General features: G+C 73.4%; 50 protein-coding genes and 3 tRNA genes (1 of these 53 cut by a window edge). 35 read left to right on the top strand and 18 right to left on the bottom strand.

All coding sequences use genetic code 11. The features are described from left to right. From OO48_RS14250 to OO48_RS14200, 12 genes are all read left to right on the top strand, one after another. Positions 1 to 541 carry the final stretch of a S41 family peptidase gene (locus tag OO48_RS14250; protein ID WP_033215943.1) on the top strand. The gene continues 2,657 nt to the left of window position 1, outside the view, so the window shows 541 of its 3,198 coding nt (coding positions 2,658–3,198); its start codon lies beyond the left edge, outside the window; the stop codon is at positions 539 to 541. Between the two features lie 111 nt (positions 542 to 652). Beyond that, positions 653 to 1,006, top strand: coding sequence for an HIT domain-containing protein (locus OO48_RS14245; RefSeq protein ID WP_033215941.1), 354 nt, complete (start codon positions 653 to 655; stop codon positions 1,004 to 1,006). A 3-nt stretch (positions 1,007 to 1,009) separates the two neighbouring features. Next, positions 1,010 to 1,927, top strand: coding sequence for a ribonuclease Z (locus tag OO48_RS14240; protein WP_033215939.1), 918 nt, complete (start codon positions 1,010 to 1,012; stop codon positions 1,925 to 1,927). A gap of 297 nt (positions 1,928 to 2,224) precedes the next feature. Beyond that, positions 2,225 to 3,235, top strand: coding sequence for a PhoH family protein (locus OO48_RS14235; protein ID WP_245194642.1), 1,011 nt, complete (start codon positions 2,225 to 2,227; stop codon positions 3,233 to 3,235). Positions 3,236 to 3,249: 14 nt separating this feature from the next. Beyond that, positions 3,250 to 3,744, top strand: coding sequence for an rRNA maturation RNase YbeY (gene ybeY / locus OO48_RS14230; RefSeq protein WP_014135684.1), 495 nt, complete (start codon positions 3,250 to 3,252; stop codon positions 3,742 to 3,744). A gap of 13 nt (positions 3,745 to 3,757) precedes the next feature. After that, positions 3,758 to 5,086, top strand: a complete 1,329-nt coding sequence (locus OO48_RS14225; protein ID WP_209439480.1) for a hemolysin family protein — start codon at positions 3,758 to 3,760, stop codon at positions 5,084 to 5,086. A 244-nt stretch (positions 5,087 to 5,330) separates the two neighbouring features. Next, the gene (locus tag OO48_RS38290) at positions 5,331 to 5,570 is read left to right on the top strand and encodes a hypothetical protein (protein WP_033215990.1); all 240 of its coding nucleotides are present in this window, start codon (positions 5,331 to 5,333) and stop codon (positions 5,568 to 5,570) included. After that, entirely contained in the window at positions 5,570 to 6,109 is a 540-nt protein-coding gene (locus OO48_RS14215; RefSeq protein WP_033215930.1) for a DUF4383 domain-containing protein, read from the top strand. The genes OO48_RS38290 and OO48_RS14215 overlap by 1 nt, the downstream gene beginning before the upstream one ends. A gap of 28 nt (positions 6,110 to 6,137) precedes the next feature. Next, on the top strand, positions 6,138 to 6,491 hold the full coding sequence (locus tag OO48_RS14210; protein WP_033215989.1) for a cytidine deaminase: 354 nt from the start codon (positions 6,138 to 6,140) through the stop codon (positions 6,489 to 6,491). A gap of 106 nt (positions 6,492 to 6,597) precedes the next feature. After that, positions 6,598 to 6,759: a hypothetical protein gene (locus OO48_RS38285; RefSeq protein ID WP_157845451.1), complete on the top strand. Its 162-nt coding sequence runs from the start codon at positions 6,598 to 6,600 to the stop codon at positions 6,757 to 6,759. Between the two features lie 83 nt (positions 6,760 to 6,842). Further along, entirely contained in the window at positions 6,843 to 7,772 is a 930-nt protein-coding gene (era, locus tag OO48_RS14205) for a GTPase Era (RefSeq protein ID WP_425338537.1), read from the top strand. A gap of 31 nt (positions 7,773 to 7,803) precedes the next feature. Further along, positions 7,804 to 8,517 (top strand): alpha/beta fold hydrolase, encoded by a 714-nt coding sequence (locus OO48_RS14200; RefSeq protein WP_033215926.1) that lies wholly within the window; start codon positions 7,804 to 7,806, stop codon positions 8,515 to 8,517. Positions 8,518 to 8,581: 64 nt separating this feature from the next. Here the strand turns inward: OO48_RS14200 and OO48_RS14195 are convergent, their stop codons facing one another. Continuing rightward, positions 8,582 to 8,848 carry a protealysin inhibitor emfourin gene (locus tag OO48_RS14195; RefSeq protein WP_033215924.1) on the bottom strand — a complete coding sequence of 89 codons (267 nt, stop codon included), beginning with the start codon at positions 8,846 to 8,848 and terminating at the stop codon, positions 8,582 to 8,584. A 364-nt stretch (positions 8,849 to 9,212) separates the two neighbouring features. Between OO48_RS14195 and leuA the strand changes: the two genes are divergently transcribed. The 4 genes from leuA (at position 9,213) to OO48_RS14175 (ending at position 13,863) form a co-directional block, all read left to right on the top strand. After that, entirely contained in the window at positions 9,213 to 10,997 is a 1,785-nt protein-coding gene (gene leuA, locus OO48_RS14190; protein ID WP_033215922.1) for a 2-isopropylmalate synthase, read from the top strand. A gap of 475 nt (positions 10,998 to 11,472) precedes the next feature. Next, the gene (locus tag OO48_RS14185) at positions 11,473 to 12,018 is read left to right on the top strand and encodes a TerB family tellurite resistance protein (RefSeq protein ID WP_342449645.1); all 546 of its coding nucleotides are present in this window, start codon (positions 11,473 to 11,475) and stop codon (positions 12,016 to 12,018) included. A gap of 268 nt (positions 12,019 to 12,286) precedes the next feature. After that, positions 12,287 to 13,033, top strand: coding sequence for a DNA repair protein RecO (recO, locus tag OO48_RS14180; RefSeq protein WP_033215919.1), 747 nt, complete (start codon positions 12,287 to 12,289; stop codon positions 13,031 to 13,033). A gap of 2 nt (positions 13,034 to 13,035) precedes the next feature. Next, the gene (locus OO48_RS14175) at positions 13,036 to 13,863 is read left to right on the top strand and encodes an isoprenyl transferase (RefSeq protein ID WP_033215917.1); all 828 of its coding nucleotides are present in this window, start codon (positions 13,036 to 13,038) and stop codon (positions 13,861 to 13,863) included. A gap of 90 nt (positions 13,864 to 13,953) precedes the next feature. Here the strand turns inward: OO48_RS14175 and OO48_RS14170 are convergent, their stop codons facing one another. The 4 genes from OO48_RS14170 to OO48_RS14155 form a co-directional block, all read right to left on the bottom strand. Next, positions 13,954 to 14,373: a Fur family transcriptional regulator gene (locus OO48_RS14170; protein ID WP_033215915.1), complete on the bottom strand. Its 420-nt coding sequence runs from the start codon at positions 14,371 to 14,373 to the stop codon at positions 13,954 to 13,956. 35 nt (positions 14,374 to 14,408) lie between these two features. After that, positions 14,409 to 15,425, bottom strand: a complete 1,017-nt coding sequence (locus OO48_RS14165; protein ID WP_425338539.1) for a metal ABC transporter permease — start codon at positions 15,423 to 15,425, stop codon at positions 14,409 to 14,411. Further along, positions 15,425 to 16,249, bottom strand: a complete 825-nt coding sequence (locus OO48_RS14160) for a metal ABC transporter ATP-binding protein (protein ID WP_033215907.1) — start codon at positions 16,247 to 16,249, stop codon at positions 15,425 to 15,427. The genes OO48_RS14165 and OO48_RS14160 overlap by 1 nt, the downstream gene beginning before the upstream one ends. A 178-nt stretch (positions 16,250 to 16,427) precedes the next feature. After that, positions 16,428 to 17,396 (bottom strand): metal ABC transporter solute-binding protein, Zn/Mn family, encoded by a 969-nt coding sequence (locus OO48_RS14155; RefSeq protein ID WP_033215902.1) that lies wholly within the window; start codon positions 17,394 to 17,396, stop codon positions 16,428 to 16,430. Positions 17,397 to 17,691: 295 nt separating this feature from the next. Between OO48_RS14155 and OO48_RS14150 the strand changes: the two genes are divergently transcribed. Continuing rightward, positions 17,692 to 19,074, top strand: coding sequence for a glycine--tRNA ligase (locus tag OO48_RS14150; RefSeq protein WP_033215900.1), 1,383 nt, complete (start codon positions 17,692 to 17,694; stop codon positions 19,072 to 19,074). Between the two features lie 121 nt (positions 19,075 to 19,195). Here OO48_RS14150 and OO48_RS38280 read toward each other — a convergent pair whose 3' ends face one another. The 3 genes from OO48_RS38280 to OO48_RS14130 all read right to left on the bottom strand — a co-directional run bounded on the left by OO48_RS38280 (position 19,196) and on the right by OO48_RS14130 (position 23,648). Continuing rightward, positions 19,196 to 19,846: a hypothetical protein gene (locus tag OO48_RS38280; protein WP_157845450.1), complete on the bottom strand. Its 651-nt coding sequence runs from the start codon at positions 19,844 to 19,846 to the stop codon at positions 19,196 to 19,198. 1,308 nt (positions 19,847 to 21,154) lie between these two features. Further along, a complete protein-coding gene (locus OO48_RS14140; RefSeq protein ID WP_051732115.1) occupies positions 21,155 to 21,733 on the bottom strand; it encodes a riboflavin biosynthesis intermediates N-glycosidase in 579 nt (192 codons plus the stop codon). Between the two features lie 1,408 nt (positions 21,734 to 23,141). Continuing rightward, entirely contained in the window at positions 23,142 to 23,648 is a 507-nt protein-coding gene (locus tag OO48_RS14130; protein WP_033215895.1) for a hypothetical protein, read from the bottom strand. Between the two features lie 135 nt (positions 23,649 to 23,783). Between OO48_RS14130 and OO48_RS14125 the strand changes: the two genes are divergently transcribed. The 8 genes from OO48_RS14125 to OO48_RS14090 all read left to right on the top strand — a co-directional run bounded on the left by OO48_RS14125 (position 23,784) and on the right by OO48_RS14090 (position 32,868). After that, entirely contained in the window at positions 23,784 to 25,043 is a 1,260-nt protein-coding gene (locus OO48_RS14125) for a sensor histidine kinase (RefSeq protein ID WP_081952112.1), read from the top strand. Beyond that, entirely contained in the window at positions 25,031 to 25,678 is a 648-nt protein-coding gene (locus OO48_RS14120; protein ID WP_033215894.1) for a response regulator, read from the top strand. The genes OO48_RS14125 and OO48_RS14120 overlap by 13 nt, the downstream gene beginning before the upstream one ends. Further along, positions 25,675 to 26,556 (top strand): DUF4097 family beta strand repeat-containing protein, encoded by an 882-nt coding sequence (locus OO48_RS14115; RefSeq protein WP_033215891.1) that lies wholly within the window; start codon positions 25,675 to 25,677, stop codon positions 26,554 to 26,556. Before OO48_RS14120 ends, OO48_RS14115 begins: the two co-directional genes overlap by 4 nt. 90 nt (positions 26,557 to 26,646) lie before the next feature. Next, on the top strand, positions 26,647 to 27,834 hold the full coding sequence (gene dusB, locus OO48_RS14110; RefSeq protein WP_209439478.1) for a tRNA dihydrouridine synthase DusB: 1,188 nt from the start codon (positions 26,647 to 26,649) through the stop codon (positions 27,832 to 27,834). A 567-nt stretch (positions 27,835 to 28,401) separates the two neighbouring features. Next, complete coding sequence (gene ppdK / locus OO48_RS14105; protein ID WP_033215889.1) at positions 28,402 to 31,110, top strand: pyruvate, phosphate dikinase; 2,709 nt, start codon at positions 28,402 to 28,404, stop codon at positions 31,108 to 31,110. A gap of 267 nt (positions 31,111 to 31,377) precedes the next feature. Next, positions 31,378 to 31,905, top strand: a complete 528-nt coding sequence (locus OO48_RS14100) for a ribonuclease domain-containing protein (RefSeq protein WP_081952111.1) — start codon at positions 31,378 to 31,380, stop codon at positions 31,903 to 31,905. A gap of 118 nt (positions 31,906 to 32,023) precedes the next feature. Further along, a complete protein-coding gene (locus OO48_RS14095; protein ID WP_033215887.1) occupies positions 32,024 to 32,515 on the top strand; it encodes a hypothetical protein in 492 nt (163 codons plus the stop codon). Continuing rightward, positions 32,512 to 32,868, top strand: a complete 357-nt coding sequence (locus tag OO48_RS14090; RefSeq protein ID WP_033215885.1) for a transcriptional regulator — start codon at positions 32,512 to 32,514, stop codon at positions 32,866 to 32,868. Before OO48_RS14095 ends, OO48_RS14090 begins: the two co-directional genes overlap by 4 nt. A gap of 213 nt (positions 32,869 to 33,081) precedes the next feature. On the opposite strand, the gene OO48_RS14085 is transcribed toward OO48_RS14090, so the two are convergent. Next, positions 33,082 to 33,837 (bottom strand): GNAT family N-acetyltransferase, encoded by a 756-nt coding sequence (locus OO48_RS14085; protein ID WP_033215884.1) that lies wholly within the window; start codon positions 33,835 to 33,837, stop codon positions 33,082 to 33,084. A gap of 651 nt (positions 33,838 to 34,488) precedes the next feature. Between OO48_RS14085 and OO48_RS14080 the strand changes: the two genes are divergently transcribed. Together OO48_RS14080 and OO48_RS14075 are read left to right on the top strand one after the other, a co-directional pair. After that, on the top strand, positions 34,489 to 35,430 hold the full coding sequence (locus OO48_RS14080) for a PAC2 family protein (RefSeq protein ID WP_033215883.1): 942 nt from the start codon (positions 34,489 to 34,491) through the stop codon (positions 35,428 to 35,430). A 12-nt stretch (positions 35,431 to 35,442) separates the two neighbouring features. Then, positions 35,443 to 36,387, top strand: coding sequence for an SGNH/GDSL hydrolase family protein (locus OO48_RS14075; RefSeq protein ID WP_245194640.1), 945 nt, complete (start codon positions 35,443 to 35,445; stop codon positions 36,385 to 36,387). 73 nt (positions 36,388 to 36,460) lie between these two features. On the opposite strand, the gene nirD is transcribed toward OO48_RS14075, so the two are convergent. Together nirD and nirB are read right to left on the bottom strand one after the other, a co-directional pair. Next, positions 36,461 to 36,808, bottom strand: a complete 348-nt coding sequence (gene nirD, locus OO48_RS14070; RefSeq protein WP_033215880.1) for a nitrite reductase small subunit NirD — start codon at positions 36,806 to 36,808, stop codon at positions 36,461 to 36,463. After that, entirely contained in the window at positions 36,805 to 39,432 is a 2,628-nt protein-coding gene (gene nirB / locus OO48_RS14065) for a nitrite reductase large subunit NirB (RefSeq protein ID WP_033215878.1), read from the bottom strand. Before nirB ends, nirD begins: the two co-directional genes overlap by 4 nt. 456 nt (positions 39,433 to 39,888) lie before the next feature. On the opposite strand from nirB, the gene OO48_RS38275 reads away from it, so the two are divergent. Beyond that, positions 39,889 to 42,660, top strand: coding sequence for a hypothetical protein (locus OO48_RS38275; protein WP_157845449.1), 2,772 nt, complete (start codon positions 39,889 to 39,891; stop codon positions 42,658 to 42,660). Between the two features lie 250 nt (positions 42,661 to 42,910). Next, positions 42,911 to 43,663 carry a sirohydrochlorin chelatase gene (locus OO48_RS14050; protein ID WP_051732113.1) on the top strand — a complete coding sequence of 251 codons (753 nt, stop codon included), beginning with the start codon at positions 42,911 to 42,913 and terminating at the stop codon, positions 43,661 to 43,663. Between the two features lie 118 nt (positions 43,664 to 43,781). Here the strand turns inward: OO48_RS14050 and OO48_RS14045 are convergent, their stop codons facing one another. Then, positions 43,782 to 45,125 carry an MFS transporter gene (locus OO48_RS14045; RefSeq protein ID WP_245194639.1) on the bottom strand — a complete coding sequence of 448 codons (1,344 nt, stop codon included), beginning with the start codon at positions 45,123 to 45,125 and terminating at the stop codon, positions 43,782 to 43,784. Continuing rightward, positions 45,122 to 45,736: an ArsR/SmtB family transcription factor gene (locus OO48_RS14040; protein WP_033215870.1), complete on the bottom strand. Its 615-nt coding sequence runs from the start codon at positions 45,734 to 45,736 to the stop codon at positions 45,122 to 45,124. The genes OO48_RS14045 and OO48_RS14040 overlap by 4 nt, the downstream gene beginning before the upstream one ends. 159 nt (positions 45,737 to 45,895) lie before the next feature. On the opposite strand from OO48_RS14040, the gene OO48_RS14035 reads away from it, so the two are divergent. From OO48_RS14035 to OO48_RS14025, 3 genes are all read left to right on the top strand, one after another. After that, the gene (locus tag OO48_RS14035; RefSeq protein ID WP_033215868.1) at positions 45,896 to 47,167 is read left to right on the top strand and encodes a deoxyguanosinetriphosphate triphosphohydrolase; all 1,272 of its coding nucleotides are present in this window, start codon (positions 45,896 to 45,898) and stop codon (positions 47,165 to 47,167) included. Between the two features lie 38 nt (positions 47,168 to 47,205). Then, positions 47,206 to 49,122 (top strand): DNA primase, encoded by a 1,917-nt coding sequence (gene dnaG / locus OO48_RS14030; protein WP_033215867.1) that lies wholly within the window; start codon positions 47,206 to 47,208, stop codon positions 49,120 to 49,122. A gap of 171 nt (positions 49,123 to 49,293) precedes the next feature. Continuing rightward, entirely contained in the window at positions 49,294 to 50,514 is a 1,221-nt protein-coding gene (locus OO48_RS14025; protein WP_033215866.1) for an RNA polymerase sigma factor, read from the top strand. A 46-nt stretch (positions 50,515 to 50,560) separates the two neighbouring features. On the opposite strand, the gene gad is transcribed toward OO48_RS14025, so the two are convergent. The 3 genes from gad to OO48_RS14010 form a co-directional block, all read right to left on the bottom strand. Next, positions 50,561 to 51,967, bottom strand: a complete 1,407-nt coding sequence (gene gad, locus OO48_RS14020; RefSeq protein WP_033215865.1) for a glutamate decarboxylase — start codon at positions 51,965 to 51,967, stop codon at positions 50,561 to 50,563. A gap of 88 nt (positions 51,968 to 52,055) precedes the next feature. After that, positions 52,056 to 53,495 carry an FGGY family carbohydrate kinase gene (locus OO48_RS14015; protein ID WP_033215864.1) on the bottom strand — a complete coding sequence of 480 codons (1,440 nt, stop codon included), beginning with the start codon at positions 53,493 to 53,495 and terminating at the stop codon, positions 52,056 to 52,058. 120 nt (positions 53,496 to 53,615) lie between these two features. Next, the gene (locus tag OO48_RS14010; protein ID WP_033215863.1) at positions 53,616 to 53,909 is read right to left on the bottom strand and encodes a hypothetical protein; all 294 of its coding nucleotides are present in this window, start codon (positions 53,907 to 53,909) and stop codon (positions 53,616 to 53,618) included. A 311-nt stretch (positions 53,910 to 54,220) separates the two neighbouring features. Here OO48_RS14010 and OO48_RS14005 point away from each other — a divergent pair. Both OO48_RS14005 and OO48_RS14000 read left to right on the top strand, forming a co-directional pair. Further along, positions 54,221 to 54,293: transfer RNA gene (locus OO48_RS14005), tRNA-Asn, on the top strand. A 5-nt stretch (positions 54,294 to 54,298) separates the two neighbouring features. After that, positions 54,299 to 54,371: transfer RNA gene (locus OO48_RS14000), tRNA-Asn, on the top strand. Positions 54,372 to 54,481: 110 nt separating this feature from the next. Here OO48_RS14000 and OO48_RS13995 read toward each other — a convergent pair. Together OO48_RS13995 and OO48_RS38270 are read right to left on the bottom strand one after the other, a co-directional pair. Further along, positions 54,482 to 55,255, bottom strand: a complete 774-nt coding sequence (locus OO48_RS13995; RefSeq protein WP_033215861.1) for a trypsin-like serine peptidase — start codon at positions 55,253 to 55,255, stop codon at positions 54,482 to 54,484. Positions 55,256 to 55,416: 161 nt separating this feature from the next. Further along, positions 55,417 to 55,860 carry a hypothetical protein gene (locus OO48_RS38270; protein WP_157845448.1) on the bottom strand — a complete coding sequence of 148 codons (444 nt, stop codon included), beginning with the start codon at positions 55,858 to 55,860 and terminating at the stop codon, positions 55,417 to 55,419. A gap of 304 nt (positions 55,861 to 56,164) precedes the next feature. Between OO48_RS38270 and OO48_RS13985 the strand changes: the two genes are divergently transcribed. Continuing rightward, positions 56,165 to 56,238, top strand: a tRNA-Ile gene (locus OO48_RS13985). Positions 56,239 to 56,929: the final 691 nt, after the last annotated feature.

Here is a 56,929-nt window from a genome sequence, read left to right as displayed (position 1 = left end):
GCAGCTCCACCGCGACCTGCGGTTCGAGATGTCCCTGGAGGGCGTCGTCCTCGACCTGCGGGAGAACCGGGGCGGCCACACCTCCCAGCTGATCGTCGAGAAGCTGGCCCGCCGGATCGTCGGCTGGAACCACGGCCGCGACCTCGCCCACCCCGACCCGTACCCCGGCGACGCCCCGCGCGGCCCGGTGGTCGCGCTGGCCGACGAGTTCTCCGGCTCCGACGGCGACATCGTCAACGCCGCGATCCAGGCCCTGGGCATCGGCCCGGTGGTCGGCACCCGGACCTGGGGCGGCGTCATCGGCATCGACAGCAGGTACACCCTGGTCGACGGGACGCTGGTCACCCAGCCCAAGTACTCGTACTGGGTCGAGGGCTACGGCTGGCACCTGGAGAACCGGGGCGTCACCCCCGACGTCGAAGTCCCGATCGCCCCGCACGACTGGGCGGCCGGCCGCGACCCCCAACTGGAGACCGCCGTCCGCCTCGCCCTGGAGTCCCTGGACCGCACCCCGGCCAAGACCCCGCCCCCGGTCGACTGACCCCGGCCGGCGGCGGCGACAGGCGCCCGACCCGCCGGATCCCCGATCGCGGCGCGCCGACCGCTGTAAGGTCGTGGCACCAGTGACGGATCCAGGTGAGGAGCACGGGAGATGGCCGGCGAGCCGCAGGCGGACTGTGTGTTCTGCAAGATCGTGTCGGGGGACGTTCCGGCGACCGTGGTGCGCAAGACCGAGCGGACGCTGACGTTCCGGGACATCAACCCGCAGGCGCCCACGCACCTGCTGGTGATCCCGCGGGTGCACTACCCCGACGCGGCCGAACTGGCCGCCGCCGAACCGGAGGTGGCGGCCGAACTGCTCGCCGAGGCGGGCGGCGCGGCGGCGGGGGAGGGCCTGGAGGCGTACCGGCTGATCTTCAACACCGGTGCGGGCGCCGGGCAGACGGTGTTCCACGCGCACGTGCACGTGCTGGGCGGCAAGCCGCTCACCGAGGGTCTGGTCTGAGCGTTGTCGCAGCGTGAACTCGTCGTCCTGGGCACCGCCAGCCAGGTGCCGACCAGGCACCGCAACCACAACGGGTACCTGCTGCGCTGGGACGGCGAGGGGCTGCTGTTCGACCCGGGGGAGGGCACGCAGCGGCAGATGCTGCACGCCGGGGTGAGCGCCACCGGGATCACCCGGATCGCGGTGTCGCACTTCCACGGGGACCACTGCCTGGGACTGCCCGGGATCGTGCAGCGGATCAACCTGGACCGGGTGCCGCACCCGGTGGACGCCTACTACCCGGCGTCCGGGCAGGAGTTCTTCGACCGGCTGCGGCACGCCAGCGCCTACCACGCGTCCGCCGAGATCCGGGAGCGCCCGGTCACCGCCGCGGGCCCGCTGGACGCGCCGGGCGCCCCGTTCGCGCTGGACGCGGCGAGGCTCTCCCACCCGGTGGAGTCTTTCGGCTACCGGCTGACCGAGCCGGACGGGTTCCGGCTGCGGCCCGAGAAGCTGCGCGAACTCGGCCTGCGGGGCCCCGCGGTGGGCGTGCTGCAGCGCGAGGGCCGGGTCGAACTGGACGGGCGGACGGTCACCGCCGAGCAGGTCGGCGAAGTCCGGCCGGGCCAGCGGTTCGCCTTCGTGATGGACACCCGGCTCTGCGACGGGGTGCACGAACTCGCCGAGGGAGCCGACCTGTTGGTGATCGAGGCGACCTTCCTCGACCGGGACGCCGGGCTCGCCGAGGAGCACGGCCACCTGACCGCCGCCCAGGCGGCCCGGGTGGCCGCCGGGGCCGGGGTGCGCAGGCTGGTGCTCACGCACTTCTCGCAGCGCTACCCGGACCTGGCCGACCACCTCGCGGAGGCGCGCGAGCACTTCGACGGCGAGGTCGTGCTCGCCGAGGACCTGGCCAGGATCCCCGTCCCGCCGCGCCGCTGACCGCCGCCGGGGCCCGACCGGCCGCGCCGACGACCGCCACCGGGCCCGCACGCGGGAAAACCGTTCGCACATCGGGGCGAAAGCCCCCACCATCGAAGCCGCCGCGCCGCTCCGGCGAACACCCGCGCGGCGTACCCTGGTGACCCGGAGAGCCCGAGCCACACGACAGACGGATGGGGATGAGGCAGGCCGCAGCGCCGACCCATGAGTGACACACCGCAGACCCGCACCGACGGACAGCGGCGCCCCGACGAGGCGTCCACCAGCACCCGGATCGTCATCCCGGAGAAGCACCCGATGGTCACCCTGCTGGGTGCGGCCGACTCGCTCCTGCGAGTGATCGAGGAAGGCTTCCCGGGCGCCGACATCCACGTCCGCGGAAACGAGGTGACGGCCACCGGCTCTCCCGCCGAGGTCGCGCTCGTCAAGCAGCTCTTCACCGAGATGATGCTGGTGCTGCGCACCGGCCAACCCCTGACGGAGGACGCCGTGGAGCGCTCCATCACCATGCTCAGGAGTGCCGCCGAGGACCCGGCCCACCCGGCCCCGTCCGAGGTGTTCACGGCGAACATCCTGTCCAACCGGGGCCGCACCATCCGCCCCAAGACGCTCAACCAGCAGCGCTACGTCGAGGCGATCGACAAGCACACCATCGTCTTCGGCCTCGGCCCGGCCGGCACCGGCAAGACCTACCTGGCGATGGCCAAGGCCGTGCAGGCCCTGCAGGCCAAGGAGGTCAACCGGATCATCCTGACCCGGCCGGCCGTCGAGGCGGGGGAGCGGCTGGGCTTCCTGCCCGGCACCCTCTACGAGAAGATCGACCCGTACCTGCGCCCGCTGTACGACGCGCTGCACGACATGATGGACCCCGACTCGATCCCGCGGCTGATGGCGGCCGGGACGATCGAGGTGGCCCCGCTGGCGTACATGCGCGGCCGCACCCTGAACGACGCCTTCATCATCCTCGACGAGGCGCAGAACACCTCGCCCGAGCAGATGAAGATGTTCCTGACCCGCCTGGGCTTCAACTCCCGGGTGGTCGTGACCGGCGACACCAGCCAGATCGACCTGCCGGGCGGCACCCGCTCCGGCCTCAAGGTGGTCCAGGAGATCCTCACCGACGTGCCCGACATCCACTTCTCGGTGCTGACCAGCACCGACGTGGTGCGGCACAAGCTGGTCGGCCGCATCGTGGATGCGTACGAACGCTGGGACGCCCGGCAGGAGGCCGAGGAGTCCGGCGACCGCAAACCCGTCCAACGGCGGGGCGCCCGGGCGCCCCGGCAGTCCCATCGCACCGAAAGCTGAGTACTGAGCCCTCCATGTCGATCGACATCGCCAACGAGTCCGGGTGGGACGTCGACGAGGAGTCCATCCTCGACGTCGCCCGCTACGCCCTCGACAAGATGCGGATCCATCCGCAGTCCGAGCTCTCCGTCATCCTCTACGACAGCGAGTCGATGGCGGAGCTGCACGTCCAGTGGATGGACCTGCCAGGACCGACCGACGTGATGTCCTTCCCGATGGACGAGCTGCGTCCGGGCAAGGAGGGCGAGGACCTGCCCGAGGGCCTGCTCGGCGACATCGTGCTCTGCCCCGAGGTGGCGAAGGAGCAGGGCCTGGCCGCCCCCACCAAGCACTCGATGGACGAGGAGCTGCAGCTGCTCACCGTCCACGGGGTGCTGCACGTGCTCGGCTACGACCACGAGGAGCCCGACGAGGAGCGCGAGATGTTCGCGCTCCAGAAGCGGATCCTGGACGACTGGCGGGCCGGCCGCGGCCTGTCCGGCCTGTCGCCCGCGCCGACCGTCCACTGAGGGCCGGCCCGCTGTGAGTGGTGAGAGTACGAGCTTCCTGATCGGTGCGCTGGTGCTGGTCGGCCTGGGCTGGCTGGCGGCGTGCGCCGAGGCGGGCATCTCCCGGATGTCCCGCTTCCGGGCCGAGGAGGCGGTCCGCTCGGGTCGGCGCGGTTCCGGCCGGCTGCTGACCCTGGCCTCCGACAACATCCGCTACCTGAACCTGGCGACGCTGATCCGGGTCGCCAGCGAGATGGGCGCCGCGGTGCTGGTCACCGTGGTGTGCGTGCGCGGCTTCCAGCAGACCTGGCAGGCCGTGCTGGTGGCGTTCGGCGTGATGGTGCTGGTGTCCTTCGTGGCGGTCGGGGTCTCCCCGCGCACGATCGGCCGCCAGCACCCGCTGAGCACCGTCACCGCCGCGTCCTACGTGCTGCTGCCGCTGGCCCGGATCCTCGGGCCGATCCCGCGGCTGCTGATCCTGCTGGGCAACGCGCTGACGCCCGGCAAGGGCTACAAGGAGGGCCCGTTCGCCTCCGAGGCCGAGCTGCGGGCGCTGGTCGACCTGGCCGAGAAGGACGACCTGATCGAGGACGAGGAGCGCCGGATGGTGCACTCGGTCTTCGAACTGGGCGATACCATCGTGCGCGAGGTGATGGTGCCCCGCACCGACCTGGTGATGATCGAGCGGCACAAGACCGTCCGCCAGACGCTGACGCTGGCGCTGCGCTCGGGCTTCTCGCGGATCCCGGTGGTCGGCGACAACGAGGACGACGTGGTCGGCATCGTCTACCTCAAGGACCTGGTGCGCCGCACCCACATCAACCGGGACGCCGAGTCCGACCAGGTCGACTCGGTGATGCGCCCGGCGGTGTTCGTCCCCGACTCCAAGCCGGCCGCGGACCTGCTGCGCGAGATGCAGCAGATGCGCTCGCACGTCGCGATCGTGATCGACGAGTACGGCGGCACCGCCGGACTGGTCACCATCGAGGACATCCTGGAGGAGATCGTCGGCGAGATCACCGACGAGTACGACCGGGAGATCGCGCCGGTCGAGGACCTCGGGGACGGCTCGTACCGGATCACCGCCCGGCTCACCGTGGAGGACCTCGGCGAGCTGTTCGGGATCGAGCTGGACGACGAGGACGTGGAGACCGTCGGCGGGCTGCTGGCCAAGTGCCTGGGGCGGGTGCCGATCCCGGGTTCCTCGTGCGAGGTGCCGGTGCCGGAGGGCAGCGGGCTGGCCGCGATCGGCCTGACCGCGGAGAGCTCGGCGGGCCGGCGCAACCGGATCGGCACCGTGGTGGCCACCCCGGTGCGGATCGCGGAGGAGAGCGAGGAGCCGGCCGAGGAGGCCGCCTCCTAGCCCTCTAGCGGCGCGCTGTTCGGCGGGCCCTCCTCGGCAGCCCCCTGGACGGATCCGTGTGCAGCCCCTGGACAGATCCGTGGACGGGGCCGTGGACAGACCCGTGAACGGGCCCGTGGACAGACCCGTGGACAGACCCGTGGACGGGCCCTTGGACGGGCCGTCCCAATCGGTGGTGCCGGTTGGGACGGTTCGGCCCGGGGCCCGTTTGCGGTGCCGCCGGTGCGTGCGCACCGTGGAAGACATGGCTCATCTACTGCGCGCGGAGTACGGCCCGAGCGGGCCGGCCGACGGGGTGGCCAGGTGGCACGTGGTCCGTGCCGCCGACCCCTCGCACGGCATGTGCGGCGCCGAGATCGCCTCGGACGCCGAGAGCAGGCCGGAGGAGGCCTGGGGCACCGGGCTGCACTGCTGCCAGCAGTGCGGGTCGCTGTACCTCCACGAAGTGCCGTTCCTCCGGTCCGACCACGCGGGGAGGACCTGATGAAACTGCAGGACGAACTCCCGGTCGACCACCGGCTGGGCAGGGTCTACCGCTACGGCGCGGGGCTGTGCGGACTGTTCCTGGTGGTGTTCGGCGTCCTGGGGCTGACCGGCACCCACCCGGGATTCCTGGACACCTCGGGCAAGGAGGTGATCGGCCTGTCCAGCAACGGGGCGCTGAGCGTGCTCTCCCTGGTGGCCGGCGGGATCCTGATCCTGGGCGCCGTGATCGGCGGCAACACCGCCTCCAACATCAACATGGTCATGGGCGTGCTGTTCGTGCTGGCCGGCTTCGTCGGCCTGATGGTGCTGGACTCCAGCGCCAACCGGCTCGCCTTCCACATCTCCAACGTCATCTTCAGCTTCGTGTTCGGCTTCGTGGTGCTGACCTTCGGGATGTACGGCCGGGTCAGCAGCCACCTGCCGCAGGACAACCCGTACTGGAAGCGGCGCCACGCCCACGACGACGAACAGCCGGACGGGCCGCCGGCCCTGGTGAAGGTGCTCCGGCCCGGCCCGCCCAAACCGACCGGGCACTGAGCGCCGGGCGGTAACTATGCTCGGGGCCATGACCGAGATTTCCGAGCTGGACCCCGAGGACAAGAAGATCATCACGCTGGCCCGCTCGGCCCGCGCCCGCAACGGCGTGGCCGAGGGGGCCGCCGTCCGTGACGAGACCGGGCGGACGTACGTGGCCGGGACGGTGGCGCTGGAGTCGCTGCGGCTGAGCGCGCTGCAGACGGCGGTGGCGATGGCGGTGGCGAGCGGGGCGAAGAGCCTGGAGGCGGCCGCGGTGGTGTCCGAGGCGGACGCTCCGGCGGCGGGCGACCTGGCCGCCGTGCGGGACCTGGGCGGGGCCGGGACGCCGGTGCTGCTGGCCGGGCCGGACGGGGCGCTGAAGCTGGCCGCCGCCGCGGAGTGAGGCCCGGGCGGGCGGGGCGTCCGGAAGGAGCCCCGCCGCCCTTTCCGCCGACCGCACGGGTGCGATAATCGCACCGGCCGGAGCCGGTTCCGGCGGGGGAGGGGACATGGGCGTCGCGGCGTTCTTCTGCGGGCTGATCCTCTGCGTCATGGGCTTCGGGCGCTGGCACGAGACCGGCTCCCCGTGGTGGCTGGGCGGCACCCTGGCCCTGCTGGCACTCGTCCTGGTCGGCGCGATCACCGGCGGCGGGAAGAGGAAGGCCGACTGAACGCCCGCGACCGAACGCCCGCGGTCGGGGCCTCCGGGGCCGGATGTCGGGGGCGGTCCCGCCGATCGGCGACAATGGGTGCCATGAATGCCCCTTCCTCCCCGTACCGCTCCGGGTTCGCGTGCTTCGTCGGCCGCCCCAACGCGGGCAAGTCGACCCTGACCAACGCCCTGGTCGGGACGAAGGTCGCGATCACCTCCGACCGTCCGCAGACCACCCGGCACACCGTGCGCGGCATCGTGCACCGCCCCGACTCCCAGCTCGTGCTGGTGGACACCCCCGGGCTGCACAAGCCCCGCACCCTGCTCGGCGAGCGGCTCAACGACCTGGTCCGCACCACCTGGGCGGAGGTCGACGTGATCGGCTTCTGCGTGCCCGCCGACCAGAAGCTCGGCCCCGGCGACAAGTTCATCGCCAAGGAGCTCGCCGAGATCCGCAAGACGCCGAAGGTCGCGCTCGTCACCAAGACCGACCTGGTCGACTCCAAGCGGCTGGCCGAGCAGCTGATCGCCATCCAGCAACTGGGCGCCGAACTCGGCATCGAGTGGGCCGAGATCATCCCGGTCTCAGCGGTGGGCGACCAGCAGGTCGAGCTGGTCGGCGAGCTGCTGACCAAGCTGCTGCCCGAGGGCGTGCCGCTGTACCCGGACGGCGACCTCACCGACGAGCCCGAGCAGACCATGGTCGCCGAGCTGATCCGGGAGGCCGCGCTGGAGGGCGTGCGCGACGAGCTGCCGCACTCGCTGGCCGTGGTGGTCGAGGAGATGATCCCGCGCGAGGGCCGCCCCGCCGACCGCCCGCTGCTGGACATCCACGCCAACGTGTACATCGAGCGGCAGAGCCAGAAGGCCATCGTGATCGGTGCCAAGGGCGCCCGCCTCAAGCACGTCGGCACCACCGCCCGCAAGCAGATCGAGGCGCTCCTGGGCACCCCGGTCTACCTGGACCTGCACGTCAAGGTGGCCAAGGACTGGCAGCGCGACCCCAAGCAGCTGCGTAAGCTCGGCTTCTGACGGGACGTCACACCGGGAGGGGTCGGTCGGGATGGAACTGCACACCCACGAGTGGGGCGCGGGCGGGCGCACCGCACTGCTGGTCCACGGCATCCAGGCCGACCACCGCACCTGGCGGGTGATCGGCCCCGCGCTCGCCGAGCGCGGCTACCGGGTGGTCGCCGTCGACCTGCGCGGCCACGGCGCCTCCCCGCGCGGCACCGGCGCGAGCCCCGCCGAGCGGTACGGGCCCGAGCGGTTCGCCGAGGACCTGGTCGACACCCTGCCCGCCGGAGCCGACCTGGCGATCGGCCACTCGATGGGCGCGCTGGCGCTGCACCTGGCCGTCGAGCGGCTGAAGCCCGCCCGGGCGGTCTACAGCGACCCCGCGTTCGTCTACGACCGACCCGGGCTCGGCCCCCAGCCGTTCGTCGACTTCAAGCGCTTCGGCACCAGGGCGTTCATCACGGGCATGCACCCCGACTGGACCGCCGAGGACGTGGACACCGAGCTCGCCGCCCTCGCGGTCTGGGACAGCGACACCGCGCTCGGCCTGTGGGCGGACCCGGCGCTGTCCGTGCTGCCGGGACCGCCGGTCGTCCCCTCGCTGGTCCAGCTCGCCGACCCGAGCACCCTGGTGCCGGACCGGGACGCCGCCGAGCTGCGCCGCCGCGGCTTCGAGGTGCGCACCGTGCCCGGCGCCGGGCACTGCATCCACCGCGACGACCCGGCGGGCTTCCTGGCCTCGCTGGACGGCTGGCTCTGAACACCCCGGCCGGGCCGGCCCGACCAGCCCGGCCAGCCCTGCCGGGCCGGCCGCCGACGGCCCGTCAGGCGCCTTCGCGCAGCACCAGGCTGACCAGCTCGCGCTGGGAGTCGGTGAGCTTCGGATCGGCGCAGTGCACGGTGCGGCCGTCGACGGTGATCTCGTAGTGGAAGCCGTCTGGCACCCCGTACGCGGGCGCGCGCAGCCCGCCGGCCACCGCCTCGCGGGCCAGGGCGTGCACGTGCGGGGCGTCCGGGCGCTCCTCGGTGTTCATCTCGGCATACCGGAGCAGGCCGGCGAACCCGCCGGTGCGGGTGACCTGGATACGCATGGTTGTCAGTGTGCTACGCAACAGGGGTTTTCGCCGAGGCTTTCCGCCAACTTCCCGCAGCTCTTCCGGGGTTCCCGGCGGGACGGCCGCCGACGGACCCCGTCTCACTGGGTGGGATCGTGGCCGGGCTCACTGCGCCGTACCGTCCGGTGTTGTTACAGTGGCGACATCATGCGTATCCGGCTGCTCCTTCTTAGCTGCCGCGGCGAGGGCCTGTAGTCCAGTCAAGGCCGGCCCCCTCGCCGCGGGGAGTCGTGTTGCGCCCAGTGTGATCTTTCGCGGCGCATCTCAGTCGGCCGAGTTCGGGTGTCCTCATCCCCCGACCGCAGACCGCCTTCGACAACGGAAGCCGAGAGCCTCAGCCATGACCGAACAGTCCTCCGTCGCCCGCGCCTTCATCGACCGTCCCACCCCGATCACCGCCGCCACCGTGCAGCAGAAGCCCTCGGGGATGCCGTTCCAGCGCTACGTACCCTTCGGCACCATCGACCTGCCGGACCGCACCTGGCCGAGCAAGGTGATCACCCGGGCCCCGCGCTGGCTGTCCACCGACCTGCGCGACGGCAACCAGGCGCTGATCGACCCGATGTCGCCGGCCCGCAAGCGCAAGATGTTCGACCTGCTGGTGAAGATGGGCTACAAGGAGATCGAGGTCGGTTTCCCGTCGTCCGGCGCCACCGACTTCAACTTCGTCCGCTCGCTGATCGACGGGGGCGCGATCCCCGAGGACGTCACCATCTCGGTGCTGACCCAGGCCCGCGAGGACCTGATCGAGCGCACCGTCGAGTCGCTGAAGGGCGCGCCGCGGGCCACCGTCCACCTGTACAACGCGACCTCGCCGCTGTTCCGCCGGGTGGTGTTCAAGGCGAGCAAGGACGACATCAAGGCCATCGCGGTGGACGGCACCCGCCTGGTGATGGAGTACGCCGAGAAGATCCTGGGCGACGAGACGGTCTTCGGCTACGAGTACTCGCCGGAGATCTTCATCGACACCGAGCTGGACTACGCGCTGGAGGTCTGCGAGGCGGTGATGGACGTCTGGCAGCCCGGCGAGGGCCGCGAGATCATCCTGAACCTGCCGACCACCGTCGAGCGCTCCACCCCGAACGTCTACGCCGACAAGATCGAGTGGATGTCGCGGAACCTGTCGCGCCGCGAGTTCATCTGCCTGTCCACCCACCCGCACAACGACCGGGGCACCGGCGTGGCCTCCGCCGAACTGGCCGTGATGGCCGGCGCCGACCGCGTCGAGGGCTGCCTGTTCGGGCAGGGCGAGCGCACCGGCAACCTGGACCTGGTCAACGTCGGGATGAACCTGTTCTCCCAGGGCGTCGACCCGATGATCGACTTCTCGGACATCGACGAGATCCGCCGCACGGCCGAGTACTGCAACCAGATGCCGGTGCCCGAGCGCCACCCCTACGCGGGCGACCTGGTCTTCACCTCCTTCTCCGGCTCGCACCAGGACGCGATCAAGAAGGGCTTCGACGCCCTGGAGGACGACGCGGCCTCCGCCGGCGTCCCGGTCTCCGAGTACACCTGGGGCGTGCCCTACCTGCCGATCGACCCGAAGGACGTGGGCCGCAGCTACGAGGCGGTCATCCGGGTCAACTCGCAGTCCGGCAAGGGCGGCATCGCCTACGTGCTGAAGAACGACCACAAGCTGGACCTGCCGCGCCGGATGCAGATCGAGTTCTCGAAGATCATCCAGGCCAAGACCGACGCCGAGGGCGGCGAGGTCACCCCCGCCGACATCTGGGCGGTCTTCCAGGACGAGTACCTGCCGACCCCGGCCAACCCGTGGGGCCGGATCTCGCTGAGCGGCTCCCGCAGCCTGACCACCGAGGACGGCCGCGACGTGCTGAGCACCGAGGCCGTCGTGGACGGCACCGCGGTCACCCTGACCGGCACCGGCAACGGCCCGGTCTCCGCGTTCGTCAACGCGCTGGCCTCGATCGGCGTGGACGTCCGCGTCCTGGACTACGCCGAGCACGCGCTGAGCGAGGGCGGCGACGCGCAGGCCGCCGCGTACGTCGAGTGCGCCGTCGGTGACAAGGTGCTGTGGGGCGTGGGTGTCGACGGCAACACCGTGCTGGCCTCGCTGAAGGCCCTGGTCAGCGCCGTCAACCGGGCGGCGCAGCGCGGCTGACGCCGCCGCGCGCCGGTGCGCTCCGAGGGGACCCGTCGTCGGCGGGTCCCCTCCGCGTCCCCGGTGGACTTCCGCCGCCCCGGTCGGCGTCGGCGGATCTCCCTTCCGGTGAGGGGAGTTGACTGGTCATCAGTGGATGCCCGGCCCCCGGTGCGGGTGTTCGGGTGGTGTCGACAATCACATGTGTCCCCGGTCACAAATTTTCCCCCGGCACCCGTTCAGGGTGCTGACACGAGCCGGTAACCGTGGCAACATCGTCGGACCGGAACCGGGGTCGGTGGGACGACTCCGGCGTCCGGACGCGTGACCTGCCCATCGATGTGCAGGCCGCCTGCCATGTCTGGGGAGTGGCGCCGTGACAGGGTTGTGGGGTGTTCGCCCTCGGTGGCGGACGGATGTCCTCGGTGAATTCTTCTGCCCCGGCTGTGGCGGAGACCGCAACTACCGCCGGCAACACGGCCGACGGTGGCTGCGGTTGCTCGGGACGCCGGTCCTGCCGCTCGGCGGCGTGGTCCGCAGCGTCCAGTGCACGGCCTGCCGCGGCCGCTACGGGGTCGACGCACTGGAGCAGTTGACCTCGGTCCGGCTCGGCGCGATGCTCCGCGACGCCCAGTACACCATCGCCCTGGCCGCGCTCGCGGCCGGCGGCACCGCCGGGCGCGGCGGGCGCGAGGCGGCCTGCACGGTGATCAGGGAAGCCGGGTTCGACGACTGCGGCGAGGTCCAGGTGCTGGCCGCGCTGGCCGCGCTTTCCGGGCACGGCGGCGGCGAACCGATCGACGTGGACGCCGAGGGCGGCGGGCTCGCCGTCGAACTGCACGCCGCGCTCGAACCGCTCGCCCCGCACCTGGCCGTCCAGGGCCGCGAACGACTGCTCACCCTCGGTGCGATGGTCGCCCTCGCCGACGGCCGCTACCTCCCGCAGGAGCGGGCCGTGCTCGCCGTGGTCGGCCGCTGCCTGCGCCTCACCGACCGGCAGGTCGGCCTGCTGCTGGAGGCGGCCACCCGCGCCACGCACTGACACCGGGCCGGGCCTGCCGCCGAGGCCCGCCACCGCACCTCCCGCCGTTCGTCCTCCCTCCTCCTCCTTCCTCCCGTCCTTCCGCACCACCCACGAGCCGGGCCCGAAACTCCCCCCTCCCGGGCCCGCCGTGACCCGCACCGCACGGGTGAAATCCCCCCACAACCCCGGTGCGGGTTCACGGCTGCGCGCCGCCGTACCGTGGGCCCTCCCTCCGGGCCTCCGTCCGACCGGACTGTCGGCGGGGTGCGGGAGAATGGGTTCCACCATGAGTCTCTTCCGCGACGACGGCATCGTGCTGCGCACCCAGAAGCTCGGCGAGGCCGACCGGATCATCACCTTCCTGACCCGCCAGCACGGCCAGGTGCGTGCGGTGGCCCGGGGAGTGCGCCGGACCAAGTCGAAGTTCGGCGCCCGGCTCGAACCCTTCTCGCACGTCGACATCCAGTTCTTCAGCCGCGGCAGCGACCTGGTCGGCCGCACCCTGCCGCTGTGCACCCAGGTGGAGACCATCGCCCCCTACGGCGCCCGGATCGTCGACGACTACGCCCGCTACACGGCGGGCACCGCGATGCTGGAGACCGCCGAGCGCTTCGCCGAGAACGAGGGCCAGCCCGCCGTCCAGCAGTACCTGCTGCTGGTCGGCGCCCTGCGCACGCTGGCCGCCGGCACCCACCAGTCGCACCTGGTGCTGGACGCCTTCCTGCTGCGCTCGCTCGCCGTCAACGGCTACGGCGCGAGCTTCACCGACTGCGCCCGCTGCGGGCTGCCGGGCCCCAACCGCTTCTTCTCGCTCCAGGCCGGTGGCGTGCTGTGCGGCGACTGCCGGGTGCCCGGAAGTGCCGTACCCTCCCCTGAGACACTCGTACTGCTCGGCGCGCTGCTCTCCGGAGACTGGCAGACCGCCGACGGCTGCGAGCCGCGGTACTGGCGCGAGGGCAGCGGGCTGGTGGCCGCCTACCTGCAGTGGCACCTGGAGCGGGGCATCCGCTCGATGAGATACGTGGAGAAGTGAGCATGGTCGCGCGACGGCTGTTCGGCAGCAAGCGGACGTACGAGGCTCCGGCCCCGCACCCGAGCGGAGCCAAGCCGCCGAAGATCCCGGGCGAACTGGTCCCCAACCACGTCGCGGTGGTCATGGACGGCAACGGACGCTGGGCCAAGGAGCGCGGCCTGCCCCGCACCGAGGGCCACCGGGTCGGCGAGGGCGTCGTCCTCGACGTGCTGCGCGGCTGCCTGGAGATCGGGGTCAAGAACCTCTCGCTGTACGCCTTCTCCACCGAGAACTGGAAGCGCTCCCCGGACGAGGTGAAGTTCCTGATGAACTTCAACCGGGACGTGATCCGCCGCCGCCGCGACGAGATGGACGCCATGGGCATCCGGATCCGCTGGGCCGGCCGGATGCCGCGGATGTGGAAGAGCGTGGTCCAAGAGCTCCAGGTCGCCCAGGAGCAGACCAAGGGCAACGACGCGATGACGCTGTACTTCTGCCTCAACTACGGCGGCCGGGCCGAGATCGCCGACGCCGCGCTGGCCATCGCCCGCGACGTCGCCGCCGGGAAGATCAACCCGGAGAAGGTCAACGAGAAGCTGTTCGCCAAGTACCTGTACTACCCGGACATGCCGGACGTCGACCTGTTCCTGCGCCCCAGCGGCGAGCAGCGCACCTCCAACTTCCTCGCCTGGCAGTCCGCCTACGCCGAACTGGTCTTCCAGGACGTGCTCTGGCCGGACTTCGACCGCCGCGACCTGTGGCGCGCCTGCGAGCAGTACGCCCGCCGCGACCGCCGTTTCGGCGGGGCGCTGCCCAACGAGGTCGCCACCGGGCTCCCCCCGCAGCGCTGACCGCCGACAGGTACGGCCGAGGGCCCGGATCGGACTGCTCCGATCCGGGCCCTCGCCGTTGCCGGGCCTCGCGGGTCGCTACTCCGCTTGCTACTCCGCCTGCTGCTTGGCGGCGCACTCGCCGCAGGTGCCGAAGATCTCCAGGGTGTGCGCGATGTCGCTGAACCCGTGTTCGGCGGCGACCGCGTTGGCCCAGCGCTCGACCGCGGGGCCCTCGACCTCGACGGTCGCCCCGCAGTGCCGGCACACCAGGTGGTGGTGGTGACCGCTGCTGCACCGCCGGTACACCGCCTCGCCCTCGGCGGTGCGCAGCACGTCCACCTCGCCGGCCTCGGCCAGCGACTGCAGCGTGCGGTAGACGGTGGTCAGACCCACCGAGTCGCCCCGGTGCTTGAGCATGTCGTGCAGTTCCTGCGCGCTGCGGAAGTCCTCAATCTCGTCCAGGACCGCCGAGACGGCGGTGCGCTGCCGAGTCGATCGCGCGCGCGGCGACGGGCCTGCGGTGGTCACCGTGGGTCCTCCTGCTGATCGGGTGGTTTCGCACATCATTGTGCCAGCCCCCGACTTGACAGCGACTCCCCCGACAGCGGTGCATCGACCGCCGTCCCCGCCGGTGCCCGGACCGGCTCCGTCCCCTCCAGGACTGCGACCGGGCCCCCCGCGGTTCCCGGCCCGCCCGGGGAGCTCCCGGCGGTGCCGTCGGGCAGCGCCACGTCGCACACCGCCGGGCCGTGCTCGGCGGAGGCCCGGTGGCGCCGTCTGGCCAGCGGTGCGGCGACCACGCTGAACAGGGCGAAGGTGAGGATAGCCAGGAACACGATGGTCGGGCCGGACGGCAGGTCGGCCTGGTAGGAGGTGCCGACGCCGAGCAGCGCCGTCACCACGCCCACGCCGATCGCGGTGGCCTGGGTGGCCGCGAAGGACCGGGTCAGCTGCTGGGCGGCCGCCACCGGGACCACCATCAGGGCGCTCACCAGCAACAGACCGACCACCCGCATGGCGACCGTCACGGTGACCGCGGCCATCACCGCGAGCAGCAGGTTCAGCACCCGCACCGGCAGGCCCGTCACCCGGGCGAACTCCTCGTCCTGGCAGACCGCGAACAGCTGCCGGCGCAGGCCCACGGTGACCGCGAGGACCACCGCCGCGAGCAGGCCGATCACCGCCAGGTCGCCGGGGGAGACGAACAGGATGGAACCCCACAGGTAGCTCTCCAGGCTGCCAGCCCCGGACTGGCTGCTCATCGAGACCAGCAGCTTGCCGCCGGCCATGCCGCCGTAGAAGAGCATCGCCAGCGCGATGTCGCCGCGCTGGTTGCCGCGGGCCCGGACGAGTTCCATCACGACGGCGCCGAGCACGCAGACCAGCACCGCCGTCCACATCGGGTTGGCCTGGAACAGGAAGCCGAGGCCGACGCCGGTCAGCGCGACGTGCCCGATGCCGTCGCCCATCAACGCCTGCCGGCGCTGCACCAGGTAGATGCCGATCGACGGCGCGGTGACGCCGACCAGGACGGCGGCGAGGAAGGCCCGCTGCATGAAGTCGGGTTGGAACATCTCGATCATGCCAGTAGCCCCTGGGTGGTGCGGTGGTGGTCATCGGCGTGCGGGTGGACGTGGTCGTGGCCGGGCAGCGCGTGCTGGCCGACGCCCCGGGGCGGTGGCCCGTCGTGCGCCACGCAGCCGTCGCGGAGCACCACGGCGCGGTCGATCAGCGGTTCCAGCGGCCCGAGTTCGTGCAGCACCAGCAGCACCGCGCAGCCGCGTTCCACCTCGGTGCGGAGGATGTCGGCGAGCACCTGCTGGCTGTCCACGTCGACACCGGCCATCGGCTCGTCCATGATCAGCAGGTCGGGGACGCCGACCAGCGCGCGGGCGATCAGCACCCGCTGGTGCTGCCCGCCGGAGAGGTGGGCCACCCCGTCGCCGGCCCGGTCCAGCATGCCGACGGCGGACAGCGCCCGGTCCACCGCGGCACGGTCCTTGCGGCGGAACGGCAGCAGCCGGTGCTGCGGCAGCCGCCCGGTGGAGACCACCTCGCGCACCGTGGCCGGTACCCCGCCGGCCGCGGTGGTGCGCTGCGGCACGTACCCGATCCGGTGCCAGTCCCGGAACTTGCGGTACGGCCGGCCGAACAGCTCCAGGCTGCCCCGGTCCAGCGGTACCGAGCCGATCACGCTCTTCACGGTGGTGGACTTGCCGGACCCGTTGGCGCCCAGCAGGGCGACCACTTCGCCCGGCCGGACGGTGAGGTCGACGCCGCGCAGCACCGGCCGTCCTCCGACGGTGGCGACGGCGCCCCGGAGCCCGACGACCGCCGACCCGGCGTCCTCGGGGGAGGACGGACGCGGCCGGTCGGAGTCTGCCGTGGCAGTGACAGCACTCATGGTGGTTCCTCGCTCTGCTTTCGCCGCTCGTTCAGGTCCGGATCGGGCCGGTTCGGATCGGGCTGGTTCGTCCTGGCTCGGACGGGCCGGTTCGACTGGGCCGGATGGATCCGGGCGGGCCCTGGTGGTTCCAGGCGGTTCCAAGTGGTCCGGGTGGTTCCAGGTGGTCCGGGTGGGCTCAGCGGGAGCCGAGCGCGGCCCGCAGGTTGGCCAGGTTCTGCCGCATGACGGAGAAGTAGTCGTCCCGGTCCGGCTCCTTGATCCCCTCCAGGGGGTCGAGCACGGCGGTCTTGAGCCCCAGGTCGGCGGCCACGGTGTCGGCCAGCTTGGGGCTGACCAGGGCTTCGAAGAAGACGGTGGTGGCGCCGTTCTCCTTGGCGGCGCGCTGGATCTCGGCCATCCGGGACGGGGTGGGCTCGGCCTCCGGGTCGACCCCGTTGATCGCGACCTGCTCCAGCCCGTAGTGCTCGGCGAGGTAGCCGAACGCGGCGTGGCTGGTGACGAAGGTCCGGGTCGCGGTGCCGGTCAGACCGTCCCTGAACTCCTGGTCCAGGGAGCCGAGCCGGGCCACCAGGTCGTCGGTGTTGCGCTGGTATTCGGCGGCGTTGGCGGGGTCGATCCCCGCGAGTTCGGCGCCCACGGCGCGGGCCACCGCCGCGTACCGGGTCGGGTCCAGCCAGATGTGCGGGTCGCCGGTCGCGCCGCCGTGCTCGTGCCCGTGCTCGCCGTCGTGCGCCTCGGTCTCGTCCTCCCCGCCCTCGTCGAGGTGGTGGTCCACCAGTGGGGAGACGGCGGTGGCGTCCACCGCGTGCTTGACGTGGGACTGCGCGACCGCCTTGTCCACGGTCGGCTGCAGGCCCTTCAGGTAGACCACCGCGTCGGCCCGCTGGACGGTTGCGACCTGCTTGGCCGTCAGCTCCAGGTCGTGCGGCTCCACTCCGGGGGCGGTCAGGTCGGTGACCTTCACGTGCGCCCCGCCTATCTGCCGGGCCAGGAACTCCATCGGGTAGAAGGAGGCCACCACCTCCAGACCGCCGCCGTCCTTCCCCGCCGCACTGCTGGCGCCGCCGCAGCCGGAGAGCAGCAGGGATCCGGCGAGGGCGGTGACGGCGAGTGCTATCCGGGGGTGCGTGCGGCGAATCCTCATGACAACCATTCTCATCTTATCTGGAAATGATTGTCAACTTGCATTGGGTGGACCCGTCCCCTACCGGTCGCGGCCCGCCGGGCCGCCACCCGTACCGTCCGGGCGCCGCGCCTTCACCGGGCGACCTCCAACACGCCGGAGAACGCACGGCTGTTCACTCCCGGTACAGCCACCCGGCAGCCCGTCCGTGCCACTATCGAGTTGAACCCCGCCCCCGCATGCCCGGTACCCTGAGTTATTCGGGCGCGCGCAACCAGCCGCGCCCTGACCGTGCCGTCGTACTGAAGAGAGCACTGTGGCCGCCGACAAGATCGACACGATCGTCAGCCTGAGCAAGCGCCGTGGCTTCGTCTACCCCTGCAGCGAGATCTACGGTGGTACCCGTGCCGCCTGGGACTACGGTCCGCTGGGAGTCGAGCTCAAGGAGAACATCAAGCGCCAGTGGTGGCGCGCGATGGTCACCGCTCGGGAGGACGTCGTCGGCCTCGACTCCTCGGTGATCCTCGCCCGCGAGGTCTGGGAGGCCTCCGGCCACGTCGCGACCTTCAACGACCCGCTGACCGAGTGCCTCTCCTGTCACAAGCGCTTCCGCGCCGACCACCTGGAAGAGGCCTACGAGGCCAAGCACGGCAAGCTGCCCGCCAACGGCCTCGCCGACCTCAACTGCCCGAACTGCGGCAACAAGGGCGCCTTCACGGAGCCCAAGGAGTTCTCGGGCATGCTGAAGACGCACCTCGGTGTCACCGAGGACGCCGCCGGCCTGGCCTACCTGCGCCCCGAGACCGCGCAGGGCATCTTCACCAACTTCCGCGCCGTCCAGACCACCACGCGGAAGAAGCCGCCGTTCGGCATCGCCCAGGTCGGCAAGAGCTTCCGCAACGAGATCACCCCCGGCAACTTCATCTTCCGCACCCGCGAGTTCGAGCAGATGGAGATGGAGTTCTTCGTCAAGCCGGGCGAGGACGAGACCTGGCACGAGTACTGGCTCGAGCAGCGCTGGAACTGGTACGTCGACCTCGGCCTGCGGACCGAGAACATGCGCTTCTTCGAGCACCCCAAGGAGAAGCTGTCCCACTACGCCAAGCGCACGGTGGACATCGAGTACCGCTTCAACTTCGGCGGCAGCGAGTTCTCCGAACTGGAGGGCGTGGCCAACCGCACCGACTACGACCTGACGGTGCACAGCGAGCACTCCGGCCAGGACCTCAAGTACTTCGACCAGGACGCGAACGAGCGGTACTTCCCGTACGTGATCGAGCCCGCGGCCGGCCTCAACCGCGCCATGCTGGCCTTCCTGCTCGACGCCTACTTCGAGGACGAGGCGCCGAACGCCAAGGGCGTCATGGAGAAGCGCGTCGGCATGCGGCTCGACCCCCGGCTCGCCCCGGTCAAGGTCGCGGTGCTCCCGCTGTCCCGCAACGCCGACCTCTCGCCGAAGGCCCGCGGTCTCGCCGCCGACCTGCGCTCCGCCTGGAACGTCGAGTTCGACGACGCCGGCGCGATCGGCAAGCGCTACCGCCGCCAAGACGAGATCGGCACCCCGTTCTGCGTCACCGTCGACTTCGACACCCTCGAGGACAACGCGGTGACCGTCCGCGAGCGTGACACCATGGCGCAGGAGCGCGTGTCGCTCGACCAGGTGAAGTCCTACCTGGCCACCCGCCTGATCGGCTGCTGACACCGGGGCCCCGGAGCAGAGCCGCAGTTCTTCGTCCGGCCGGCGGACGCCCCTCGCCCGGGGCGTCCGTCGGCCGTTCGGCGTTCGGCGGCCGATCGTCGGGTCCCGACCGCCTCGCCGGTCAGCGGCGCTGACGGGACTTCGACCGGGGCCGGGGCGTCGGTTCGGTCGGTAACCCCGCGGTGCGCAGCGCCGCGAACGCGCTGCGGGCCCGGCTCTCCTCCAAGTCGTCCACGGCGAACAGCATCGCGTCGTACAGCTCCACCGCACCCCGGATCGCGGCCGCGAACTGGCCGACGTCGCCGGCCGAACGCATCCGCACCAGCTCGTGGATCAGTTCGCCGGCCGATTCCTCGTCCAGCGCGGCGGTGATCGTGGCGACCTCCCCGATCGGCCGGCCGGCGGCCTGGCGCAGCAGGTGGTGGACATCGCCGGAACGCCCCGATGCCCGCAACTGCTGTGCCAGCTCGGAGAGTTCGCCGGCAGGAGCGGAGGCCCGCTCCCACAGCAGGGTCTGTCCGTCGGCGGACTGTCCCGACTGCTCCAGTGCCGCGAGCAGTGCCGGAAGGGTCTGCGCGCTCACCGACCACAGGGCGTGGAACAGGTCGGCCGCCTCTTCCACCAGCCCTTCGCGGCGCAGTTCCGCCAGTGCGGCCGCCGCGTGCTCCGGGGCGCCGAGGGCCACGGATCTGGCCAGGTAGGTGGAGGATCCGGCCGGCCCCTCGGCGCGCAGCAGGGAGACCAGCCCGACCAGGTCGTTCGGTGAGACCATCAGGGCCACCTGCCCCACGATGGCCGCGGACTCGTGCACCGCGCCCTGTCGGTGTAGGCCGGTGATCCGCTGGACGAGGGCGATCAGTTCGGCGTCCGTCCGGGACCGCCCCCCGCTCGCCGCCGGGGCCGCCTGCACGCCCCCGCCGGGGTTCCGGAACCCGGTTCCGGGGTTGCCGTCGGCTGCGTAACCGTTGCCGCCGCTGTCGCGTTCGGTGTGCGGGCGGCCGGAGTGCCTGGGTGCGGTGCTGGGGGACCCGGCGCCGTCAAGTCCGTTCCTGGGGTCGTGCGTTCTGGCCCACGACGTGCCGAGTGGTTCGCCGCTTCCGACGCCCGGGCCGTTGTTCCGGGCGGTCGCGTCGGACCCGACGATGCCGGTGTCGGTGCGGGACGGTGTGGCAGGGGATGCCTCGTGGCCGTCGTTCTTTCCGGCGGAGCGCAGTGGACGGCCGGTCCTGAACCGGGCACCGCGCAGCGGCGGGGCGTCGGTGCCAGGGGGCGCGGTCGGGGTGGCGGCGTCGCCGGACGGGCCGTCGGACGTGGTGCCCGGACCGAAGGCGGGACCGGGGTGGTGCCCTCCACCGAAACGGGCCCCGGTCGGGAACGGTCGTTGTGGAGGTGCCAGGGGAGCGGCCGGCCCGGTCGGGCGGTGGGTTCGGGAGCCCTCGTTGCGGCCCCCGGGGGCGTCGTTCGGGCCGGGAGTGCGGGTAGCGGTGCGGGAGGTGGAGTGGCTGGCGGGCCCCTCGGCCAGTCTGCCCGCCAACTGCCGGTCCTCGGCGGCCAACAGACGGTCACTCAGTTCCAGGCACCGCGCGCCCAGTCCTTCGCGGAGGTTCTGCGCCTGGGCGAGCTGCCGCACCAGCTCGGGATCCGGCTGCCGGGGCGGGCGGCCGTACGCGGGTGCGTGGTCGGGTTCGTAACCGGCCCGGACGGCCTCGGCGAGCCTGCGCTCGCGCTGCGCGGCGAACTGGCGCGCCCTCAGCAGTTCGTCCAACTCCGCTCTGAGCGTTTGGACATCGGCCGACTCCGGCCCCGTATTGCGTACGGTCATCGCGCCCCGCCCCGACCTCTCCGAGGAGGCCGCCCGACCGGCCTCCGAACACAACAACTGGTGGTCATCCTGGCGCTGTCGTACGGCGGCCACGTTACGGGAGCAAGTCTTAACCTTTTCGGGATGGGGGTGGCAGTGGCCGATGTGGCGCGGGAGGCCGCTGCAACTCGTGGATTCCGGCCAAATCCCGTCCGGCTCGCCCCACTTGCGAGAAATGGTCCAACTGATGTTCGGATAACGCTAGTTGAGCGCTTTGGGTCAGCCTGCCAGTCGTGCCCGTGCCTCCATCAACGCGAAACCGAGCAGGTTCAGGCCCCGCCACTGGGCAGGGGCGCCGGCCCGTTCGTCGTCCGCCGCGAGACCGATGCCCCAGATCCGGTCGAGCGGGCTGGCTTCCACCAGGACGCGCGTGCCGGTGTGGAGCAGGTACGCACGCAGCTGTTCGTCCTGCCCGAACTTCGCGCTGCTGCCGGCCACCACCAGTTCGAAGCGGTGCGCCACCCACTGCTCCTGGTCGAACCCCTTGACCAGGCGGCCCAGGTTCTTCGCCTCCGCGGGCGTCCGTGCCCCGAGGATCTTCGGGACGGCCTCCTCGTCCCCGAACAGCCGGGCCTTCCCGGCCATCATCCAGTGCTCGGCGGTGCGGTACTGGACCTCGTCGACGGTGAACGGGGAGGGCCACCACTGGCTGAGCGCGCCGGGCCCGATCCGTCCGTCCCGCTGCGGTTGGTGCCCCCAGAAATGCAGGTACTTCGGACGCGCCCCGGACGCGACCGTGGCCGTCAACTGCTCTCGGGTGCGCGTCTCGTGCGGGAGGAGGGGCGGGTTCGTCGGCATGGCGCCATCCTCGCACCGCCCCCGGCGAGCGGCTTCCCATTTTCACGCGGCCATCTGCGCGGTCACCTGCTGCGGTGCCGTCAGTGAGGGCCCTTTCGGCCCCGGGGCGACCCCGTGTCCCTTCCCGCCGCATCCGGAGATTCGCGGCAGTGCCCGCCGACCACGCCCGCACCGACGAGCGCGACCCCGGGGCGAGGGGTCGATGGCCGGAAACGGGGTCACTGATCGGCAGGGCGAATCGCACTATGGAGGAGTCAAGGAACGGGAGACCTACGGGAGGAGGGACGGGTTCGGGCCGGTGATGACGGCGCCTGCCGGATTACGGGCAGTGCCAGGCAACTCCTTTCGGCCCGGAGCTGGGCGGGCAGTACAGGCGCGTCAGGCGTGGACGGGGAAACGGACCTTCCCGCACGGGCTCTCTCCTCGGTCGCTCAACCCCCTGACGGGGAACGGCGGCGCGACCCGGCCGCACTTCTGCGCGACTGCCGGGAGCGGACTTCCCCGAAGCGGGCCTGCCGCTCCGGACCGGGCCGCCGCCGCACCCCGGGATCACGCCGACCGGAGACGGCCGTTCTCGCCGCGCCGGACGCGACCCGGCGTGTCCGACCAGGACCGGGACGGGACGCCCGGGTCTCGGCTTGGCCCCCGAGCCCGGCAGCCCGGGCCCCACCGGACGATCGCTCCGGTGGGCCGTACCCGTTCACCCACGGGGCCACGGAGGGCCCGGTGCCGGGGCACGGAGCTGCGGCGGCAGCCGGGCGGCTCGTCCCGCGCCAGGCGGCGGTGACCCGCAACCGGTTCGACATCCCGGCGTACAGCCGGCTCGCCGGAGGGCCGGACACGATCCCCGAAGCGAACCGTGCCGTCAGGTGGATGTTCTGCACTGACACTCCTTCCATGAGGAACCCGGTGGGCCCGCCGCCCACCGGAGTCGAGGCGGCGGCCCGCCCCCGGTGCGGCCGGTGCCGCCCGGCGGCCGGCGGCACCGGGCCGCCACCCGCCCGGTACGCCGTCGACCAGCACGCGGCGGCCAACGGCAACTCCGCGCACACCGCCATCAGCAGGGCGACCAGCAGCTCGGACCCGCTGGAAGCCGTCGCCAAGTCGAACCCGGCGTCCGTGACCAGCAGGACGCCGGCCAGAACGGCGGGGCCGAACGGGCTCCGGCCCTGCCGCAGTTGCACGGAGGCGGCAGTCAGGGCCGCCGCCTCGGCCAGATCGAGCACCGCCCAGGGGCGGCCGCCGGGCAGCGCGGCGAGCAGCGCCGCCCAGGGCAGCAGGGCCAGCCCGCAGCCCAGGAACAGCACCTCGGCCCGCAACCACCCGGCCCGCCGGCCCGGGACCGCGGGCCGTCCGACCCGGACGACGCCGCCGGCACCGGCCGTGGCGGGCCCGAAGGCGAAAACGGTCACGCCGTCCTCCCCTGCTCGGGGCGGCCCGCGCAAGCACAGCCGGACGCCGCCGACAGCCGCACCCAGCGGAACTCTCCGGCCGCCGAGCCGAACCAGAACCGGCCCGCCGTCCGTACGGTGTCCGCGCCCGCGGTCCGCCGCCGCAGGCCGCCGGTGAGGAAGCGCACCGGCGGGGGCGCCCCGCAGGGTGGCAGCCGACCCCAGGCGCACGAGACCGCTCCTCCTCCCGCTCCTCCGGCCGGGCCGCGCCGAGCCCCGCGCACCCCGGAGCCACCCAGCGAGGACTCGACCACGACGTCGAGCAACTCGCCGTACTCGTAGACCTCCATGGCGGTGCGGCGGCCCTCGCGCAGCCGCACCGCCCACGGGCCGACCATGGTGATCAAGCCCAACTCCTCGGCCCCGGGAGCGAGTTCGTGGGACGTGCCGGGGAGGTCGAGGGCCGCTGCCCCGGCGGAGGGGAAAGGGGCGCGGCCGCAACGCATCAGGTTCGTGTTCGTCATGCCGACAAGAATCCTTCGGCGCAAGGATCTTGTCGGTAACGCGCGGTTCCGTCTTTTTGGTGTAGCCAGCTACACCAGAAAGACGGAGGCCCGCGCCATGGAGACCGAGATCGGGGGGCCTCTACGCTGATCCGCATGTTCCAGCCGAAGATCGACAGGCCTCCGCAGCGGGCGGACCGGGGCGCCGTGGTCCGCGCCGCCTTGGCCGCGCGCACGCCGTGGTCCGCGGCCGCGCGGCGGGACTCGCTGTTCCTGGCCGCAGGCCTCCCGTTCGGCCTGCCCTCCCTGATCGTCCTCAGCACTTCGGGCGGCCTCCTGCTGCTGTGCCTGCTCCTGCTCGTGGTCCTCTTCGACCTGCTGACCACCACCCAACGCAGCCGGGTCCGGGCCTTGCGCGGAGTGGAGGTTCCGGGCCGGGTCCCGCCGGGCGCGGGGTGGTTGGTACGGCTCCGCGCGGGGCTGACGTGGCGTCAAGCCGTTCACCACCTGGTGGTCGCCCCGGTGCAGGCCCTGTGCGCCGTCCTGGTGCTCGCCCTCTGGGGAGCCGCGGTCGTCCTGCTCGGCTTCTTCTGCTGGGTGTGGCTGCTGCCGTCCGGCAACCCCCTGCGCTCCGGTCCGGGGTGGACCACCGAAGGCGCCTTCGCCACGGTCGGAGGCCTGCTCCTGCTGGCGGCCACGCCGTGGCTCGCCGCCCTGTTCGCCGTGGTCGACCTGTGGACGGTCCGGGCGCTGCTCGGCCCCAACCGGGCCGAGGTGCTGGAGCGCCGCGTCGAGCACCTGGTCCGCAGCCGGGTCGACGTGGTGGACGCCGCGGACGCCGAACGGCGCCGCATCGAAAGGGACTTGCACGACGGCGCGCAGCAGCGGCTGGTCTCGCTCGCGATGAACCTGGGCCTGGCCCGGCGCACCCTCAAGCACCTCCCGCCCGAAGCGCTGGAGGTCATCGCCGCCGCGCACGAGGAGGCCCAGGCGGCCGTCAAGGAGCTCCACGACCTGGTCCGCGGCCTGCACCCGGCGGTGCTGGAGGACCGGGGGCTCGACGCGGCGCTCTCCGGCATCGCCGCCCGCAGCCCCGTCCCCGTGCACCTCACGGTCGACCTGCCGGGCCGGATAGCCCCCACCGTGGAGGCGGTCGCCTACTTCACGGTCTCCGAAGCACTGGCCAACGCCGCCAAGCACGCCCGGGCCTCCCGGGTGGACCTCGCCCTGCGCCGGTCGGCCGACCGGCTGCGCATCACCATCACCGACGACGGCATCGGCGGGGCGGACGTCGGCCGGGGCACCGGCCTCGACGGCCTGCGCAAGCGCGCCGCCTCGGTCGACGGATCGTTCGCCATCACCAGCCCCCGCGGGGGCCCGACCACCATCACCATGGAGCTGCCGTGCGAGCTGTGATCGCCGAGGATTCGGTCCTGCTGAGGATCGGCATCGTCAAGGTGCTGGAGAGCGAGGGCTACGAGGTCGCCGCCGCGGTGGGGGACGCCGAGGCGCTGCTCGCCGCCGTCGAGGAGCACCGCCCGCAGATCGTCGTCGCGGACGTCCGGATGCCCCCGGGCTTCACGGACGAGGGGGTCCGGGCCGCGCTGATGATCCGCAGGCAGTGGCCCGGCACCGCCGTCGTCCTGCTCTCCCAGTTCGTCGAGGAGCGCTACGCGGCGGACTTGCTGGCCAAGAACACCAGTGGTGTCGGCTACCTGCTCAAGCAGCGGGTCGCCAACGTGGACGAGTTCGTGGAGGCCCTGCACCGGGTCGCCCAGGGCGGTACGGCCCTCGATCCCGAAGTGGTCGCCCAACTGCTGCTGCGCCGCGACAGCGATCCGCTGCACCGGCTGACGCCCCGCGAGCGGGACGTGCTGGCGCTGATGGCCGAGGGGCGGTCGAACACCGCGATCGCCGAGTCCCTGGTGGTCAGTGACAGTGCCGTCTCCAAGCACATCAACTCGATCCTCGCCAAACTCGACCTGCCCCCCGCGGAGGACACCCACCGACGGGTGCTCGCGGTGCTGCGCTTCCTGGAGGTCAGCCAGTGACGAGGCCCGCCCCGCCCGAGCCCCGGGCGGTTCCCGCGCCGGGCCGGTTCGCCCGCTGGCTGCCGGTCCCGGGGCCGGTCGGCCCGCCGGCCGCCCCCGGACCGGGCGAGCGCCGGGTCTGGCGGATCGTCGGCGCGCTGGCCCTGGCCTGCGCCGTCCTGGCGGGCGCCGCCGTCACGGGGGCGCTGCTCATCCAGCAGGAGGCTGTCCGGGAGCGGACGTACTTCGAGCCGGTCGGGCAGCTCGACGTCGACTCCGGGCCCGCCCGGGTCACCGTCCGCTCCGGCGGCACCGACCGGGTGGTGGTGTCCGAGCGGATCGGCTGGGCCCTGTGGAAGCCCACGGTCACCGAACGGATCGACGCGGGGACGATGACGGTCTCGGTCCACTGTCCGGAGGCCCGGGTCCTGCACGACTGCTCGGCGGCCCTGGAGATACAGGTGCCGCCGTCGACCACCGTCCACGCCCGCAACGGTTCCGGGCGGACGGAGATCGCGGGGGTGTCCGGCAGCGTCTCGGCGGAGACCGGCAGCGGCCAGATCGAACTGACCGGGGTCAGCGGGCCGATCTGGGCGAAGAGCGGCTCGGGGCAGGTCATCGGTACGGGGCTGAGCTCGCCCAGGGCCCAACTGTCCGCCTCCTCCGGAGCGGTCACCCTGCAGTACGACCGCCCGCCGGACGAGGTCACCACCCGCCTCGCCTCCGGGAGCCTCGTCCTGCAACTGCCCGACGACCGCAGCCGGTACCGGATCGACCTCAGCAGCGACGGCGGCAGCCAGACGATAGACCAGTCCCTCCAGGACACCGGCTCGCCGAGACTGCTCGACATCACCTCCGCCTCAGGCACCGTCACCATCGGCCGGGTAGGAGCGTCCTGACCGCCCGGGCGGGCCCGTCCGGCGGGTGGGAGAGAATGGAGAGTCCGGAAGCCCGCCGATGGGCCCTACCCGTATGAGGATCCGCCGCGCATGACCACCACGCCCGACACCGTCCAGGCCACCCCGGCAGCACCCGGCGCACCTGAGTTCGCCCCCTTGAACATCGGGCCGATGCAGGTCTGGCCACCGGTGGTGCTGGCGCCGATGGCCGGCATCACCAACGCCCCCTTCCGGACCTTGTGCCGGGAGCAGAGCGGCGGCCGGGGCCTGTACGTCTCCGAGATGATCACCACCCGCGCCCTGGTCGAGCGCAACGCCAAGACCATGCAGCTGATCAAGTTCGACCCGAGCGAGAAGCCGCGCTCGATCCAGCTGTACGGGGTGGACCCGGAGACGGTCGGCAAGGCGGCGCGGATGATCTCCGCGGAGGGCCTCGCCGACCACATCGACCTCAACTTCGGCTGCCCCGTCCCCAAGGTGACCCGCAAGGGCGGCGGCTCCGCGCTGCCGTACAAGCGCAACCTGCTGCGCGACATCCTGCGCCGGGCGGTCGCCAACGCGGGTGACCTGCCCGTCACCATGAAGATGCGCAAGGGCATCGACGACGACCACCTCACCTACCTCGACGCGGGCCGGATCGGCGCGGAGGAGGGCGTCTCCGCCATCGCCCTGCACGGCCGCACCGCGGCCCAGCACTACGGCGGCACCGCGGACTGGTCGGCCATCGCCCGGCTCCGCGAGTCCGTCCCGGCCGACATCCCGGTGCTCGGCAACGGAGACATCTGGTCCGCCGACGACGCGGTGCGGATGATGCGCGAGACGGGTTGCGACGGCGTGGTCGTCGGCCGGGGGTGCCTGGGTCGGCCCTGGCTGTTCAAGGACCTGGTGTCGATCTTCGAGGGCGACGTCGACTACGCCCGCCCCACCTTCGGGTACGTGGCCCGCGCCATGGTGCGACACGCCCAGTTGCTGGGGGAGTGGCTCGGCGACGAGGCCCGCGGCGTCATCGACTTCCGCAAGCACGTCGCCTGGTACACCAAGGGCTTCTCGGTCGGCTCGGAGCTGCGGGTGAAGCTCGCCGGTTCCAGCTCGCTGACCGAGCTGGCCGAGACGCTGGCCCTGGTCGACCAGGAGCAGAGCTGGCCGATCGGCGCGGACGGCCCCCGCGGCCGGACCAGCGGCAACAACCGGGTGGTCCTGCCCGAAGGCTGGTTGGACGATCCGTACGAGTGCGCCCGACTCAGTGAAGACGCCGAATCGGACACCTCTGGCGGATGATCTGTCCATAGCGGCAGACTAGGTTCGAACTTCGGCCTGGCCGTGCCGTCCCGGTCCAATTGTCCAAGATGGACACCAGGGCTCCTTGGAGGCGAATTAGAGCAACACGGAGCGACAGGATCATCAACGGAAAGCGACGTCGAGCGTAGTTCGCCTCGGCCTGGCGGCTGAGATGCGCTCGTGACGCTGGCCACATATCGTGGCGAGTGACAGCCAGTCAGCTGACTTCGCCAAGGTGTACAAATCCGGATCGCCTTCCGAACGACCCCTCCGGCGGATCGCCGCAGCTGACTGCAGGAAATCAAGCCGGGGAAACGCGGCGGAGCGAATGCCGTCACCGTGTGTCCGGTTCGCGTGAGCTGCATGTGGTGATGTGTTCACTTCTTGAACTAGCGCAAGCGTCACCCGGACGATTTCAGCAACGCAGGCAAACGTCCACCCGGGCATTAGATCTGCTGGCCAATCGCCCGCTCAGCGGTTCGTACGAGCTATCCGCTCCCCCTAGAAGGCCTTCGAAATGGGTATGTTCTCCGGCGTCAGGGCAACCGTGTGCGAGGAGAACCACCCGTGGCGGCGCAGCAGAAGTTTGTTTACTCCTTCACCGAAGGAAACAAGGACCTCAAGGATCTTCTCGGCGGGAAGGGTGCGAACCTCGCCGAGATGACCAACCTGGGTCTCCCCGTCCCTCCGGGGTTCACCATCACCACCGACGCCTGCAAGGTCTTCCTGGAGACCGGCACCGAGCCGGGCTCGCTGAACGAGGAGATCACCGGCCACCTGCTCGCCCTCGAGGAGCGGATGGGCAAGCGACTCGGCCAGGCCGACGACCCGCTGCTGGTCTCGGTGCGCTCCGGCGCCAAGTTCTCGATGCCCGGCATGATGGACACCGTCCTGAACATCGGCCTCTCCGACGCCTCGGTGACCGGGCTCGCCGCCCAGTCCGGCAACGAGCGCTTCGCCTGGGACTCGTACCGCCGCCTGGTCCAGATGTTCGGCAAGACCGTGCTGGGCGTCGACGGCGAGCTCTTCGAGGAGGCGCTGGAACAGGCCAAGCACGCCAAGGGCACCGCCAACGACCTGGACCTCACCGCCGCGGACCTGGAATCGCTGGTCGCCACCTTCAAGGCGATCGTGCTCCGGGAGACCGGCCGGGAGTTCCCGCAGGACCCGCGCGAGCAGCTCGACCTGGCGATCCACGCGGTCTTCCACTCCTGGAACGGAGACCGGGCCCGGCTGTACCGCCGGCAGGAGCGCATCCCGAACGACCTGGGCACCGCCGTCAACGTCTGCACCATGGTCTTCGGCAACCTCGGCGAGGACTCGGGCACCGGTGTCGCCTTCACCCGCGACCCCTCCACCGGCACCCAGGGCGTCTACGGCGACTACCTGCAGAACGCCCAGGGCGAGGACGTGGTGGCGGGCATCCGCAACACCCTGCCGCTGGCCGACCTGGAGCAGCTCGACAAGAAGTCGTACGACGAGCTGATGAGCATCATGCACACCCTGGAGAACCACTACCGGGACCTGTGCGACATCGAGTTCACCATCGAGCGCGGCAAGCTCTGGATGCTGCAGACCCGGGTCGGCAAGCGCACCGCCGCGGCCGCCTTCCGGATCGCCGTCCAGCTGGTCGACCAGGGCCTGATCGACCTGGACGAGGCGCTGCACCGGGTCACCGGCGGCCAGCTCGCCCAGCTGATGTTCCCGCGCTTCGCGCCCACCTCCGAGACCAAGCCGGTCGCGTACGGCATCGCCGCCTCGCCCGGCGCGGCGGTCGGCAAGGTGGTCTTCGACTCGTACACCGCGGTGAAGTGGTCCCGTTCCGGCGAGCAGGTCATCCTGGTCCGCCGCGAGACCAACCCGGACGACCTGGAAGGCATGATCGCCGCCGAGGGCATCCTCACCTCGCGCGGCGGCAAGACCTCGCACGCGGCCGTGGTCGCCCGCGGCATGGGCAAGACCTGCGTCTGCGGCGCCGAGGAACTGGAGGTGGACACCAAGAACCGCAAGTTCACCACCGCCGACGGCCAGGTCGTCCACGAGGGCGACGTGGTCTCCATCGACGGCGCCAACGGCAAGGTGTACCTGGGCGAGGTCCCGGTGCTGCCGTCCCCGGTGGTCGAGTACTTCGAGGGCACCATCCACGCCGGCGCCGACGTCCAGGGCGGGTTGGTCCAGGCCGTGCACCGGCTGATGTCGCACGCCGACGGCCGCCGCCGCCTCGCGGTGCGCGCCAACGCCGACAACGCCGAGGACGCGAACCGCGCCCGCCGGTACGGCGCCCAGGGCATCGGCCTGTGCCGCACCGAGCACATGTTCCTCGGCGAGGAGCGCCGCAAGGAGGTCGAGCACCTGATCCTGGCGGACAACGACAAGGACCGCGAGACCGCGCTGTCCAGCCTGCTGCCGCTGCAGAAGGGCGACTTCCTGGAGCTGTTCCAGTCGATGGACGGCCTCCCGGTGACGGTTCGGCTGCTCGACCCGCCGCTGCACGAGTTCCTGCCCGACATCACCGAACTGTCGGTGCGCGTCGCCCTCGCCGAGGCCCGCAAGGACCCGAACGAGAACGACCTGCGCCTGCTCCAGGCCGTCCACCGGCTGCACGAGGCCAACCCGATGCTCGGCCTGCGCGGCGTCCGCCTCGGCCTGGTCATCCCCGGCCTGTTCGGCATGCAGGTCCGGGCGATCGCCGAGGCCGCGGCCGAGCGCAAGCTGGCCGGTGGCGACCCGCGCCCCGAGGTGATGATCCCGCTGGTCGGCACCGTCCAGGAGCTGGAGCTGGTCCGCGACGAGTGCGAGCGGGTGCTCGCCGAGGTCGCCGCGTCCACCGGCGTCACCCTGGACATCAAGCTCGGCACCATGATCGAACTGCCGCGCGCCGCCGTGACGGCCGGACAGATCGCCGAGGCCGCCGACTTCTTCTCCTTCGGCACCAACGACCTGACCCAGACCGTGTGGGGCTTCTCCCGCGACGACGTCGAGGCCTCCTTCTTCACCGCCTACCTGGAGAAGGGCATCTTCGGGGTCAGCCCGTTCGAGACCATCGACCGCGACGGCGTCGGCGCCCTGGTCAAGAACGCCGCCCAGGCCGGCCGGGCCACCCGTCCGGACCTCAAGCTCGGCGTCTGCGGCGAGCACGGCGGTGACCCCGACTCGGTGCACTTCTTCCACGAGGTGGGGCTGGACTACGTATCATGCTCTCCCTTCCGGATTCCGGTGGCGCGCCTGGAGGCAGGCCGCGCCGCCATCGAGACGGCGGGCAGCGACTCGCGCTGACACGAAGCAGCGCGGTTCACTGACCGCACCCCTCCGGAAGGGGAGGGGCGTACGGCGGAGCTCGGCGCAGGAGAGCCGCCGTACGGAGCAGCCGGGGCGGGAACGGACAACGGCGTCCGGTCCCGCCCCGGCGGCGTTCCCCACCCGCTCCCGTGACTACCAGGACCGCCCGGACCGCCGTCCGCCGTCCGTCCCGCGCACCTGGGCGGGCGCCGCGTGCCGTCCGCCGCGTGCCGTCCGGGTGAGCGGGTGCGGCAGGCTGGGGCCATGAACAGCCGAAACCGCCTGATCGGCCTCATCGCCGTGGTCCTCCTCGGCATCGCCGCGGGCGTCGCCGCCCTGCTGAACAGCGGGAACGACCCGGACGGGGCGAGCAGCGCGAAGTCCCCGCCCGCCGCGTCCGCCTCCGCGTCCGCTTCCGCCACCCGAGGCGGAACCACGGGCGCCCCCAAGCCCTCGGCCCCGGCCAAGTCGCCCACCGCCCAGGGCGCCTGGACGCCCACCGATCCGGCGCTGGCCGACGTCTGCCGCGGCAAGCTGCCCGCCCAGGCCCTCGACACCCTCGGTCTGGTCGCCCGGGGCGGCCCCTACCCGTACCGCTCGGACGGCGTCGTCTTCGAGAACAGGGAGGGCCGGCTGCCCCGTCAGAACAAGGGCTACTACCACGAGTTCACCGTGGTCACGCCCGGGTCGGGCGACCGCGGGACCAGGCGGATCGTCACCGGGAGCACCGGCGAGCAGTACTGGACGGCGGACCACTACGCGACCTTCCAGGAGATCGATCCGCGCTGCTGAGCACCCCGCTGACGGACCGTCGGAAAATTAGTTTCCGTCCGGGAAAGTATGTGCCACAGTGGGAGCACTTGATCCGGCAGCGGGCCGGATTCGACGGCGAGTCCGCCCGGGGGAACAGATGGTTGACGACCAGCAGCACGAACAGTCGGAGGAGTTCACTCCCGCGCAGGCGTTGGAGCTCGCCCGGCGCGCGCGGGCCGCCGCCCGGCGGCCGGCGCCGATGCCCTGGTGGTACGGCCCCGGGGTGGGTGCGGCCCTCGCGGGCTACTGCGCGGCGATCGGACAGAGCTTCGAGCGGCAGGCGCAGTGGTTGATACCGCTGTGCGTGGCCGCCCTCGTGGCGGTGCTGGCGGCGATAGTGCGGGTCGCCACGCGTTCCAGCGGTGTCGCCGCACGGCTCGAGAGGACCAAGCTTCCGCCGAACGTCCTGCGGGCGCTCGGCCTGACCGTCCTGTTGGCGGTGCTGGCCTGGTTCGGCACCTGGCTGGCCACCGGCGAGCAGGGGTGGTCCATGGCCGTCGCGGGCGCGGTCGCCGGCCTGGCCGTGTGGGGCGTCATCGCCATGGCCAACCGAGAAATCAAGGAGCAGAGCATGAGCAGCGAGCGGTGAACGGGCTCGACCCGATACTCCACCAGCCCACCAGGCTCACCGTCCTGGCCTTCCTCAGCGGGTGCCAGGAAGCCGAGTTCTCCGTCGTCCGCGACTACTGCCAGGTCTCGGACTCGGTGCTCAGCAAGACGGCGGCGGGCCTGGAGACGGCCGGCTACCTGCGGGTCCGCAAGGGCTACGTCGGGAAGCGGCCCCGCACCTGGCTCTCCGCGACCCGACAGGGCCGCACCTTGCTGACGGCGCACCTCGCGGCGCTCCAGCAACTGGCCGCCGCCGCGGAGGCGGCCGGGTCCGCGTCCGGTTCCGGAGCCGGGTCGGACGGGAGCGAGAGCGGTAGTGGGGACGCGGGCTGAGCCGGGGCGGAGAACGGGCGAGCCTGGCGGAGTGTCAGGAGGATCACACCCGGGAGCGAGGATCGCACCCAGGAGCGGAGGTGGGCCCGGCCCAGTGCTGCCCGTGTTCCTTGACAACTCGACAGAGTGCCGAGAACCCCCGGGAGGAACCGGCCCGGGCGGGTGCGCCACACCACCGGTGTCGCGCACCCGCCCGGGACCGGGACGACCGGCTCAGGCCGCCGGCATGAGGGAGCCGCCGATCATCGGATCGGAGACCAGGGAGCCGCCGTGTCTAAGGCACTCCTGGTTGAGGGGCGCCCGGTCCGGGGCGCTGGGCGAGGTCGCGGCGGCGATCCGCAGCTCGATGATGTCCCGGACGGCGGGCCACTCCTCGTCCAGGATCGAGTAGAACGCGGTGGACCGGACCACCCCGTCCAGGCCGCGCGAGTGCGCCCGGCGCACCCCCTCGGAGGTGGCGCCCAGCCGCTCGATGGCGATCCGGGAACGGGTGTTGCGGGCGTCGGCCCGCAGCGAGATCCGCTGCACCCGCCACACCTCGAAGGCGTGCCGCAGCATCAGCAGCTTCGCCTCCGTGTTGATGCCGGTGCCCTGCGCCCGGGGGGACAGCCAGGTGTTGCCGATCTCCGCGGCGTCGGGCACCGCCTCCAGCGGGTCGCCGTGCGGCACGCCCGGCGCGGGCGGCCAGACCAGCGGGCCCTGCCAGTAGTCCAGTTCCAGGAACCGGGTGGACCCCACGACCCGGTTGTCGGCCGTGCTCACGGTGGCGAAGGGCATCGACCGGCCGGCCGCCCGATCGGCGAGGGCGCGGGCGATGTACTCCCGGGCGGCCTCCAGTCCGTGCGGGACGGGGGTGAAGGCGTAGGTCGTACGGTCCTCGGAGCCTGCCACGGCCAGGGCCGCGGCGTGGTGCTCGGCGAGGGGCTCCAGCCGCACGGTGCGGCCGTAGAGGGTGACGGGTACGGGCACGGATCCTTCGGTCCTTCGGCGTCGTCGGGGCCCGCGTGCCGGGTTCGCGGCGCGAGGGCTGTGGGCGTGTCGCCCCGGCCCCGGGGAACGGCCGCCCGGGGGCGCTACGCCAGAGGCTCGGGCGTGCGGCGGGACGGCGGCCCGGAGGCGGGCAGCGCGGTGCCGGTACGGACACGGGTCGACGGACCGATCCGGCGGGATGAGCGACGGGACAGTGTGCGTCCGCGAGATGGCCGAGAGAGAAACGAGATCACGAAGCGAAGCAGGCGGCCAGGTGAAGGCAAGGTGCGCATGGGATGACTGGCATCGCAACGGACCGGGGCGTGGCCCACGACGTGACAGACGGCGTGGCGCGACGACGCGACGATGCGAGGCAGCGAGAGGACGATACCCGCCAGAAGGCGGTGCGTCACTTCGCGGCGCGCCAACGGGGGCACACGGGTCATTCCGGTCCGCCGCGACGTTCCGCCGCCGTACCGGCGGGCCCGCGTGCCACGCCTGCGACCAGGTGCTTTGCCCGGAGGTGAGAGGATTCGAGAGACGGCGTGAAGACTCGTGCGGGGGTGGGAATTCCGACGAGCCGTCGCACGCTGGACAGATCAGATCCGAAAGCATTCCGAGACGACGAGACGGAACGGGGATGGGTGCGCCGTGCGTGATCCCAAGGAGCTGTACGAACTGGAACCGCAGGGTGTGACCGCCCTGGCGGCGGCCCGCGCCGCCGCCGAGGCCGGCACCGGCCTGGTGCTGCTGTACCACTTCGAGGGCTTCATGGACGCCGGCGAGGCGGGCGGCCAGGTCGTGGCCCACCTGCTGGAGCAGGGGTCCCCGCAGGTGGTGGCCAGGTTCGACCACGACAGGCTGGTCGACTACCGGGCCCGCCGCCCCGCCATGACCTTCGACCGCGAGACCTGGACGGACTACGACCCGCCGGAGATCCTGCTCCAGTTGGTGCGCGACTCGGTGGGCGCGCCCTTCCTGGTGCTCACGGGCCCCGAGCCGGACACCGAGTGGGAACTGTTCGCGGCCGCCGTCGGCGACCTGGTGGAGCGGTTCGAGATCCGGCTCGCGCTCTCCTTCCACGGCATCCCGATGGGTGTCCCGCACACCCGCCCGGTCGGCCTCACCCCGCACGGCAACCGGGTCGACCTGGCCGCTGGCCACCCCAAGTGGTTCGACCAGGCGCAGGTGCCCGGCAGCGCCCAGGCGCTGGTCGAGTACCGGCTCGGCGAGGCCGGGCACGACGTCCTGGGCTTCGCGGCGCACGTTCCCCACTACATCGCCCGCTCGTCCTACCCGGCGGCCGCGGTGGCGATCCTGGAAGCCACCCAGTCCGCCACCGGCCTGGTCCTGCCCGGCAGCGAACTGCGCACCCGGGTCAACGAGGTCTACGCCGAGATCGAGGACCAGCTCTCCCAGGGCGACGGCGAACTGCGCTCGGCGATCCAGGGCATGGAGGGGCAGTACGACGCGGTCTCCGGCGCCGTCGACCGCGAGAGCCTGCTCGCGGAGGCCAGCGACCTCCCCTCGGCCGACGAGCTCGGTCGGAGGTTCGAGGAGTTCCTGGCCGAGCACGAGCGCGGCGCCGAGTAGGTGCGCCGCCGGTTGCCGGCCGCCGCGGCGGCCCTGGCCGGGGCCGTCCTGATCGGCACCGCCGGGTGCGGCGCCGGGCGGACCTCCCCGGTGCCGGAACCCCGGCGGCCCTCCCCGACGCCCTCGGCCACCCGGGCCGCCGTCACCGGGCCGTACGTGGCCCTGGGGGACTCCTACACCTCGGGCCTGCGGATCCCGCCCCAGAGCGGCTCCCCGCAGGGCTGCGGCCGCTCGGGCGCCAACTACCCGTCCCTGGTGGCTCGGCGGCTCGACCTCGAGGAGTTCACCGACGTCAGCTGCAGCGGCGCCCGCACCGGCGACCTGACGGCGGCCCAGCCGACCGACGACGGGACCAACCCGCCCCAGCTGGACGCGCTCGGCGCGGCCACCCGGCTGGTGACGCTCGGGATCGGCGGCAACGACGCCGGCTTCCTCGACGTGCTGGGCCGCTGCGCGGTCGAGAACGTCCGGCACGGCCTGACCGGCCGGGGCGACGACGCGCCCTGCCGGGCGTACTACACGACCGGCGCCGGGCGGGGCGAGGTGCAGCGGAAGTTGGCGGCCACCGGCGAGCGCCTCACCGCCGCCCTCGGCGAGATCAAGCGGCGGGCCCCGCAGGCCGAAGTGCTGCTGGTCGGGTACCCGGCCCTGCTGCCGCAGGACCCGGCCCGCTGCGCCGGGACGCTGGGCGAGGGCATCGCCGCCGCCGACGTCGACTTCGTCTCCGAGCAGGAGCAGGACTTGAACGGCATGCTCCGGCAGCGGGCCGAAGCCGCCGGGGTGGTCTTCGTCGACACCTACTCCGCCTCCGCCGGCCACGACATGTGCGAGGCCGTGGGCACCCGCTGGATAGAGCCGCTCGCCGCCGAGCAGGGGCTGGCGCCGATCCACCCCAACGCCCAGGGGCAGCAGGGCATGGCCGCCGCCGTCCTGGCCGCGCTCCGGCAGCAGCACTGACCTCGCCCCCGTCGGCGGGACGACGGGGGCGAGGCCGGTCAGAGGGGTGGAACGGGCGGGCGTCCGCTCCCGGTCAGACGGAGCGGGCCGCGTGGACGGCGATCCGGACGCCCTCGTCGTCCAGGCACTCCCCGGTGGCCAGGTCGAAGCGCTGCTTGAGCAGCGGCGAGGCCACGTAGACCCGGCCGTCGGAGGTGGAGCCGAGCAGGCCGCGGGAGAGGACGTACGCGCCGGTGAACGGGTCGCGGTTGTCGACGGCGTAGAGGCGGTCGCTGCCGTCGCGGAACACGGCGGCCTGGCGGCCGTCCGGCAGCAGGACGGCGACGCCGCGGCCGGGGACCAGCAGGTCCCAGTCACAGACCGGGGACCAGCCGGCGGCGGAGAGCAGTTCGACCCGGGTGGCGGTGGCGGTGGCGGTCATCGGGCTTCCTCCAGGATTCGGGCGGCCGGGAACGGGGCGTTGTCGGGGTCGAGGGCGGCGAGCAGCTGCTCCTCGGTGGCCAGCAGCACCAGGTCCGGCTTGACCTGGTCGCGCTCGGGCACGAAGCGGATGCTCGGGTCGGGCACCCCCGGGGCGTTGACGAAGGAGACGAACCGGCGCATCCGGTCGGGGTCGGCCAGGGTCGCCGCCCACTCGTCCTGGTAGTCGCCGATGTGGCGCGCCATCAGCGCCTCCAGTTCGTCGGCGATGCCCAGCGAGTCCTCGACCACCACCTCGCGGACGTGGTCCAGGCCGCCCTCGATCCGCTCCAACCAGGTGGAGGTGCGCTCCAGCCGGTCGGCGGTGCGGATGTAGAACATCAGGAACCGGTCGATCAGGCGGACCAGTTGCTCGTCGTCCAGGTCCTGCGCGAGCAGGTCGGCGTGCCGGGGCGTGGCGCCGCCGTTGCCGCCCACGTACAGGTTCCAGCCGTTGGTGGTGGCGATGACGCCGAAGTCCTTGCCGCGGGCCTCGGCGCACTCGCGGGCGCAGCCGGAGACCGCGGACTTGAGCTTGTGCGGCGAGCGCAGGCCGCGGTAGCGCAGCTCCAGCTGGATCGCCATGGCGACCGAGTCCTGCACGCCGTAGCGGCACCAGGTGGAGCCGACGCAGGACTTCACCGTGCGCAGGGACTTCCCGTACGCGTGGCCGGACTCGAAGCCCGCCGCGACCAGCCGGCTCCAGATCATCGGCAGCTGGTCCACGCTGGCACCGAACAGGTCGATCCGCTGACCGCCGGTGATCTTGGTGTAGAGGCCGAACTCCTTGGCCACCTCGCCGATCACGATCAGCTTGTCCGGGGTGATCTCGCCGCCCGGGATGCGCGGCACCACCGAGTAGGAGCCGTTCTTCTGCAGGTTGGCCAGGAAGTGGTCGTTGGTGTCCTGCAGGGCGCCCTGCTCGCCGTCCAGGATGTGCCCGGAGGCCTCCAGCACGGGTGCCAGCGAGGCGATGATCGAGGCGACGGTCGGCTTGCAGACCTCGCAGCCCTCGGAGCCCTCCGGCGCCCGGCCGTGCTCGGCGAGCAGCCGGCGGTGCGTGGAGATCCGCTTGACCAGGACGATCTCGTAGAGCTCGGCCCGGGTGTGGGCGAAGCACGGGCACAGGCCCCGGTCGACCTCGACGCCGCTCGCCTCCAGCTCGTCCGCGACGATCGTGCCGAGCAGCTTCACGCAGGAGCCGCAGTTGGTGCCGGCCCGGGTGCACTTCTTCACCTCGGGGACGGTGGTGCACTGGTGGTCGGTGACGGCCGCCCGGATCGTGCCCTTGGTGACGTTGTTGCAGCTGCAGACCACCGCGTCGTCGGGCAGCGCGGAACCGCCGAGCGAGACGGCGGTGTCCGCGCCGGCCGGCAGGACCAGCGACTCGGCGGGGACGGGCAGCGGCCGCCCGGTGCCCGTCAGCGGGCGCAGGGTCGCGTAGGCCGAGGCGTCGCCGACCAGGATGCCGCCGAGCAGCGCCCCCTCGGCGGTGACCACCAGCTTCTTGTAGACGCCGGAGCGGGAGTCGGAGTACACCACGTCCAGCGAGCCGGGCGTGCTGCCGAAGGCGTCGCCGAAGCTGGCCACGTCCACGCCGAGCAGCTTGAGCTTGGTGGAGAGGTCGGCGCCGGTGAACGGCTGCACGGCCTGCTCGGCCAGCTGCCGGGCCACCGAGACGGCCATCTCGTAGCCGGGGGCGACCAGGCCGTACACCCGGCCGTCCACCGCGAGGGCGCACTCGCCGATGGCGAAGACGTGCGGGTCGGAGGTGCGGCAGTGCTCGTCGATCGCGATGCCGCCGCGCTCGCCGACCGCCAGGCCCGCCTCGCGGGCCAGCTGGTCGCGGGGGCGGACACCGGCGGAGAACACCACCAGGTCGGTCGCCAGCTCGGAGTCGTCGGTGAAGGACATGCCGACCGCGCGCCCGTCGGCGACGGTGATCGCCTTGGTGCCGATGCCGGTGTGCACCACCACGCCCATCGACTCGATGGTCCGCCGCAGCGCGGCCCCGCCGGCCTCGTCGACCTGGACGGGCATCAGCCGCGGCGCGAACTCCACCACGTGGGTCTCCAGGCCCAGGCCCTTCAGCGCGCCGGCGGCCTCCAGCCCGAGCAGGCCGCCGCCGACCACCGCACCGACCCGGGCCCCGGCCGCGTACGCCTCGATCGCCTGCAGGTCCTCGATGGTCCGGTAGACGAAGCAGCCCTCGGCGTCCCGGCCGTCCACCGGAGGGACGAAGGGGTAGGAGCCGGTGGCCAGCACCAGGGTGTCGTAGGAGAGGGTGCGCCCGGCGGCCGTGGTGACGGTCCGGGCCGCCGGGTCGAGCGAGACGGCGGGGGAGGAGAGGTGCACCTCGAACCCGTGCCGATCGGTGAAGCCCTCTTCGGCGAGCAGCAGGTCGTCCGCGCTCCGACCGGAGAAGTAGGAGGTCAGGCCGACCCGGTCGTAGGCGGGCCGGGGTTCCTCGGCGAGGACGACGACCCGGTAGCGGGCGGCGGCCCCGGCCTCGGCCAGGGCCTCCAGGAAGCGGTGGCCGACCATGCCGTAGCCGACCAGGAGCAGTGTGGGCTTGGTGGTGGTCATCGGGGAGTCCCTCCGAGGTCGTGCTCCGGACGGTGGGCGGTCGGAGCTGTCGGGCAGGCCGGGTGCCGACCGGATCACCGTCGGCCCGGTGGCGCAGCGCACCTCCGGTCCCGCCGGAGGCCTCGACCGGGCGGGGTCTTCGACGGCCCGCGACCCGGTCGCTGTCGTGGCACCGAGCATGCTCGGGGGGTGTTTCCCGACCGGGGCCGCCCTGTTTCACGGCCGGAACTTCGGCCTCAGCGGCGCCGGGCGGTGGCTGTGAGAGCGCCCCGGCACCGACGGCACCGGGCGGCCCGGGCCCGGCCCCATAGCAGGTGGCGGGCCTGCTCGGAGCCAGGACCGCCGATTCGGAACGGGATTCGCGGAGAAGTCGGTACGAGGGGGTGAGGGAGTGCGTACTCTGCACGCAGGGGAGCGGATTCGAAGATCCGATCCGCGTCCGGCCGGGGAGCTGGCATGACAACAGACGTGCGGGGGAGGGGCCGGGCGGCCCACTCCGAGGTGCTGCGCGAACTCCTGCTGCTCTGGGAAGAGGCCCGTCGGGCCGGCGGCCGGTCGATCACCCAGAAACGGTTGGCCGGGGCCGGTGGCGTCAGTCCGTCCACCCTGCACGGCTGGCTCTCCGGGCGCTCGGTGCCCCGCGAGGCGGACCGAATCGCCGCGGTGGCGGGGGAGTTGGCCCGCGCCGCGGGCCGGCCGGTGCGGCAGGCCTCCTACTGGTCCGCGCTCCTGGAGGCCGACCGGGTCCGGGCCCGGCTCCCCCGGCAGCGGGCCGGGCACCCGCCGGGCGAACCGGCTCCCGGAGCGCCGTGCCCGTCCGTGCGGCGATCGGCGGCCGGCCGGGGAACGGCGGTCGTCCGCGCCGCGGACGGCACGGGCCGCTGGGCCAGGCCGACGGCGGTCGCCGGAACGGGCGGCGGTGCCCGCCGAGGCACCGGCGGCGGGCCGGGGCCGGCCGGAGCACGGCTGGTGAACCGCTACCGCACGGCGCCACCGGGCGCCAGGGCGGTCGTCGACGCCGCGCTGGACGCGGTGCGCCTCGGCCACCGCCCGGTCCTGCCGGCGGCGCTGCTGGCCGCGTCCGCCCCGCACTACCTGACGCCCCGGGAGCGCGACGCCCTGCGCCCGGGCTGGGTGGCCGACGGGCTGGAGTACCTGCGCACGGCGGTCCCCGGCACGGGCGCGCTGCTGACGGCGGGCGACCCGGCGGCCGTCCGGGCCGGCGCCGTCCGGGTGCCGCGCGGCGCCGTGGCACCCCGGGGTGCGGGGACCACCCGCACGGTCGGCGGTCACGAGGTGCGGCTCGCCGAAGCCCTGGTGCGGCAACTGCGGCCGGAACGGGAAGGGCGCGCCGTCCCCGCCGGGCTGTGGAAGTCCCTGGCCCGGTACGCCCACCCCGCCGACCGGTCCGCCCTCGCGCGGTCGGCGGCGACCCGCGGGCTCACCCGGATCGCGGTCGGGCTCTGCGCCTCGGCCGCCGAAGCCGGAGACCCCGCCGCGCTGTCGCTCGGTGCCGCCCTGCTCGCCGAGGCGGGCCGGACGGCCGAGGCCGCCGACTGGTACGCCGCGGCGGCCGACCGGGGAGTGCCGGAGGCCGCGCTGCGGGCGGCCGAACTACTGGAACGCGACGGCAGGTTCGAGCAGGCGGTCGACTGGTACGACCGGGCCGCGCTGGCCGGGAGCACCGACGCCCACTGCCGGGGCGCCGAACTCCTCGGCCGCTCCGGCGGGGTCGCACCCGCACTGCACCGCTTCGAGGCGGCCGCCCGGGCCGGCCACCGCACCGCCCGCCACCGGGCCGGGCGGCTGCTCGCCGAACTCGGCCGCGGCGACGAGGCCCTGGAGTGGCTCGCCCGGGCGGCGGCCGACGGACACCCCGAAGCGGCCGCCGACTGCGCCAGGCTCTGCGCCGCCGCGGGCCGGACCGACCAGGCGGCCGACTGGTGGGAACGGGCCTGGGCACAGGGCGCGGTGACCGGCGTGCACGAGGCCGCCGGGATGCTGGAGGCGGCGGGCCGGATCGACGAGGCGGCCGCCTGGTACGAGCGCGCGGCGACCCGCGGCGACGAGACCGCCTGGCACGAGGCCGCCGCCCTGCTCGCCCGGCACGGCCAGTACGGCAACCCGCCCTGGTACGCGCACATCGGCGACCCGCAGGCGCTGCGCGACCGCGCCGAGCGGTACGAGCGGGACGGCGACCCGGACGGGGCGCTGGACTGCTACCGGAGGGCGGCCGAAGCGGGCAGCGAGACCGCCCTGTTCCAGGCCGCCGACCTGCTGGAGCGACAGGGCGACAGCACCCGCGCCGTGCATTGGTACGAACGCGCCGCCGCCCGTGGCGACGCCTACGCGATGCGCGAACTCGGCCGACTGCTGGGCGAACTGGGCCGCTCCCGGGAGTCCGCCGGCTGGTACCGGGCTGCGGCCGCGGCGGGCGACCGGCGCGCCCTGCTCGCCGTCGCCCATGCCCACCCCGCCGTCGCCCGCCCCGCTGCCGCGCCCGCTTCCGCCGCCGTCCTGCTCGATACCGTTCCGCCCGGCGCCGTCCTGCTCGATACCGTTCCGCCCGGCGCCGTCCCGCTCGCGCCGAGCCTCGAACGGTGGGTGCCGCAGGTGGCCGCCGGTCCGGCCGCGCACCCCGTACCGGCGGCCGCACCCGCCGACCGGCCCGGTCCCGTGACGCTGGACGAGGCGGTGGAACTGCTCGTGGAGGCCGGTCGGCCCTTCGAAGCCGGGCTGCTGCGGGGTGTCGGCGGCACGGAGCCGGAGCGGCTGCGCGAGGCGTCCCGGATGCTGTCCGGGTCGACCTGCGGGGACCGGGCCATCGCGTGGGTGCAACGGCTCGCCGACGCGGGTGACGGGCGGGCCGTCCGGGAGGCCGCCGAGATGCTGGAGAGCCGGGGCCGGATCGACGACGCGCTCGCCTGGTACGAGCGCGCGGCCGCCGAGGGCGACCGGGACGCGCTGCTCGCCGGGGCCAGGATGCTCGCCGAGCGTCGCCGGCCGCAGCCCGCCGCGGAGTGGTACCGGCGGGCCGCCGACGCCGGTGATCCGCTCGCCCACCGCGAGGCGCTGATGCTCCTCCAGGAGTACGACGCACCGACCGGGCCGGCGGTCGCGACCGCACCCGCCGCGGCAGCGCTCGCCGCAGCGCCGTCCGGCACCGCCCCGCCGGGTTCTCCGGGGTTCCCCCGGCAACCGGGGGCGCGCTCCCGGACGGAGCCCTGACCCGGATCCCCGGGCGAGACCCGCGCTCCCGCGCTCAGAACCGCATCCAGAACCGCATCCAGAACCGCATCCAGAACCGCGGCCAGAGCCGCGACCAGAACCCGGATCCGGCCCAGAACCCGGACCCGGCCCGGACCGCGCGCCACCGGCCGGGCCGCTCACCCCCGCGGGCCGGTCGGGTGAGAGCGGGGGAAACCACCCGTGACCGATGGGCAACCGGATCGAAACAGGCGTCCGGCAGGGTGGCGGAATGACCACCACGTCGCTCCCCGGCCGCCTCGCCCCGCTGCGGGTGCTGCACGCGGCCCGCCGCCCGGCCCTGGTGCTGGTGGCGCACGGCTCGCACGACCCGGCCGCGTCCGCCGAACTCGGCCGGCTGCACGCCCGACTGCGGAGGGCCAGGCCGGAGTTGGACATCCGGCTCGGGCACCTCGGCCTGAACGACCCGCTGCTGCCCGAGGTGCTGGACGGGCTGAGCGGCCGGGTGGTCCTGGTGCCGCTGCTGCTCGGCCGCGGCTACCACAGCAAGGTGGACATCCCCCGGACGCTGTCCGCCGCACCGCACCTGGTGGGGGAGTGCGCCCCGCCGCTCGGCCCGGACCCGCTGCTCACCGAGGTGCTGGCCGACCGCCTGGCGTCGGCCGGCTGGCGGGGCGAGCCCGTGGTCCTCGCGGCCTCCGGCTCCCGCGACCGGGACGCCGCCGGGGACACCGAGGCGCAGGCCGCGCTGCTGTCGGCCCGGCTGGGCGTGACCGTCCGCCCGGGGTACGTGGTGGCGAGCGGTCCGAGCGTGGCCGCGCGGGTCGCCGAACTCACCGCCGAGGGCCACCCGCGGGTCGCCGTCGCCTCCTACTTCACCGCACCGGGCGACTTCGCCCGCCTGGCCGCCGCGGCGGGCGGCGCACTGACCTCCGCCCCGCTGGGCGACCACCCCGCGCTGGCCGGGCTGGTCCTGGAGCGGTACCAGTCCCGCGTCGCCCGGGCCGTCCGGCTGGCGGGCTGACCGCCCGTCACCGTCGCTCCCGTCCGACCGGACCGTCCGACCGGGCCGTCCGGTGACCGGCCCCGGTCACCGGCCCCGGCTCCCGTCCGCCCCGGCACCGCCGGCGTCCGACCTCCGATCACGCCGCCGCCGGGGTGCAGTCCGCGCCGCCCGGCGCGCGGCGCTCGGTGGGCAGGTCGCGGACGCGGCGCATCGGCGAGCACCAGAGGATCAGCGCGGCCAGCGGCACGCCGACGGTCATCAGCCACATCGCGGGCCGCACGCCGAGCTGGGTGCCCAGGACGCCGGCCAGCAGCGCGCCGAGCGGGATGGAGCCGAAGTTGAGCACCGCGCTGCTGGCGGAGAGCCGGCCGAGCAGTTCCGGCGGGCAGTAGCGCTGCTGGAAGGTCGCCTTGATGACGTTCCCGGCGACGACCCCGCAGGAGGCGCCGAACCCGCCGATCAGGTACCAGGCCAGCCCGGTGCCGCGACCGGTCAGCGGGATCAGCACGGTCAGCGCGGGCAGGGCGAGTTCCAGCACCAGCATCGCCCGCGAGGTGCCGAGCCGGGCGGCGACCCGGCGGGCGACGGCCGCGCCGACGATGCCCCCGGTGGAGGCGGCCGCGACCAGCAGGCCGACGGTGCCCTCGCCGACGCCGACCTCGCGGATCAGGAAGACGACCAGGAGCGACTGGTAGCCGGTCAGGACCAGGTTGGACGCGGCGCCGAACAGCGCGAAGGTGCGGAACCAGACGTCGGAGCCGAGCAGCCGCAGGCCCTCGCCGATCTCCCGGCGCAGCGCCCGGCGGGACCGGCCGTCGCGCCGGGGCTCCCGGTGGCCGATCCGGGCGGTGCACCAGAGCGAGAGCAGGAACGTCGCGGTGTTGGCCAGCAGCCCGTTGACCGGCCCGGCCAACTGCGCGATCAGGCCGCCGCTGCCCAGCCCGACGATGCCCGCGGCCGAGGCGCTGCCGTGCAGCTTGGCGTTGCCCTCGGACCGGTCGGCGGGTTCGAGCAGTTGCGGCAGGTACGCGGTGTACGCGGTCTGGAAGAACACCCCGGCGGCTCCGGCGAGCAGCGCGACGACCAGCAGGTGCCACAGCGTCAGCACTCCGGCGAGCGCGGCCAGCGGGACGGTGGCGTACAGCAGCAGCGAGGCGGCAGTCGCGACGAGCATGATCGGGCGGCAGCGCAGCCGGTCCACCCACACCCCGGCGGGCAGGCCGATCAGCAGCCAGGGCAGCCAGCCCGCCGCGCCGAGCAGCCCGACCTGGAAGGTGCTCGCGTGCAGCGTGCTGACCGCGATCAGCGGCAGGGCCAGACCGGTGACCGCGGAGCCGTACTTGTTGGCGGTCTCGCCGACCCACAGCATTCGGAAGTCGCGGTTCCGCCGCAGCAGCCCGCCCGGTCCGGGCGCGGGCACAACGGCCACCGCGGGCGCGGGCGCGGGGGCGGAGGCAGGGGCGGGGCCGGGTGCGGTCATGGCCGGTCGGGGTCCTTTCGGGGCAGTGCCTGGATCTGGACGATGACCGGCCGCGCGGCCGGGTCGGGGGCGGCGTCCGGGTCGGGGGTGTGGCGGGTGACCACGGCGGCCAGCTCGTCGATGAGGGCCTGGAGCTGGGCGGGGGTGAGCCGCAGGTTGCTCCAGTCGGTGATGGAGCCGGTGCCGCGCCACTCGCCCTGCCAGTCGGCGGCCAGCGAGTCGGCGACCCGCTGGTACTGCCGGCGCAGGTTCTCGGCGTTGTACACCGAGAGCGCGGCGCGGGAGGCGGAGTCCTGGTCGAAGTCGGTGCCGGCCACCACGATGGCGCCCCGCGCGGCGCGCCACCAGCGTTCCCGCTTGGTGCCGCGGCCGAGCTCCTCCTCGATGAAGCCGTGCTCGGCGAGGTGCCGCAGGTGCCAGCTGATGGTGCCGGTGGACTCGCCGGTCCGCTCGGACAGCCGGGCGGAGGTGGCGGGGCCGTTCAGCCGCAGCTCGTCCAGCAGCCGCATCCGCAGCGGGTGGGCGAGCCCGCGCAGCGAACCCGCGTCCAGCTTGCGGCGCGGCGCGTCGGCGGACGACGGGAGCGGGTCTTCGGGGCGGTGCTCGTTCATGGCTCCAGAGTAGGTTGCAGAGGATCCTCTGCATAGACCTCTCTGCAGAGAATTCTCTGCAACTTCCGGCCGGGCGCCCGCCGCCGTCCTCCGCCCGCCACCTCCCGTTCGCGCGGCGCAGGACCGGATGTCCGTCATCCGGCGTACCGTGACTGGCATATGAAGAACACGGCGCCGTACGATCCGCAGTCCGAAGCACGCTGGGTGCCCGAGCCCGACAAACGGCCCGGCCGCACCGCCTTCCAGCGCGACCGCGCCCGGGTGCTGCACTCCGCCGCGCTGCGCCGGCTGGCGGGGACGACCCAGGTGGTCGCGCCGATGCGCAGCGACTTCCCGCGCACCCGGCTGACGCACTCGCTGGAGTGCGCCCAGGTCGGCCGCGAGCTGGGCGCGGCGCTCGGCTGCGACCCGGATCTAGTGGAGACCGCCTGCCTGGCCCACGACATCGGCCACCCGCCGTTCGGCCACACCGGCGAGGAGGCGCTCGACCAGGCCGCCGAGGCGTGCGGCGGCTTCGAGGGCAACGCCCAGTCGCTGCGCATCCTGACCAGGCTGGAGCCCAAGCGCTTCGCCCCGCAGGGCGACCCCGAGGTCCGGCTCGCCCCGTGGCCCGGCCGCAGCGTCGGCCTGAACCTGACCCGCGCCGCGCTGGACGCCGCGACCAAGTACCCGTGGGCGCGCGGGCAGCACCCCACCGACCCCGGCTCCACCAAGTACGGCGTGTACGGGGACGACCTGCCGGTGTTCCGCTGGATGCGCGCCGGCGCGCCCGACGACCGCAAGTGCTTCGAGGCGACCGTGATGGACTGGTCGGACGACGTGGCGTACTCCACCCACGACGTGGAGGACGGCCTGCAGGCCGGCCACATCGACCCGGCGGCGCTGGGTTCCCCCGTGGAGCGGGCCGAACTGTTCAAGATCGCCGAGCGCTTCGCCGAGGCCGATCCCGCCGAGTTCGACGAGGCGCTGGACCGGCTGCGCGCCGAGGACTGGTGGCCCTCCGGCTACGACGGCACCGCCCGCGCCCGGGCCGGCCTGAAGGACTTCACCAGCCAGCTGATCGGCCGCTTCTGCCTGGCCGCCGAGCAGGCCACCCGGGCCCGCTACGGCCCCGGCCCGCTCACCCGGTACGCCGCCGAGCTGGTCGTCCCGCGCGGCGTCCGGCTGGAGTGCGCGGTGCTCAAGGCGGTCGCCGTCCAGTACGTGATGCAGCGCGACGAGCAGGCCCAACTGCGCTCCCGCCAGCGGGTGGTGATCGCCGAGCTGGCCGACGCGCTGATGAACGGCGCCCCGCACCTGCTGGACCCGGTGTTCGCCGCCCAGTGCGAGGAGGCCGAGGACGACCGGGCCGCGCTGCGCACCGTGGTCGACCAGGTCGCCACCCTCACCGACGCCTCCGCGCTCGCCCTGCACGCCAAGCTGGTCGGCTAGCGCCCGGACTGTCGCACCCGCTCCCGTAGACTTCCCCGGTGGCCGGTCGGATCAGGGACGAGGATGTGCAGGCGGTGCGTGCCGCCCTGCCGATCGACGCCGTGGTCGGTGACTACGTGCAGCTGGCGGCCGGCGGCGGCGCGCAGCTGAAGGGCGTCTGCCCGTTCCACGACGAGAAGTCGGCCTCCTTCTACGTGCACCCGGGCAAGGGCGTCTTCCACTGCTTCGGCTGCGGCGAGTCCGGCGACACGATCACCTTCCTGATGAAGATCGAGCACTGCTCGTTCGCGGAGGCGGTCGAGCGGATGGCCGCCCAGGCGGGCGTCACCCTGCGCTACGAGGAGGGCGGCTACAGCCCGCGCCACCAGCAGGGCGAGCGGACCAGGCTGATCGAGGCGCACAAGGTGGCCGCCGCCTGGTTCCAGGAGCAACTGGCCACGCCCGAGGCGGAGATCGGCCGCCGCTTCCTGGCCGAGCGCGGCTTCGACGAGGCCGCCGCCAAGCACTTCGGGGTGGGCTACGCCCCGGTCGGCTGGGAGCACCTGGTGCGCTTCCTGCGCGGCCGCGGTTTCACCGACAAGGAGATCTCGGTGGGCGGCCTGGCCTCGCAGGGCCAGCGCGGCGGCCTGATCGACCGCTTCCGGGGCCGCCTGGTCTGGCCGATCCGGGACAGCTCGGGCGACGTGGTCGGCTTCGGCGCGCGCCGGCTGCGCGAGGACGACAACGGCCCGAAGTACCTGAACACCCCCGAGACGCCGATCTACAAGAAGTCGAACGTCCTGTACGGCATCGACCTGGCCCGCAAGGAGATCGCCAAGTCCGGCCGGGCGGTAGTGGTCGAGGGCTACACCGACGTGATGGCCTGTCACCTGGCGGGCGTCACCACGGCGGTGGCCACCTGCGGCACCGCCTTCGGCGAGGACCACATCAAGATCATCCGTCGGCTGCTGATGGACACCACCTCCACCGCGGGGTACCGCGGCGAGACGGTCTTCACCTTCGACGGCGACGCGGCCGGCCAGAAGGCCGCGCTGCGCGCCTTCGAGGACGACCAGAAGTTCGCCGCCCGCACCTCCATCGCCATCACCCCCGGCGGCATGGACCCGTGCGAACTGCGCCTGGCCCAGGGCGACGAGGCGGTCCGCACCCTGGTGGACAACCCCGTCCCGCTGTTCGAGTTCGCGCTCCGCTCGGCCGTCGCCCGCCACCGGGTGGACACCGCGGAGGGCCGCGCCGCCGCGCTCGAAGAGGCCGCCGGGATCATCGTCAAGATCAAGGACCGCTCGATCCAGCACGAGTACGCCGTCCAACTGGCCGGCATGGTCGGCATCCTGGACGAGCGCTTCGTGGTCAACCGGATCGCCCAGCTGGCCCGCTGGCAGCGCGAGAACCAGCAGAACGGCCAGCAGCGCACGCTGCGCCGCCCCGACGCCGCCCAGCCGCCGGCCCGCCCCGAGCGACCGGTCTTCCGGCTCAACCCGCGCGACCCGGCCCAGTTCGTGGAGCGCGAACTGCTCAAGCTCGCCCTCCAGCACCCCGACCTGGTCAGCCCGGCCTTCGACCAGTACGGCGAGGACGAGTTCCCCACCCCGCCGTACCGGGCCGTCCGCCGCGCCATCGGCCAGGCCGGCGGCACCGCGTACGGCGCGAGCCTGCCCGACTTCACCGCCGCCGTCCGCGAGGCCAGCCCGGACGACCAGGTGCGCGGCCTGGTCACCGAGCTGACCGTCGAACCGATCCGCTCCCGCCGCAAGGCCGACCAGGTCTACGCGGGCGAGTTCCTGGTCAAACTGCGCCTGCAGGCCGTGGACCGCCGGATCGACGAGGTCCGCGCCCACCTGCGCCGGCTCGGCGACCGCGCCACCGCCGAGGAGCAGCACCCGGTGCAGAGCGAACTGTGGGCCCTGCAGCAGTACGGGCAGCAGCTCCGCTCCCGCGGCGCCGCCGCGCTCTGACCCGACCGGTCCCCGCCGGTTCCCGACCCGTCGTCAACTCCCGGCACCCGCAGGCCCGCCGGGTGCCGCCCGGTCACCTCGGGGCCGCTCGCAGGTGCCCGGGCCCGCCGGGCTGGGTATCCCCTGGGGTGTGGCGCGGCAACCCCCAGGCCGCGCGCGGCCCCCGGAGGGATGCCCGTGGAGCTTTCCGTTGCCCGCCCGCCCCAGACCGCCCCCGTCCGGGACACCGCGATCCCGCCCCAGCCCGGCCCGTCCGGCGTCGAGCGCACCCCCGCGCAGCCGGACGCCGGACCGGCCCCCGTCCGACCGGCCCCCGCGCACCGGGCCGATGCCGCCGTCCCGGAGCCCGCAGCCGGGGCCGAGCCCGCCGCCGAAGCCGAGCCCACCGCCGAAGCCGAGCTCGCCGCCGAGCCCGAGCCCGGGCCCGCCGTCGAGGAGTTCGTCGAGGAGCCGCCGGAGCCCGCGCTGGACGAGGGCACCGGCCCGGCGGCCGACCTGCTGCGCCAGTACCTGCGCGAGATCGGCCGGGTCCGGCTGCTGACCGCCGTCGAGGAGGTGGAGCTGGCCCGCGCCATCGAGGCCGGCCTGTTCGCGGAGGAGGCGCTGGACCGCCTCCAGGGCGCCGACGAGCGCCTGCTCGGCGACCTGGACCGGCTGGTGGTGCTCGGCCGGATCGCCAAGCGCCGCCTGATCGAGGCCAACCTGCGGCTGGTCGTCTCGGTCGCCAAGCGCTACGTCGGGCGCGGCCTGACCCTGCTCGACCTGGTGCAGGAGGGCAACCTGGGCCTGATCCGGGCGGTGGAGAAGTTCGACTACGCGCGCGGCTACAAGTTCTCCACCTATGCCACCTGGTGGATACGCCAGGCGATGAGCCGCGCCCTGGCCGACCAGGCCCGCACCATCCGGGTGCCGGTGCACGTGGTGGAGCTGATCAACCGGGTGCTGCGGGTGCAGCGCTCGCTGCTCCAGGAGCGCGGCGTGGAGCCGACGCCGGCCGAGGTCGGCGAGGTGCTGCAGCTGACGCCGGAGCGGGTCCGCGAGATCCTCAAGCTCGCCCAGGAGCCGGTCTCGCTGCACACCCCGGTCGGCGAGGAGGACGACGTGGCGCTCGGCGACCTGATCGAGGACGCCGACGCCGCCTCGCCCGCCGAGAGCGCCTCCTTCCTGCTGCTGCGCGAGCACCTGGACGCGGTGCTGGCCACCCTGGGCGAGCGCGAGCGGCAGGTGGTCCAGCTCCGCTACGGCCTCGACGACGGCCGCCCGCGCACCCTGGAGGAGATCGGCCACCTGTTCGGGGTGACCAGGGAGCGGATCCGGCAGATCGAGGCGAAGACGCTCGGCAAGCTCCGCGACCACGCCTTCGCCGACCAGCTCCGCGGCTACCTGGACTGAGCCGCGGAGCACCGCCCGGCCCCCGGGTCGGCGGGCCGGCGGCGGGTCAGTGGTGGAACCCGCTGCTCTTGGGCATCCCCAGCTCGCTGAGCGGTGCGGGCTGGCGCTGCAGCTCGGGCAGCAGCCGCCGCAGGTCGGCCAGCAGCAGGTCCGCCAGGTCCCGGGTGAACCCGTTGCGACAGACCACCCGCAGCACCGCCAGGTCGGTCCGGTTCTCCGGGAAGGTGTACGCGGGCACCTGCCAGCCGCGCTCGCGCAGCCGCCGGGAGACGTCGAACACGTCGAACGGGCAGTCGTCGGCGGTGGTGAACGCGAACACCGGCAGCTGGTCGCCCCTGGTGATCAGCCGGAACGGCCCGAGCTTCTCGACCTCCGTCGCCAGGTACCCGGCGACGTCCCGGCAGGCCTGCTGGATCGCGTGGAACCCGGCGAACCCGAGCCGCAGGAACGCGTAGTACTGGGCGACCACCTCCGCGCCCGGCCGGGAGAAGTTCAGCGCGAAGGTCGGCATCTCGCCGCCCAGGTAGTTGACCTTGAACACCAGCTCCTCGGGCAGCGCCGCGCCGTCCCGCCACAGCGCCCAGCCGACGCCGGGGTACACCAGGCCGTACTTGTGGCCGCTGGTGTTGATCGAGGCCACCCGGGGCAGCCGGAAGTCCCACAGCAGGTCCGGGTCCAGGAACGGCGCGACCATGCCGCCGGACGCCCCGTCCACGTGCACCGGCACGTCCAGCCCGGTGCGCTGCTGGAGGTCGTCCAGGGCGGCGCAGATCTCGGCGATCGGCTCGTACGAGCCGTCGAAGGTGGAGCCGAGGATGCCGACCACGCCGATGGTGTTCTCGTCGCAGTGCGCGACCGCCTGCTCGGCGTCCAGGTGGAAGCGCTCGCCCTCCATCGGGACCAGCCGCGCCTCGACCTCCCAGAAGTTGCAGAACTTCTCCCAGCAGACCTGCACGTTGACGCCCATCACCAGGTTCGGCCGCGCCCCGGCCGCGTACCGGTCGGCGTTGCGGGCCATCCAGCGCCGCTTGAGCGCCATGCCGGCGAGCATGCACGCCTCGCTGGACCCGGTGGTCGAGCAGCCCACCGCCGCGGCCGGGTCGGGCGCGTGCCACAGGTCGGCGAGGATCGCCACGCAGCGCCGCTCCAGTTCGGCGGTCTGCGGGTACTCGTCCTTGTCGATCATGTTCTTGTCGCGGCACTCGGACATCAGCCGGTCCGCGTACTCGTCCATCTGGGTGGTGACGAAGGTCGCCAGGTTGAGCTTGGCGTTGCCGTCGAGCATCAGCTCGTCGTGGATCAGCTGGTAGGCGACGGGCGGCGGGACCGGCACCCGGGGCAGCTGGTGCAGCGCCGGGGCCTGCTGCATCGCGCCCAGCGGATCGGTCAGTACGTGCAGCGGGCTGAACGGCAGCCGCTTCTCCTCGTCCTTCTTGCCCTTGTGCAACGCCATGGCGGAACGTCCCTCCACTCGTGGAACCTCCACGGTGGCACCGGGCCGGGGCTCCCGCACGCGCACCCGCGCGCGGGGGCACGGAGGGTCAGGAGGCGGCGGTCTCCGGGTGGTACTGCTCGCGCAGCGCCGCGAACTGCTGGCGCACCGCGCTGCCGACCGCCAGGTCGTGCTCCTGCTCGGGGGCGAGCACCGCCAGGTCGGGCAGCTCCCAGTGCGGGGGCTCCGGCGTCCCGGCGAGCGCCCAGGCGGCCTGCCGGGCCGCGCCGCGCGCCGCGTGGTCGCCGCCCGGCGGGGGCACCACCACGGGCAGCCCGAACAACTGCGGCGCGATCTGCCGCACGGCGGGCAGCCGCCCGGCCGTCCCGAGCAGGAACACCCGGTTCACCGCCACCCCGTGGCCGCGCAGCACGTCCAGCGCCTCCGCCAGGTTGCACAGCATGCCCTCGACGGCGGCCCGCGCCACGTGCTGCGGCGCCATCGACTCGGCCCGCAGCCCGGTCAGGGTGCCCGCCGCGTGCGGCAGCTTCGGCGTCCGCTCGCCGTCCAGGTACGGCAGGAACACCATGCCGTACGCGCCGGGCGAGGACTGCAGGGCCAGCTCGGACAGGCCGGCCAGGTCGGTGCCGAGCAGCGCGGCCGTGGAGCGCAGCACCTGCGCCGCGTTCAAGGTGGCCACCATCGGCAGGTGCCGGCCGGTGGCGTCCGCGAACGAGGAGACCAGGCCGGACGGGTCGACCACCGCCCGGTCGTGCACCGCGAAGATCGTCCCGTTGCCGCCCAGCGACACCACCGCGTCGCCCAGGCCCAGGCCCAGGCCGAGCGAGGCCGCCATGTTCTCCCCGGTACCGGCCGAGATCAGCAGCCCTTCGGGGGTGTGCCCGGCGGGCTCGGCCGGACCGAGCACGTCCGGGACGGCCAGCTCGTGGCCGAGCGCCAGCTTGATCAGGTCCTGCCGGTACTCGCCGGTGACCGGCGACCAGTAGCCGGTGCCGGAGGCGTCGCCGCGGTCCGTGGTGCGCCGCTTGGGGCCGCCCAGCAGCTGGGAGACCAGCCAGTCGTGCGGCAGCAGCACCTCGGCGATCCGCTGCGCCGACACCGGCTCGAACTCGGCCAGCCAGCGCAGCTTGGCGATGGTGTACGTGGGCCCCGGCACCGCGCCGATCGCCTCCGCCCAGGGCTGCGGCCCGCCCAGCGCGTCCAGCAGCGCGGCCGCCGAACCCGCCGAGCGGGGGTCGTTCCACAGCAGTGCGGGCCGCACCAGCACGCCGCCGGCGTCCAGCCCGATCAGGCCGTGCTGCTGCGCGGACGCCCCGATCGCCCGGACGCCCTCCAGCAGGCCCCCGGCGGCGGCGTCACCCAGCGAGTGCAGCCAGTTCTGCGGGTCGACCTCGGTGCTCCGGGCGTCCTCGCCCTCGGGCAGCGGATGCGGGGCCCGGCCCTGCCGGAGCACGGCGCCGGTGTCGGCGTCGCACGCGACGATCCGGGTGCGAGTGGTGGAGCTGTCGATGCCCGCGACGATGGCCATGCCGAGATCATGCCGCAGTCGACGGCCGGGGCGGGCCCGACTGCCGCAAGTGTTGCCCAGTCGGTACCGGAACCACCCCGTCCGGCGACCGTCCGCCCCGGCCCGGCGGGGCGGACCGGCTCAGGGGCGGACGGTGCCCCAGCCGTCGTCCTCGCCGTGCTGCTTGGCGAAGTACGGGACGCGCTCGGTCAGCGCGTTCGGCAGCTTCTCGCCGACCTTGTCGGCGACCGCCCCGGCGGCCTTCCCGGCGACCGCGCCCGCCTGCTGCTTGGCCTTCTCCGCCGCGTCCTGCACCCGCGGGTTCTCCCGCACGTGCCGGGCCGCGCCGGCCAGCTGCTCGTACCGTTCGCGCCCGGCCCGGGTACCGAGGACGTACCCGATCCCGAGGCCCACGATCAACGACACCTTCCACATGCCTGGGTACCACCCTTCGTCGCCGCGCGATTGTGTGCCGCGTCTACCCGTCCGACCGGGTCGTGAACCGCCCTGCCGGTGGCGGGTCCGGACCGGCCGGAGCCGCCGTGCACCAGCATCCCCGTCCGCACCCCGGGGCGCGCGCGGGGCGCGCCGGGCCCGGCCGCCGCCGGGAGGCGCCCGAGGTGGGGGAGGGGGCCGGGCAAAGCGATTGGCGGAACACCCCCCTGAGTGCGCTAATGTATGTCCCGCAGCGAGCGCCGCAGGCCTGGAGCGATCCGGACACCGGGGCGGTCGTGGCGGAAGTACGATCCTCCATAGCTCAATTGGCAGAGCAGCCGACTGTTAATCGGCAGGTTATTGGTTCGAGTCCAATTGGAGGAGCGCGGTCCCCCATAGCTCAATTGGCAGAGCAGCCGACTGTTAATCGGCAGGTTATTGGTTCGAGTCCAATTGGGGGAGCTTCACCGGAAGTCGCGGTGATCGGTACAGAGCGAAGGCCCCCGGCCCTGCCGGGGGCCTCCGTGTTTTCCCGCCCGCGCTGCCCCGCGCCCCGTCCCGGCCCGGCACCCTCAGCCGGCGGCCCGCCGGTACAGGTCGGCGACGTGCGCGTCGAAGACCACGCTGTACGAGGTGTCGGCGGTGTCGCCGCCCTCCTGGTAACCCCCTATCACCCCGGTCACCTGGCCCGCGTCGGTGACCCACGGGCTGCCGCTGGTGCCGTTGGTGAACCCGGCGCAGTCGAAGCGCTGCTGGGTGGGGCCGTGCGCGGCGGTGCGGGCCCGGCAGGTGATCGGGGCGTCGGCCTCGTTGGGGTAGCCGGTGACGGTGACCTCCTGCCCGGGGACGAGGCCGGCGGCGAACGCGTCGGCACCGACCGCGTCCTCGACCTGCCGACCCTCGAGCGGGGCGACGGCGAGGAAGGCGACGTCGTCGTCCTCGGCCTGCCCGTTCTCCCAGCCGGGGGCGACGGTGATCCCGGTGACCTGCCAGACGCCGTGCGGGGCCAGGCCGTCCCGGTAGCCGGGGGCGAACACCAGGCCGCCCAGCCGGACGCCGTCGGGCGCCGCGCAGTGGGCGGCGGTGACCAGCAGGTTCCGGCCGGGGCTGTGCACCACCCCGGCGGTGCAGGCCCGGGCGCCGTCGGGGCCGCCGACGAACAGCGCGCCGATCCGGTCGGCGGCCGTCCCGGCCGGAGCGGGGGCGGCGGCGGCCCGCTCCGGCGCGCCGCTGGCCCGCCCGGTGGAGCCGCAGCCGGCCACGGCCGGCAGCAGGGCCAGCGCGGCGGCCGCGGCGGCTGCGGTGGCCCGGAGCGGGCGGCCCGGCCCGGGGGTGGTGCGCGGCACCGGTGCTCGCTTCCGTTCGGCGGCCCGCCCGGGGTGCCGGACGGCGGTCGCAGCAAGATCTACCAGGGCCCGCGCGGGCCGGGCAACCACCTTCCCCCGGCCGTTCGCGAGCGGCCGGGGGAAGGCCCGGTGCAGGGCCCGGCGGGGGCGCTGACGCGGAGTCACGAGCCGTCGGGCGCCTGCGCGCGGAGCGCCCGCACCGGTTCGCCGAAGTAGCCGGAGCAGCCGCCGTGGGAGGTGCCGGCGCGGGTCCTGGAGGTGCCGCCGGTGATCAGTCGCCCGGCGCCGCCCGGGTGCCCGGCGGCCCGCGCCGCCAGCGTCCGGCCCTGATCGGCGCCGAGCCGGTCAGCGCCCGGCACCGCCCGCACCTGCCGCCCGCTCCGCGGCCGCACGGCCGCGAAGGCCGCGCCCCCGCCCGGGGCGCCGGGCGCCGCGTCGATCGGCCGGACGCCCGACGGGGTGTCACCGTCCCGGTCGCCGGGGGCGGACACCGTGCCGGAGGCGCGAGTGGTGCCCCGGTGTTCGCCGAGTGCCGCGAGCGGTCGCGCACGGCTGGAGCCGGCCGCCGCGGCGGCCGGGGACACCGCCCGCACCATCGCACCCAAGGACCGCTCCATCCCGGCCACCCGCTCCCGCTCGCGCCGATCAGGGGTCCAGCCTCACCCGTCGGCGGGCGGCCCGCCACCGCCGTCGCGCCGCCCGCGACGGGGAATCGGCGGGGAATCGGCGGGGACCGGCGCCCGTCGACGGGGCGGCGTCGGCGGTGTGGAGGGGGGGCGAACCGTGCGTACTCGGATGCGCCCCCGGCGCGCACCACGGGTGATCGACCGGCTATGCTGCCGGGGGCGGCCCTGAGGGGCCGTCTGTTGCTGCCGGGACCGCGTCGTCGGCCCCGGCGGGTCGAGTCGGGGGGCGGTAGCTCAGCCGGTTAGAGCAGGGGACTCATAATCCCTTGGTCGTGGGTTCGAGTCCCACCCGCCCTACCTCGGCCGCTGACGGCGAGTCAGCTAGACCGGCTCCCTGACCAGCGAAAATCCTTGACCCCCGCGCAGATCATAGGGGAAGACCGGGCCCGGGGTGCATTCTCGGCCACCGAATTCCCCCTCCTGGGGGAACCGCGGGGGAACAGCAGCCGGGGCCGTCCCCGTGGAAGCCCTCGCCGGATCCGGCCGACGACGAGTCGATGCGCTCCGCTCCTCTGGAGCCCCTCGTGCACGGACCGCGGAGGAGGGGCCGACGGCGCACGAACCGGTCCGATCTGCCGGTGCGGTCCTGCTGTGCTCGGCCCCGCCGTGGCCCGGGGTCCTCGGGAGGCGTCCCGAACCGGGTTCCGAGGTTCGTCTGTTGCCGACGGAGCAGGGCGCTGAGCTGGGAGGACGCGGGCGGGGGCGGTCGCGCATCGACCGATCGGCCGATGCGGGGGTCCACCGGAACGCTCGCCGGATCAGGCCGGTCCGCCGATGGGGCGGGGCCGGGGGCCGGGCAAACATGGAGTCAGGACGCCGACCCCGCCCGCCCCCACCCGTCGCCCCCGCATCTGTTGAGGCATCCCGTGCTGTACCTGCCGTCCCTCAGGAGGAGTCTCAATGACCGAGTCAAGCTGCCTGCGCGTCCGGATCGGGGGTGAAGATCCGGTTGTCGCGCAGGAGTGCCCACAGGACGCTGACGCGTCGG

The sequence above is a fragment of the Kitasatospora phosalacinea genome (assembly GCF_000716545.1).
Lineage (GTDB): Bacteria > Actinomycetota > Actinomycetes > Streptomycetales > Streptomycetaceae > Kitasatospora > Kitasatospora phosalacinea.
Note: the sequence above shows the minus strand (reverse complement) of the source record. Positions and strands in the feature narration are given on the sequence as shown.

Bases quoted from the DNA above. Each gene is read 5' to 3' on its own strand.
- OO48_RS14245 (WP_033215941.1), top strand. From the start codon at position 653: ATGGCCGGCGAGCCGCAGGCGGACTGTGTGTTCTGCAAGATCGTGTCG.
- OO48_RS14235 (WP_245194642.1), top strand. From the start codon at position 2,225: ATGGTCACCCTGCTGGGTGCGGCCGACTCGCTCCTGCGAGTGATCGAG.
- ybeY (WP_014135684.1), top strand. From the start codon at position 3,250: ATGTCGATCGACATCGCCAACGAGTCCGGGTGGGACGTCGACGAGGAG.
- OO48_RS38290 (WP_033215990.1), top strand. From the start codon at position 5,331: ATGGCTCATCTACTGCGCGCGGAGTACGGCCCGAGCGGGCCGGCCGAC.
- OO48_RS14215 (WP_033215930.1), top strand. From the start codon at position 5,570: ATGAAACTGCAGGACGAACTCCCGGTCGACCACCGGCTGGGCAGGGTC.
- OO48_RS14210 (WP_033215989.1), top strand. From the start codon at position 6,138: ATGACCGAGATTTCCGAGCTGGACCCCGAGGACAAGAAGATCATCACG.
- OO48_RS38285 (WP_157845451.1), top strand. From the start codon at position 6,598: ATGGGCGTCGCGGCGTTCTTCTGCGGGCTGATCCTCTGCGTCATGGGC.
- era (WP_425338537.1), top strand. From the start codon at position 6,843: ATGAATGCCCCTTCCTCCCCGTACCGCTCCGGGTTCGCGTGCTTCGTC.
- OO48_RS14200 (WP_033215926.1), top strand. From the start codon at position 7,804: ATGGAACTGCACACCCACGAGTGGGGCGCGGGCGGGCGCACCGCACTG.
- OO48_RS14195 (WP_033215924.1), bottom strand. From the start codon at position 8,848: ATGCGTATCCAGGTCACCCGCACCGGCGGGTTCGCCGGCCTGCTCCGG.
- leuA (WP_033215922.1), top strand. From the start codon at position 9,213: ATGACCGAACAGTCCTCCGTCGCCCGCGCCTTCATCGACCGTCCCACC.
- recO (WP_033215919.1), top strand. From the start codon at position 12,287: ATGAGTCTCTTCCGCGACGACGGCATCGTGCTGCGCACCCAGAAGCTC.
- OO48_RS14175 (WP_033215917.1), top strand. From the start codon at position 13,036: ATGGTCGCGCGACGGCTGTTCGGCAGCAAGCGGACGTACGAGGCTCCG.
- OO48_RS14160 (WP_033215907.1), bottom strand. From the start codon at position 16,249: ATGAGTGCTGTCACTGCCACGGCAGACTCCGACCGGCCGCGTCCGTCC.
- OO48_RS14155 (WP_033215902.1), bottom strand. From the start codon at position 17,396: ATGAGGATTCGCCGCACGCACCCCCGGATAGCACTCGCCGTCACCGCC.
- OO48_RS38280 (WP_157845450.1), bottom strand. From the start codon at position 19,846: ATGGTCTCACCGAACGACCTGGTCGGGCTGGTCTCCCTGCTGCGCGCC.
- OO48_RS14140 (WP_051732115.1), bottom strand. From the start codon at position 21,733: ATGCCGACGAACCCGCCCCTCCTCCCGCACGAGACGCGCACCCGAGAG.
- OO48_RS14130 (WP_033215895.1), bottom strand. From the start codon at position 23,648: ATGACGAACACGAACCTGATGCGTTGCGGCCGCGCCCCTTTCCCCTCC.
- OO48_RS14125 (WP_081952112.1), top strand. From the start codon at position 23,784: ATGTTCCAGCCGAAGATCGACAGGCCTCCGCAGCGGGCGGACCGGGGC.
- dusB (WP_209439478.1), top strand. From the start codon at position 26,647: ATGACCACCACGCCCGACACCGTCCAGGCCACCCCGGCAGCACCCGGC.
- OO48_RS14100 (WP_081952111.1), top strand. From the start codon at position 31,378: ATGAACAGCCGAAACCGCCTGATCGGCCTCATCGCCGTGGTCCTCCTC.
- OO48_RS14095 (WP_033215887.1), top strand. From the start codon at position 32,024: ATGGTTGACGACCAGCAGCACGAACAGTCGGAGGAGTTCACTCCCGCG.
- nirD (WP_033215880.1), bottom strand. From the start codon at position 36,808: ATGACCGCCACCGCCACCGCCACCCGGGTCGAACTGCTCTCCGCCGCC.
- nirB (WP_033215878.1), bottom strand. From the start codon at position 39,432: ATGACCACCACCAAGCCCACACTGCTCCTGGTCGGCTACGGCATGGTC.
- OO48_RS38275 (WP_157845449.1), top strand. From the start codon at position 39,889: ATGACAACAGACGTGCGGGGGAGGGGCCGGGCGGCCCACTCCGAGGTG.
- OO48_RS14050 (WP_051732113.1), top strand. From the start codon at position 42,911: ATGACCACCACGTCGCTCCCCGGCCGCCTCGCCCCGCTGCGGGTGCTG.
- OO48_RS14045 (WP_245194639.1), bottom strand. From the start codon at position 45,125: ATGACCGCACCCGGCCCCGCCCCTGCCTCCGCCCCCGCGCCCGCGCCC.
- OO48_RS14040 (WP_033215870.1), bottom strand. From the start codon at position 45,736: ATGAACGAGCACCGCCCCGAAGACCCGCTCCCGTCGTCCGCCGACGCG.
- OO48_RS14035 (WP_033215868.1), top strand. From the start codon at position 45,896: ATGAAGAACACGGCGCCGTACGATCCGCAGTCCGAAGCACGCTGGGTG.
- OO48_RS14025 (WP_033215866.1), top strand. From the start codon at position 49,294: ATGCCCGTGGAGCTTTCCGTTGCCCGCCCGCCCCAGACCGCCCCCGTC.
- gad (WP_033215865.1), bottom strand. From the start codon at position 51,967: ATGGCGTTGCACAAGGGCAAGAAGGACGAGGAGAAGCGGCTGCCGTTC.
- OO48_RS14015 (WP_033215864.1), bottom strand. From the start codon at position 53,495: ATGGCCATCGTCGCGGGCATCGACAGCTCCACCACTCGCACCCGGATC.
- OO48_RS14010 (WP_033215863.1), bottom strand. From the start codon at position 53,909: ATGTGGAAGGTGTCGTTGATCGTGGGCCTCGGGATCGGGTACGTCCTC.